34 protein-coding genes (1 of these 34 only partly in view) are annotated in these 42,649 nt (G+C 26.1%); 11 read left to right on the top strand and 23 right to left on the bottom strand.

Annotated features, from left to right (window positions below):
• Positions 1–587 precede the first annotated feature (587 nt).
• Positions 588–1,517, top strand: coding sequence for an aldo/keto reductase (locus tag AS160_RS07950; RefSeq protein ID WP_165147421.1), 930 nt, complete (start codon positions 588–590; stop codon positions 1,515–1,517).
• Between the two features lie 64 nt (positions 1,518–1,581).
• On the opposite strand, the gene AS160_RS07945 is transcribed toward AS160_RS07950, so the two are convergent.
• The 11 genes from AS160_RS07945 to AS160_RS07895 all read right to left on the bottom strand — a co-directional run bounded on the left by AS160_RS07945 (position 1,582) and on the right by AS160_RS07895 (position 11,229).
• A complete protein-coding gene (locus AS160_RS07945) occupies positions 1,582–2,958 on the bottom strand; it encodes a Do family serine endopeptidase (RefSeq protein WP_165147418.1) in 1,377 nt (458 codons plus the stop codon).
• Positions 2,959–3,037: 79 nt separating this feature from the next.
• The gene (locus AS160_RS07940; protein WP_165147415.1) at positions 3,038–4,552 is read right to left on the bottom strand and encodes an ATP-binding cassette domain-containing protein; all 1,515 of its coding nucleotides are present in this window, start codon (positions 4,550–4,552) and stop codon (positions 3,038–3,040) included.
• A 7-nt stretch (positions 4,553–4,559) separates the two neighbouring features.
• Positions 4,560–6,284, bottom strand: coding sequence for an excinuclease ABC subunit UvrC (gene uvrC / locus AS160_RS07935; RefSeq protein WP_165147412.1), 1,725 nt, complete (start codon positions 6,282–6,284; stop codon positions 4,560–4,562).
• Positions 6,274–7,077 carry a GGDEF domain-containing protein gene (locus AS160_RS07930; RefSeq protein WP_165147409.1) on the bottom strand — a complete coding sequence of 268 codons (804 nt, stop codon included), beginning with the start codon at positions 7,075–7,077 and terminating at the stop codon, positions 6,274–6,276. Before AS160_RS07930 ends, uvrC begins: the two co-directional genes overlap by 11 nt.
• Positions 7,034–7,549 (bottom strand): DUF501 domain-containing protein, encoded by a 516-nt coding sequence (locus tag AS160_RS07925; RefSeq protein WP_165147406.1) that lies wholly within the window; start codon positions 7,547–7,549, stop codon positions 7,034–7,036. Before AS160_RS07925 ends, AS160_RS07930 begins: the two co-directional genes overlap by 44 nt.
• Positions 7,516–8,361 carry a 50S ribosomal protein L11 methyltransferase gene (locus tag AS160_RS07920; protein WP_165147403.1) on the bottom strand — a complete coding sequence of 282 codons (846 nt, stop codon included), beginning with the start codon at positions 8,359–8,361 and terminating at the stop codon, positions 7,516–7,518. The genes AS160_RS07925 and AS160_RS07920 overlap by 34 nt, the downstream gene beginning before the upstream one ends.
• A 98-nt stretch (positions 8,362–8,459) precedes the next feature.
• Positions 8,460–8,933: a pyridoxamine 5'-phosphate oxidase family protein gene (locus AS160_RS07915; RefSeq protein WP_165147400.1), complete on the bottom strand. Its 474-nt coding sequence runs from the start codon at positions 8,931–8,933 to the stop codon at positions 8,460–8,462.
• A gap of 11 nt (positions 8,934–8,944) precedes the next feature.
• Positions 8,945–9,271, bottom strand: a complete 327-nt coding sequence (locus tag AS160_RS07910; protein ID WP_165147397.1) for a hypothetical protein — start codon at positions 9,269–9,271, stop codon at positions 8,945–8,947.
• Between the two features lie 103 nt (positions 9,272–9,374).
• A complete protein-coding gene (locus AS160_RS07905; RefSeq protein WP_165147394.1) occupies positions 9,375–10,055 on the bottom strand; it encodes a permease in 681 nt (226 codons plus the stop codon).
• Positions 10,052–10,528, bottom strand: a complete 477-nt coding sequence (locus AS160_RS07900; RefSeq protein ID WP_165147391.1) for a permease — start codon at positions 10,526–10,528, stop codon at positions 10,052–10,054. The genes AS160_RS07905 and AS160_RS07900 overlap by 4 nt, the downstream gene beginning before the upstream one ends.
• Before the next feature lie 77 nt (positions 10,529–10,605).
• On the bottom strand, positions 10,606–11,229 hold the full coding sequence (locus tag AS160_RS07895; RefSeq protein WP_165147388.1) for a Crp/Fnr family transcriptional regulator: 624 nt from the start codon (positions 11,227–11,229) through the stop codon (positions 10,606–10,608).
• Between the two features lie 154 nt (positions 11,230–11,383).
• Between AS160_RS07895 and AS160_RS07890 the strand changes: the two genes are divergently transcribed.
• Positions 11,384–12,769 (top strand): pyruvate carboxylase subunit B, encoded by a 1,386-nt coding sequence (locus AS160_RS07890; RefSeq protein WP_165147385.1) that lies wholly within the window; start codon positions 11,384–11,386, stop codon positions 12,767–12,769.
• A gap of 41 nt (positions 12,770–12,810) precedes the next feature.
• On the opposite strand, the gene AS160_RS07885 is transcribed toward AS160_RS07890, so the two are convergent.
• Positions 12,811–15,180, bottom strand: a complete 2,370-nt coding sequence (locus AS160_RS07885; RefSeq protein WP_165147382.1) for a hypothetical protein — start codon at positions 15,178–15,180, stop codon at positions 12,811–12,813.
• A 90-nt stretch (positions 15,181–15,270) separates the two neighbouring features.
• On the opposite strand from AS160_RS07885, the gene AS160_RS07880 reads away from it, so the two are divergent.
• Complete coding sequence (locus AS160_RS07880) at positions 15,271–16,899, top strand: radical SAM protein (protein WP_165147379.1); 1,629 nt, start codon at positions 15,271–15,273, stop codon at positions 16,897–16,899.
• A gap of 4 nt (positions 16,900–16,903) precedes the next feature.
• The gene (locus AS160_RS07875; RefSeq protein ID WP_165147377.1) at positions 16,904–17,161 is read left to right on the top strand and encodes a hypothetical protein; all 258 of its coding nucleotides are present in this window, start codon (positions 16,904–16,906) and stop codon (positions 17,159–17,161) included.
• A 42-nt stretch (positions 17,162–17,203) separates the two neighbouring features.
• Here AS160_RS07875 and AS160_RS07870 read toward each other — a convergent pair whose 3' ends face one another.
• Both AS160_RS07870 and AS160_RS07865 read right to left on the bottom strand, forming a co-directional pair.
• Positions 17,204–18,685, bottom strand: coding sequence for a carboxypeptidase M32 (locus AS160_RS07870; protein ID WP_165147375.1), 1,482 nt, complete (start codon positions 18,683–18,685; stop codon positions 17,204–17,206).
• A 12-nt stretch (positions 18,686–18,697) separates the two neighbouring features.
• On the bottom strand, positions 18,698–19,696 hold the full coding sequence (locus tag AS160_RS07865; RefSeq protein ID WP_165147373.1) for a LacI family DNA-binding transcriptional regulator: 999 nt from the start codon (positions 19,694–19,696) through the stop codon (positions 18,698–18,700).
• 99 nt (positions 19,697–19,795) lie between these two features.
• On the opposite strand from AS160_RS07865, the gene glmM reads away from it, so the two are divergent.
• Positions 19,796–21,112, top strand: coding sequence for a phosphoglucosamine mutase (glmM, locus tag AS160_RS07860; protein ID WP_165147371.1), 1,317 nt, complete (start codon positions 19,796–19,798; stop codon positions 21,110–21,112).
• 20 nt (positions 21,113–21,132) lie between these two features.
• Here glmM and AS160_RS07855 read toward each other — a convergent pair whose 3' ends face one another.
• Positions 21,133–21,492 carry a response regulator gene (locus AS160_RS07855; RefSeq protein WP_165147369.1) on the bottom strand — a complete coding sequence of 120 codons (360 nt, stop codon included), beginning with the start codon at positions 21,490–21,492 and terminating at the stop codon, positions 21,133–21,135.
• Positions 21,489–23,963 (bottom strand): ATP-binding protein, encoded by a 2,475-nt coding sequence (locus tag AS160_RS07850; RefSeq protein ID WP_165147367.1) that lies wholly within the window; start codon positions 23,961–23,963, stop codon positions 21,489–21,491. Before AS160_RS07850 ends, AS160_RS07855 begins: the two co-directional genes overlap by 4 nt.
• 218 nt (positions 23,964–24,181) lie before the next feature.
• Between AS160_RS07850 and AS160_RS07845 the strand changes: the two genes are divergently transcribed.
• Entirely contained in the window at positions 24,182–27,670 is a 3,489-nt protein-coding gene (locus AS160_RS07845) for a hypothetical protein (RefSeq protein ID WP_165147365.1), read from the top strand.
• 2 nt (positions 27,671–27,672) lie between these two features.
• Entirely contained in the window at positions 27,673–28,914 is a 1,242-nt protein-coding gene (locus tag AS160_RS07840; protein ID WP_165147363.1) for a hypothetical protein, read from the top strand.
• A 13-nt stretch (positions 28,915–28,927) separates the two neighbouring features.
• On the opposite strand, the gene AS160_RS07835 is transcribed toward AS160_RS07840, so the two are convergent.
• Positions 28,928–29,545 (bottom strand): CoA pyrophosphatase, encoded by a 618-nt coding sequence (locus tag AS160_RS07835; RefSeq protein WP_165147361.1) that lies wholly within the window; start codon positions 29,543–29,545, stop codon positions 28,928–28,930.
• Between the two features lie 85 nt (positions 29,546–29,630).
• A complete protein-coding gene (locus tag AS160_RS07830; protein WP_165147358.1) occupies positions 29,631–30,911 on the bottom strand; it encodes a Glu/Leu/Phe/Val dehydrogenase in 1,281 nt (426 codons plus the stop codon).
• 344 nt (positions 30,912–31,255) lie between these two features.
• On the opposite strand from AS160_RS07830, the gene ackA reads away from it, so the two are divergent.
• From ackA to AS160_RS07815, 3 genes are all read left to right on the top strand, one after another.
• On the top strand, positions 31,256–32,476 hold the full coding sequence (gene ackA, locus AS160_RS07825) for an acetate kinase (RefSeq protein ID WP_165147355.1): 1,221 nt from the start codon (positions 31,256–31,258) through the stop codon (positions 32,474–32,476).
• A gap of 101 nt (positions 32,477–32,577) precedes the next feature.
• Positions 32,578–33,252, top strand: coding sequence for an ABC transporter ATP-binding protein (locus AS160_RS07820; protein ID WP_165147352.1), 675 nt, complete (start codon positions 32,578–32,580; stop codon positions 33,250–33,252).
• A gap of 4 nt (positions 33,253–33,256) precedes the next feature.
• A complete protein-coding gene (locus tag AS160_RS07815) occupies positions 33,257–36,013 on the top strand; it encodes an ABC transporter permease (RefSeq protein WP_165147349.1) in 2,757 nt (918 codons plus the stop codon).
• Between the two features lie 28 nt (positions 36,014–36,041).
• On the opposite strand, the gene gatB is transcribed toward AS160_RS07815, so the two are convergent.
• The 5 genes from gatB to AS160_RS07790 are packed head-to-tail and all read right to left on the bottom strand — an operon-like array spanning position 36,042 to position 42,027.
• Positions 36,042–37,475: an Asp-tRNA(Asn)/Glu-tRNA(Gln) amidotransferase subunit GatB gene (gene gatB / locus AS160_RS07810; RefSeq protein ID WP_165147346.1), complete on the bottom strand. Its 1,434-nt coding sequence runs from the start codon at positions 37,473–37,475 to the stop codon at positions 36,042–36,044.
• Positions 37,472–38,818: an Asp-tRNA(Asn)/Glu-tRNA(Gln) amidotransferase subunit GatA gene (gene gatA / locus AS160_RS07805; protein ID WP_165147343.1), complete on the bottom strand. Its 1,347-nt coding sequence runs from the start codon at positions 38,816–38,818 to the stop codon at positions 37,472–37,474. Before gatA ends, gatB begins: the two co-directional genes overlap by 4 nt.
• Before the next feature lie 11 nt (positions 38,819–38,829).
• A complete protein-coding gene (locus AS160_RS07800; RefSeq protein ID WP_165147340.1) occupies positions 38,830–40,344 on the bottom strand; it encodes an HD domain-containing protein in 1,515 nt (504 codons plus the stop codon).
• A gap of 10 nt (positions 40,345–40,354) precedes the next feature.
• Positions 40,355–41,077: a rhomboid family intramembrane serine protease gene (locus tag AS160_RS07795; RefSeq protein ID WP_165147337.1), complete on the bottom strand. Its 723-nt coding sequence runs from the start codon at positions 41,075–41,077 to the stop codon at positions 40,355–40,357.
• Complete coding sequence (locus AS160_RS07790; protein WP_165147334.1) at positions 41,077–42,027, bottom strand: ROK family protein; 951 nt, start codon at positions 42,025–42,027, stop codon at positions 41,077–41,079. The genes AS160_RS07795 and AS160_RS07790 overlap by 1 nt, the downstream gene beginning before the upstream one ends.
• A 67-nt stretch (positions 42,028–42,094) precedes the next feature.
• Between AS160_RS07790 and ispD the strand changes: the two genes are divergently transcribed.
• Positions 42,095–42,649, top strand: partial view of a 2-C-methyl-D-erythritol 4-phosphate cytidylyltransferase gene (ispD, locus tag AS160_RS07785; RefSeq protein WP_165147331.1) — the 5' portion only. Its footprint extends 135 nt past the window's final position; only the first 555 of its 690 coding nucleotides appear in the window; it begins with the start codon at positions 42,095–42,097; its stop codon lies beyond the right edge, outside the window.

The following is a 42,649-nucleotide window of genomic DNA, read 5'->3' as shown; positions in this document are numbered from 1 at the left end:
AAACTAGTTAGAAGTATTTATTATATGCTTAAAAATAATTCATCCTATAATCCTATTGAATTATCTCAATCTTCTAAAAAAATGGTGTTTTTAAAGGATGATAGTAATAATCAATAATAATAATTAAGCGTTTACAATTAACAAAACAACTAAATAATTCTAATTTTTGCACCATGTGCATAATATTTGTTTTACTCTTTTTTCTATCTGTATTATTCTGAATTCTTGTTATTTTTCATCTTTGTTAATTTTCATTGTTTTTTTATTTCCCTCTTGACTTATTACCGGAGACTTTTTTATTGAATTATATCAGTTGAAATAGTTACATTAAAAATATAGTGAATATAAAATATTTAGAATTATTACTGAATATATATAATTTAAGCCAATTTTATGTAAATCATAAAATGTGATTTAATAATGTTTTTATTATGTAAATAAAATATTAATGATAATATAGTAAGGTGTTTTTACATTAGAAATGTTCCAAACAATTGTTTTTAGAAAAATATGATAATATGTTATATAATATAGAAAATAATTATTATAATTTCTTATTACGTTGCAGTTTAAGGAGGGAGAGGAATATGAATTATAGGAAGTATTTAGGAAAAGTTGTTTCTGAAATTGGATTTGGAGCTTGGCAATTAGGTAATGATAAAGAATGGGGAGGGCCGAAAGACTCAGAAGCAATTAAATTAGTAGAGACAGCTGTAGAACTTGGATGTAATTTTTTTGATACAGCTCCAAATTATGCAGAAGGTAAAAGTGAATTAATTCTAGGTGAGGCATTAAAAGAATTTGATAGAGAAAAAATAGTAATAAATACAAAAGTTGGTCATGTTCCTGGAGAAAAAGATGGTTTTGCACCAGAAGTTATAAAAAAAACTGTGGAAAATAGTTTAAAAAAACTTAAAACTAATTATTTGGATTCGGTGATTTTACATAATCCGCCAATAGAAATGCTAGATAAAAATTCTCAACAATTTAAAGTTTTAAAAGAATTAAAAAAATCTGGGTTAATAAAAGCATATGGAGCTTCTTTAGATTTTTCATATGAAGTTGATAAACTAGTAGAAAATACAGATAGTGAAGTAGTAGAAATATTATTTAATATATTTTTTCAAGACGTAAGAAAATCTTTTAATAAAATTAGAGAAAAAGGATTAGCAGTAATAGTTAAAGTGCCTTTAGATTCTGGATGGTTAACAGGAAAATATAATAAAGATAGTAGATTTACTGGAATTAGAAGTAGATGGAGTGTAGAAGATATTGAGAGAAGAGCAAAATTAATTGAAAAAATTAAGGAAATAAAAGGAAATGTGTCTATGGTTCATGAAGCCTTGAGTTATATTTTATCATATGATGTTATTAGTACAATTGCAGTAGGTAGTAAAAATATAGAACAATTAAAAGAAAATTTAAAAGCTAGTGAAATTAAGATGGATAAAAGCAAAGTTAAAAAATATGAAGAATTATATGAAAGAGAAATAGCAATTAATCCATTACCTTGGTAAAAAATTTGAAGAATTACAAATATAATGAATGTATAATAAAAGTCCCATCGAAAAATGATGGGACTTAATTACCCATATAACTAAAGTATACAGAAGCTCTATAACCATCTCTATATATTATAAATCCTACATAATCACCTTTTTTAATCTTTGAAGCTAATTTTTGGAAATCTTTTACAGATTCTAATTTTTCACCTTTTCCATTTACATACATTTCCATTATAATATCGCCTTTTTTAATATTTACATATTGTGCTTCTGAACCTTCTTTAACCTCTTCGACTCTAACACCAAACATGTCTTTTGGTAATTTTAATTCATTAATATCTTCTGGAGTTAAATCTCTAACTTTTAATCCTAAATAATATTCTTCTGTAGCTTGTGCAAATTCTTCTCTTTCGGCTAAAGTAACTGTATATGTAATTTCTTTTCCTTTTCTATTTACAACAACATTAATGCTTTGTCCAGCAGGATAAGTTTTTACTATATATACTAGTTCATCAGCACTATCTATTTCTTTATTATCTATTTTTACAATAACATCACCTGGCTTAATTCCAACCTTTTCAGCAGGGGATCCTTTTTCAATGTCACTAACAAAAGCGCCTTTTGTTACCTTTAACCCGAAGGTTTTTGAAAGTGATTCTGTAACATTTTGTATATATACACCTAAATAAGCTTTTGAAACTTTTCCATTATTAATTAAAGATTCAGCAAATCTTTTAGCAAAATTAATTGGAATAGCAAATCCTAAATTTTGACCTTCAGTAGGATTCACAATAGCAGTATTAATACCTATTACTTGTGCATGTATATTTAATAATGGTCCTCCACTGTTACCTGGATTAATAGCAGCATCTGTTTGAATTAAATCAGCATAATATCCATTTCCATCTGGTTTTGGTATTTTTCTATGAACGGCACTTACTACACCTAAAGTAACTGTATGTTTGAATCCTAAAGGATTACCTATTGCAATTGCCCATTCTCCTATTTGAATACTATCAGAGTCTCCCAATTCTATTACAGGTAATTCGTCTTTAGTTTCAAGTTGTATAACAGCTATGTCAAGATCTCCATCTCCACCTATATATTTTGCTTCATACTTTTTCCCTTCTAAAGTAGTTACGGTAATTCTATCAGCATTTTCAACAACGTGATAATTTGTTAATATATATCCTCTTTTATCAAAAATAAATCCTGTACCTAAAGATTTGAATTCTCTATCTTGTGTCCATGGAGATTCTCCAAAAAATCTCTTATAGAATTCTTCTATAAAAGGATCAATAGATGTTTGCTTATGACCAGTAGCTTCAATATTAACAACAGCTTTAGCAGCTTCGTTTACAACATTAACAACAGGAGATACATAATCTGGATTTACAAAAGCAAATGAAGAAACTACAATTAATAGCATTAATGCAACAACTATCTTTTTCATCAAAATCACCTCCATTGCTATATTTTCTATATATATTTTTATAATGTTTTTCTTAGAATTTCCTTAGAATTATTTTAAATTATTCTAACAAAATTTTGTTGATATTATAAAGGATATCGTGATTCTCTTTCATATCTCGTTCAAAAGAATTCTTAAATGACAATTTTTGTTTTATTTTTAAAGGTTTTCCATCTAAAATAAATATATTTTCTCCAAGAATTGATACCTCAAATGGATCATGTGTAACCATTATAATAGTAAATTTTTCATTGTTCTGTATTTTTAATAATTCATTCATTATTTTATATTTATTTGAAATATCTAGAGACGAAAAAGCTTCATCCATTAAAATAATATCTGGCTTATATGCTATAGCTCTTAATATATTTATTCTTTTTTTCATACCTCCAGATAATTCATATGGAAACATATATAAAACTTCTTTTTCTAAATTTAACATTTTTAAGTAGTTTTCTATTTCCATTATAGAAATATTTTCATTTATAAGTCTAATATTTTCTATTATATTTAACCATGGTATTAATCTATCATCTTGGAAAATATAACCTATTTTTCCTTGTATATAAACCTCTCCACTATCTTTTTCAACAATATTAGATAGTATGTTTAAAATAGTTGTTTTTCCTATACCCGATTCACCTAATAAAATATTTATTTTAGAGTTTTCAAAAATAATATTAAAGTCAGATAATATGACATTGTTATCAAATTTTTTGTTCAAATTAGTTATAATTATATTGTCTTTTTTTTCTTTAGCATCATACATTTCAAATTTTGATAAATCATTTTTTGATAAATCATTCATTGATAAAATTTTTCTAGATAAAACTTTTTTTGATAAAGTATTTCTTAATAAATTTTTTCTAGATAACTCTTTTAAAATTTTTTCACTAATCATCCCAAAAATCGCTAATAGTATAGTATATGCAAATACCCTATCAATATTTAAAGCTATTTTACTAAAAGATAAACTCACACCTAAACCTCTATCTCCAGCTAAAAACTCTCCTACAACAACAGATTTCCACATACTACCAGATATCATATTTAAAGTAGATTTTAAAAAGGGAATTAACGAAGGGAAATAAATTTTTAAAATTATCTTCTTATTATCAACATTGAAAACTTTAGCCATTTCTATTAATTTCTTATCTGTAGATTTTACACCTTCTGATATATTTAAAACAATAACAGGAAAAATAACCATAAAAGCGACAAATACCGGAGTGTAAAAACCTATACCAAACCAAAGCATTGCTATAGCTATATAGGAAACTACGGGAGAACTTTGTATTATCATTAACATTGGTCTAAAAATTTGAAATATATTATTATTTAGACCTGTAATTAGACCTATTGGAATACCAATAATGATAGATATAAAAAATCCGACAATAATTTTTAAAAATGTATTTGCTAAATCAAGGTAAAATGTATAATCCCTAAATAATTTAACCATTTCCCCAAAAACTTTATGTGGAAATGGGATTAATAATGGATTATTTGTAAATATAGAAATTAAATACCAAAGTGCTATTATTAATAATATACCAATTAATGTATTTTTTTTCATATTTCACCTAATCAAAAAATTCCTTTATTTTTTTTGCTATTTTTTCATTTTTAATTACTTCATTTATTTCTTCCCACGTTGCTTTTTTTATTTCTTCTATAGATCCGAAATGATTTATCAGTATTTTTTTTCTTTTTGGACCTATACCTGGAATATCGTCTAATCTAGATCTTTCAAATCTTTTAGCTCTCAATTTCCTATTAAAAGTAATAGCAAATCTATGAGTTTCATCTCTCATAAATATTAGCATCCTCAAAACAGGATGATCAAGAGGTAAATGTAAATCTTCAATATCACCTGGGAATACTATTCGTTCATCTTCTTTAGCAATTCCAACTACATCAACATCAGCATATCCTAATTCATTTAAAGCTTCAACAGCCGAATTAACCTGGCCTTTACCTCCGTCTATAAACAATAGATCAGGTAAAGGATGTTTGGAATATCTTCTTCTAATTACAGTTCTAATAGATTCAAAATCATTAGGTTCTTTAAATTCATCAAGTCTATACCGTCTATAATCCTCTTTTTTAGGTTTGCCATTTTCAAATGTAATTAATGATGCAACAGTATACATTCCTTGTAAATGAGAAATGTCAATTCCTTCAATTCTATATGGTATTTTTTTTAAAGATAATATTTCTTTTGCTTGTTTTAATATATTTCCCAAGTCTGTTTGCTTTTTAACTTCTTCTTTTAAATTTCTTGTAGTGATTGTATATAATTCTTCGTTTTCAGTCTTTAAATCCTTTATATTTTTTAATCCGTTTTTATTTAAATAATGAATAACTTCCTCTTCTAAATTATTATCAAAATCCTTTATCCAAATTTCATCTGGAATAATATTTTTTCTAATTAAATAATATTGATGAATAAATTCATTTATATCTTCATCTATTGTAAAGGTTAATTTAGAGATAATATAACCTTGTCTAATTATTAATAATACAACTATTGGATACTCTTCATCCTTAGCAATTATGTCAATATTCTTATTATGTATCATTTCAACGCCAATTGGTACAAATAATCTATCTAGTTTAAATAATAAATCTCTTAATTGAGCTGCTTTTTCAAAATTAAGAATTTTAGCATATTGTTGCATAGATTCTTCTATATAATTTCTAATAGATTTGATATTACCTTTTAAAAATCTTTTTACTTTACCAATAGCTTTATTGTACTCTTTCTTATCCACCTCAACATAACAAGGCGCAAAACATTTTCCTAAATGAAATAAGAAGCATGGTTTAGACTTTCTATCTAATTTTCTTTCACACGTTCTTACTTTGTATACCCATTGTATAATTTCAATAATACCTCTAACCATACCTACATTTGAATATGGGCCGTAAAAATAAGCGTTTTCACTTTTTTTTGTTCTTACTAATTTTATTTGTGGAAAATCCTCTTTTGTTATAGCAATATAAGGATACACACGTGTATCCTTTAATAATATATTGTATTTAGGTTTATGAGTGAATATTAAATTAGATTCTAAAATAAGTGATTCATCTTCATTTCTTACAACAATATAATCTAAAAATTCTGCTTCAGAAACAATCTTTTCAACTTTTTCATTTTTTTCTTGATTAGATTTATTAAAATAAGAAGATAATCTATTTTTTAATTTTTTTGCTTTACCAATATATATAGGTTTTGAATTTTTATCTTTAAAGATATAAACACCGGGTTCATTTGGGATATTTTTTAAAACTTTTCTATCTAACATTTTTTCTCCTCTTTTTGTTTTCGTACATATCTAAATCAGCTTTAGAGAACATATCTTCTAAAGATAAATTATCATCTTTTGTTTTTATATATTTTCCAGCTGAAACACCAATATTATATATATTTAATTCCCTTCTTATTTTTTCATCAATTCTTTTTATGATATTGTCTATTATTTCTGATGAATTTGAATTTACTAAAATAACAAATTCATCTCCACCATATCTAATAGCTAAATCAGTTTTTCTTATACTTTTATTAATTATATCTCCTACTTTTTTTAATACATAATCTCCAGATTTATGACCAAAATTATCATTTACAGGTTTAAAGTTATCTAAATCCATGACTATAATACAAAATTCTTTGTTCATATATTCTTTTATTTTTATAACCTTAGGAATTATTTCAGTATAATATCTTCTATTTAATAAGCCGGTTAAGGAGTCGGTAAAAATATACTTTCTAGCTCTAAGCATATCATATAATATCAAAGAAATTGATATAAAAAATGAAATATCTCCCATATAAAATGTGTTTATGTCAAATACATTTAGAAAACTAAAGAAATACAAAGATAAATCTGTTATAGGAGCAGTAATATATAATCCAAAACGAGCAACTAACAGCGCGAAATATTTTAATCCCAAATTAATAGCGCCATTGACATTGCCTAATAATATTAATCTAATAATAGATAATATTCCTAAAAAAGCAAGTATAAAAATAACTACATGTGTTCGTATATCCCTATAATATACAACAGATGCAGTTCTCACATTCCTTCTTTTCAATGATTCCCCACACCCTTTCGCCAATAGGATTATTCGTCCCTCCTAAAAATGATGCAAGCTGCAAATGTAAACACTTAATACTCTCAAAATTACTTATTCCACCAATTCCAATATTTTTTAGTCTTTCATTTACCCAATTAGGTTCATTTTTTAACAAGCTGTTTCTTTCACTTTTTTCCTCTAAATGAGCTTTTAAATATTCCTCTCTTAATTTATCATTAATTTTTATTTCATTTTCCCAATCTTTTATTTTTCCTAATGATTCTAATTTTCCAACTTCTTTTATTAAATGAGGGCAAGTTAACCAATATAATGTAGGAAAAGGTTTTCCATCTTTCATTGGATAACTTTTTATAACAATTGGTTTTCCAAATGAACACCTTTTAGGAATAGATATTATTTTATTTGGTTTTCTTCCAATTTGTTTTTCAATTATTTCTATATCCTCTTTTGTAATAGAAGTGATATCCATCCTGAATCTTCCTCTCTTGATATTATATTATATTCTTTTTCAAAAATTTTATTTAACATCTCTTCTTCTCTTTCTTTGTTTATACCTGATAATATTAAGTATCCATTTTCATTTAATATGATATCTAATTTTTCATCATCTAATAATCTTAATAATATAGGAACAACAATATTTGCAATTATTATATCGTATCTATCTTTTTTTTCTACGGAGGATAATAAGTCAGATTGTTTAACTTCAATTTCTAAATTATTTAATTTAAATGTTTCTTTAGCTTTTTCTACAGCTAAAAGATCATAATCAAGAGCTAATAATTTACTAGCTCCGTATAATTTAGCTATAATTGATAATATTCCTGTTCCTGTTCCAACATCTAAAACATCTGCTCCTTCATTTATTACTTTAATTAAATTTTTTGCAGCTAATTTTGTTGTGGGGTGTAATCCCGTTCCAAAAGCTGTACCTGGTATTATTTTTATTTCTTTTACACCACTTGGAATATTATAACTCTTTGTAGGATCTGGAATAATCCATATATTTTCAATAAACTCAAATGGTTTTAAAGATTCTCTCCAAGGTTTTAACCATTCATCTTCTGAGATATTTTGTTTTGAAATTAATTCTAAGTTTTCTTTTAGATATTCTATTATATTATCTTCATTAACTTTTGGGTTAATATATACTTTAACAACAGATTGTCCTTTTGTAGGTTTATCAAAATAGTAATTTTGGAATTCATGTATAGCAAAAAATGTTTCTATATTATCTTCTAAATTTTCAGGTAAAACAAAAATATATTCTATGTATTCCATATTTTCACCTCTTTAAAATAAAATCATTTTTAGTATAACATCAACTTTTGACTTTTTTAAAAAAATATTGTGAAAAAACAAATAAGGCAAAGTATGCCTTATTTGTTTTGAAAGGATTCTTTTCCAGAAATATATTCAATATCAATAGCCACAATATGGGAATTTGTACAATTGTTTATCATTTTTTCCTTTTCATCTTGTGGTCTTTCGGAAGAGTATTTTTCAACTAAAGCTCTAAATGCTTCAATTTTTTCATTTCCTGAAACAATTCGAGCTTTTCCGAACACTATAGCACTTCTAAAATATGTAGAATATTTTTCACTTAAAACAACTTCTTTTTCTACAACAGAAAATGATACTTTATTATTTTTCTTAATAGAATCTATTTTATTGCCTTCTTTTGCTGAATGGAAATATATTTTATTATTATAATATACATAATTCAATGGAACAGCATAAGCATAATCATTGTCTCCAATGCAAGCTAGAACACCATAACTACAAGATAATAATATATTTATAGTTTCTTTTTCATCTAATAATCTATCTTTTCTTCTCATTTCTCTAAACAATTTAACAGCTCCTATCCTTTGAATTCAATTGATTTATTAAAATAACCTTCTTTTATATTACCTTTTGAATCATATAATTTATTATCTAAAAATTTATTATCTACAGATAATTTATTATTTAAAGAAATAGAGCTGCTTTTATTTATTTTTTCAATATTTCTCAGTTCTATTTCAGCTTCTTCTATATTTCCCGATTTTATTAACTTATCAATATTCCCAATCTTATATAACAGGTTATTATCTTTACTATTTATTGCATTATATAATAATTTTCTTAATTTTGATTGTAAATATAAGTTTTTTGGATCATGTTGAATGTAATAATTATTAATTTTCATGTTCTCACCCCTATATTTCTCTGTGATATATTTCCATAATAACTAATGTATTTCCTTATTGATCTATATATAAAGTTAAATTTAGAAATATAGGGGAAAATTATTATGCATACTTTTTAGTTTTATTTATAATCATACAATCATCAATAGTGGCTTCACCCTTAATCACTGCATCAGAAAATGCTCTACAATTAGGATATCCACATGCTCCGCAATTCATATTTGGCAAATCTCTTAAAATCTTTTTTTCATATACTATTTCTTTATCTTCTATTTCATCAATTATATCTTCTCTTGTCACTAATTTTTCCATTATATACCCCATAATTAAAATTGCTGGAATTGTTAATGCATATCGAGTAATGGCAAAGGATAATCCTAAGAAACTAGATTCCACCATAAACATAACAACCTTTACTACTGCCCAAGAACTAATTATTATAACTAAATTTGCGATACTAGCTCCTTTTAAAAATAATGCTTGAGCTACCGGGAAAGCTGCATATATCGGACCTGCGGAAACAGCTCCTGTAAAAATTGATAAAAATTTTCCTTTTATACCAGATTCTTTCCCAAAGTTTTTCATTATTACTTCAGATGGTACCCATACTGTAATTAGTGAGGATATTATCAATATAGGTGGCATAACTTCAATCATTTCTATTAAAAAACCTTTTGTCATTTCTAATCCTCTAAAAAATATATCTGGTTTTACAAAAAAAGCTATTGCATATAATACTACACTTATAGATATCAATCTGTTATCTTTTATAATTTTATTCATAATATCACCGCCATTCCAGATGCTATTAAAATTGCAGCCACAAAACTTATCCACAATCTATGTAATGTAAATTTCTTTCCGAAATATTTGATTTCTATTGGCATAGTCGCAAATCCAACCATAGTTAAAGTAGTGATAAATGCTGCTATTGCTGTTAAGTTGGCACCACTTTGATAAAGTGATTTTGATAAAGGAAATGCTATAAATGCAGGAATAATAGTTAATGCACCTATTATCGCTCCGTAAATTGTACTTAAAAATTCATTTGAGTTGCCCAGTAATTGTTTTATCAATTCAGGAGGTAAAACCGCAAGAACTAACCCAACTAATGCCATAACACCTATAATTTCTATAAATGTTTTTACAAACAAATTCTTAGACAAAATTAAACTTTCTTTTGTTTTTTCCTTACTTTTAAAAAATGACCATACTAAAAATACTACCGCAATAATTATAAGAATAACTGTATTCATTTTATCTACCTCCATTTTTTAAGTTGTCATTATTATAATAAATAAAAAAAAATAATACCGTGACTTTAATCACGGTATTACTCAAAAAAACTCTTATCTACTATTTTTATATGATTTTTGTCTAATATTTTTATTATCCCTTCTTTTTCTAATTCACTAATTTTTCTCGAAACAACTTCTCTTACACTGCCAATATCATTTGCTATTTTTTGCTTTGATTTAAAATAAATTGTTTCTGATTTTTGCTGTTTGTATAATAAAGAAAGATATTTTATAATTCTTTCTTTTACGGATTTTATAATTAAAATATCTACAATATTTGATAAGTTCAATAATTTTTTTGATATTTCATTTAAATATAAAACTAGAAAATTTTCGTTCTCTCTAAATAACTTTAAAACTCCTTCTCTAGATATTTCTAAGACACTTGCATCTTCTTCTGATACTATATATGAAGGATAATTCTCTCCAGAAAAAATAAGACCCTCGCCAAAGCTTTCATTTTCATTTAAATATTTTAATACTTGTTCATAGCCATCAGGTGTATACTTTACAACTTTCAATTTTCCTTTTATAATAATACTAACTTGCCTTAATTCTTCATTTGGAGAATGCAATATATCATTTCTTTTTATATTTATAATTCTTCCATATTTCTCTAAAATTTTTTTATTTTCTTTTAAAATATTTTGAAAAAACATATTCTTATACTCCTAAAAAATTATTATTAAAAAAGTATAATTCTATTTTATTTTTCTGTCTTAAAGATTTATATCCTAATCTTCTTTTTAAAATCAAAACTTAACTGATTTTTAAAATAAGAATGTTTTAATTATTATGATGGAGGTGGAAAAAATGACAAAATTTGTTGATACCACTTTAAGAGATGGGCAACAATCAATAATTGCAACTAGGATGAAAACTTCTGAATTTGAACCAGTTTTAGATAAATTTGATAAAATAGGTTTTCATTCTATGGAAGTGTGGGGTGGAGCCACATACGACTCTTGTATAAGATATTTAGATGAAAATCCATGGGAAAGATTAAAAATATTAAAAGATAAGTTAAAAAACACACAAATACAAATGTTGTTAAGAGGTCAAAATTTATTAGGGTACAGAAATTATGCAGATGATGTAGTAGAACTTTTTGTCAATAAAACAGCAGATTATGGCATGGATATTATTAGAGTATTTGATGCATTAAATGATATAAGAAATTTAGAAAAGAGTATAGAAGTTGCTAAAAAAAGGAATATTCATGTTCAAGGAGCTATATCTTATACAATAAGTCCTGTACATAATTTAGAATTTTATTTAAATTATGCAAAAGAATTAGTAGAAAAAGGTGTAGATTCAATTGTAATAAAAGACATGGCGGGTTTATTAACTCCAAAAATGTCATATGAATTAGTGAAAGAATTAAAAAAGAACTTTAATATTCCAATAGAATTACATTCCCATAATACAGCTGGTATGGCATCAATAGCATATCAAGCAGCAATAGATGCGGGGATAGATTATATTGATACTGCTCTTAGCCCTTTTGCCGAAGCTAGTTCTCAACCTGCTGTAGAACCGTTTAATTTTGCATTAGGAGAACCGTTGAACTCAGAATTATTGTATGAATTATCTGATTATTTCTGGAAAGTTAGAGAAAATCACAAAGAAAATGATATGAAAATGATTTCTATCGATTATAGGATTTTAAAGGCACAAATACCAGGTGGAATGTTTTCTAATCTAGTTTCTCAATTAAAAAATCAAAAAATGCTTCATCTATTAGATGAAGTTTTAAAAGAAGTACCAAGAGTTAGAAAAGATTTAGGTTATCCACCACTAGTTACACCTACTAGTCAAATTGTTGGAGTTCAAGCTGTTTTAAATGTAATGTATAAAGAAAGATATAAAGCTATAACGAAAGAAGTAAAAAATTATTTAAAAGGTATGTATGGAAAATCTCCTGCTCCAGTTGATGAAGAATTATTAAAGAAAGCATTAGGAAATGAAAAACCTATTACATGTAGACCAGCAGATTTATTGGAACCGGAAGTAGAAAAAGCAAAAGAAGAAATAGGGGTTTTAGCTGAAAATGATGAAGATTTATTAACTTATATTTTATTTGGAGAAGTTGGTAAGAATTATTTAAAGAAAAAATATGAAAAAGAAATACAAGTTGACTTTGGATTGGTTGAAGAAAATAAAGAGTTTACTGAAGATGAAAGTATATATCCAGTATAATAAATAATAAATAAATGCTGCCATTTGGCAGCATTTATTTATTATTTATATTCATTAGTAATAGGTATAGAAAAATTTATCCAATAAAATGCTGTTAAATCAAAATTTAAAGAAAAACTCATTTTTGACTTTTTTGTTTTTAAATTATAATTATAATCAATATTTGCTTTAATTCCATCAAAACCGTATTTTCCATCTAAAATCGAATAATACGGATACCATATTTTTTTCGATATATTAATTCCAGGGATTAAATTGCCATTTGTATCATAATATATATAAGGTTCATTTTTTACCGAATACAAATCAAAAGCTTTTGAGTATTGAATATAATAGTAATTATTTATAAATCCTATAATTAAATTATTTTCATAATAATTCTGATCATTTATTTCATATGGATTTTTCATTAAATGTATTTTTAGATCTTTATTTACAAAGTTTAAATTTTCGAGTTTTATATTTCCCTCTATTCCAAAATAATTTTTATTCTTTAGGTAAAATTCAAAATTTTTAGAAAAATTAAAATTAGTATATAATTTATTATTATCAAATTTAAAAATAGAATAATTTTGAATACCCATATAATCTAAATAATACCCAAATATAGGTTTTAAGTTTGATAATACTCCTATCCCCAATCCGTAATTTAACCCTTCACTTAAAGACAAAAATATTGCTCCAATCTCATTATCTTCACTGTATGGAATTAAGAAATTGTATTTTAGAGGTTCAAAATATTTTGGAGAATCAGAATTATCCTTTTTAATATTTTTTATAGATATTTTAGAATTATATATTTTTAAATATTCTTCTGATCTAGCGACAATATCAGTTTTAGATAAATGATATCCATTTGAGTCATAATATAGGAAATATAATTCATTATTTAGTATAATAGGATAAAATGTTCCAAAGATATGATTGGTTAATTTTTTTACTAAATTAGAACTTAAGTTTAATGAATATATATTAAAAATATTATCTTCATAATTTGATGAGTAATATATATTATTGTTTTTTATAAAAAGATTTAATTCAATATATTTATCATTAGTTAATTGAATTAATTCCTTACTATTTAAATCAATATAATATATATCATTTTGATTATTTAATGTTCCAGAAAAAAATATCTTATTATTGTAATAATAAAAATCATTTATTGTGTATTTTCCATAATCAATTAATTTTTCTATATTTCCATTGTTTATATTTTTTAAAAATATTGCAGTTAAACCATTATTTATCTTTGAATATACAATTTTATCATTTCCAACAAAAGCAAAATTAATTACCCTATTATCAATTACAGTATCGGATATTGGACAATTGCATTTTAAATATAAAGTATTAGTATTTTGATTAGATATTAAATAAATTATTTTACCATCATTTGATACATCGAATTTAGATATACCAGGTAATATTAATTCATTATTTTTATACACTCCTTTTATTTTTGATGGTGAATCATTATAATAATATAAATATTTTCCATCTGTTTTTAAATTTGATGTAAAGTTGCTAGTATCATATATAGCTTGGTAATCTTCATATTCTTTTAAATATTGATTTTTATATTTTATTTTAATGTATAATAAAAAATCATTCCATTTTTCATTGGTTATTCTTTCAAATGAACTGCTTATTGTACTGAAAAATAAATGTGAATTTATATCTTTTATAATTTTTTTTAAAATCTCTTCACCGTATTTTTCAGATATTTCTTTTGTTAATATAGCGCCATACATATAATTAAAACCTGCAGGAGACCAAATGTCTTTTCCCATTTCTAATGAATATCTAGGGTAATATTTACTTAAAATTTCTGCTTTTAAATACATATTAAATATGTCATTATTAAATCTTCCATTATAATATTTACTTTCCATATATATAGATAATCCTTCATGTAAATAACTTGGATTCCAATTCATCATTAAAACTTTTTTTATGTATTCATTTGGAATCCATGAAACAAAATTGTTTAAAGTGTTACCATAGAAAATATGGTTCAATTCATGAGAGAAAACAAAACTAATCCAATCTTCAACATGATTAGAAAGCCCTTGTTTAGCATATGGTGGATTAATATATAATCTTATTACATTTAGTGGAGGAATAGCAAATGAGTTAACGTAATCCACATCATCGAAAATATAAACTGTAATTGTTCCAGGAATAGTATCATAGAATTTAGAATAATCCTCATATAATTTATCTGCAGTATATTTTAATTCATTAACATAAAACCTTAAATCCTTTTCAAAAACAAATTTAAAGTATTTAGTGTTTTCTACATAAGAATCATCAGAAATATTATATATAATTTGTGAAAAAGAATTAATAGATATTAAAAAAAACAAAACAAGAAAAAACTTTACAAATAATCTTTTTAATAAATACATTTATGCACCCCCAAAAAATCATATTAAAAATCAACATATAAAATTATAACATATGATATAATATATTATATAGTATGAAAGGAGATTATTATGAAAGCTGTAATTATAGATGGTTATGTAGATGAACCTGCAATTTTAGGTGTTCCGCCATATGTTTCTCCATACATAAGATATGCAGCAGGAGCATTATATTATCATGGAATTGATGTGGATTATTTCACAATTGATCAGGTTAGAGAAAATAATATGTGGCAGTCTTTTAATCATTATGAATATTTAATAATAATAGGAGGAGTTACTGTTCCTGGACATTATTTAGGTGGAACTCCAATTTCCTTAACTGAAATAAATAAATTGTTTTCATTAAATAAGGAACCATTAAGAGTTTTAGGTGGTCCAATAGTAAAGGGTTATACATTAAAAGGTGGAAAATCTGCAATAAAAGTTGAATCTAATGAAATAGATTATTTAGTAAATGGAGATATAGAAAAATTTTTATTTGAATATCCAATTTCAGATGATTTTGATTTAAATGGAAGATCAAATTATGAATTAATATCAAAAATAGCTCCTTTGGGTGCTGAAATATTGAAAAAACATCCTAGATATCCAGATATTATTGTTGAAATGGATGTATCTCGAGGTTGTGAGAGGACAAATGGTTTTTGTTCATTTTGTACAGAACCTTTAATTAATGGGAAATATAGGGAAAGACCTTTAAAAGATTTAATTGAAGAGGCTAAGGCAATTTCTAATGTAGGAGTAAAGAATTTCAGATTTGGTAGAGCAGCAAATTTCTTGGCATATGGTTCTTTAAAAACTAATAATGAACCAAACATAGAATTATTTAAAGAACTATACCAAGAAATGTCAAAAATATCAAATGTTATTCATACAGATAATGGGAATCCAGCTTATATTGTGAAATATAAAAATAAAATAAGAAAATTATTAGAAATCATAGTAAAATACAACACCGCAGGAGATATATTGTCTTTTGGAATAGAATCATTTGATGAAAATGTAGTTAAAAAAAATAGGGTTGACATTTTGCCTGAAGACTCTTTAGAGGCAATTAGAATAGTTAATGAGATTGGAAGCATTAGAGATGAGAATGGAGTGCCTAAATTACTTCCGGGTATGAATCTATTATATGGTTTAATTGGTGAAACAAAAGAGACCTTTGAAATAAACAAAAGATATTTAGAAAGAATTTTACAAGAAGGATTATTAGTAAGAAGAATAAATGTACGACAAGCAATGTCTTTTCCGGGAACACAATTATATAATGAAAAAATTAAGCAACATAAAAAAGAGTTTATAAAATTTAAAGAATATATGGAAGATTATAATAATGAGATGATAAAACGTGTATTTCCAATAGGAACTAAATTAAAAGATGTAATAATTGAAGAAATTAAAGGTAAAATCTCTTTTGGGAGGCAATTAGGAACGTACCCTATTAAAACTGGAATAATAGGGAATTTTAATAAATTAAATAAAATTGATTGTGTTGTAATTTCTCATGGTTCAAGATCTTTAACGGCATTAAAATATCCTTTTGATATTAATAAAGCTTCAATTGATGAGTTAATAGCTATTGATGGTATTGGTAAAAAAACTGCAGAAAATATAATATTAAATAGGCCAATAAATGTAATTGAAGATTTAGATTTATCAAGCGAAACAAAAAAGATATTATCTTTACTCAGGGGGTGAAATTATGGGAAAGATTAGAGTATTGGGTATTTTTATTCATGACAGAAAAAAAGAAGCAGGAGAAGTTCAAAGATTGTTAACGGGATTTGGATGCGTTATAAAAACACGACTTGGTTTACATGATGCATTTGATAATGATTGTAGCGATAGGGGGTTAATTCTTTTAGAATTAGCTGGAGACCAAAATTTATGGAAGGATTTAGAAGAAAAATTGACAAAAATCGAAGGAATTACAGTAAAAAATATGGACTTTGAATATTAAATATATTTGAATATTGAATATATGAATTATAGGGGGTAACCCCTATAATCCATATACTTTATTAAATTTATTTTCAATATAATCTATAAAATATTTAGGATTTAATGATTCACCTGTAATCATCTTTACCAATTCTCCTGGTTCATACATGCTACCTTTTGAATGAATTTTATCGCGTAACCAATTTAATGCTGATTCGAAATTACCTTCAGATATTTGTTTATCTAAATCAGGAATATCTTTTCTCATTGTATAATAAAATTGAGCGGAATATAAATTTCCTAACATATAAGATGGGAAATAACCAAAAGATCCATGTGCCCAGTGTACATCTTGTAAAACTCCTTCGCTATCTTTCTCAGGAACTACTCCTAAATAATCTTTCATCTTTTCATTCCAAATTTTTGGTAAATCTTCAACCTTAATTCTATCATTTATTAAAGCTTCTTCAATTTCAAATCTCAACATAATATGTAGATTATATGTTACTTCATCAGCTTCTGTTCTAATAAATGATCTTTCAACAAAATTAACAGCTTTAAAAATTTCTTCTGGAGTATTTTCTTTGAATTCTGGAAATACATCTATTAGATCATTAAAGAAATAATTCCAGAATTCCAAACTTCTACCAATTATATTTTCCCAAAATCTAGATTGGCTTTCGTGAATGGCCATAGATGCGCCATCTCCAATAGGTAATCCAGCGAATTCCTCTGGTATTCCTTGTTCATATAGTGCATGACCACCTTCGTGTATTGTACTATATAGTGAATCATTTAAATCATGTTCATTATATCTTGTTGTAATTCTAACATCATTTGGACCAATTGTCGTTGTAAATGGATGCATGGAAATGTCCATTCTACCAGCATCAAAGTCATATTTCATTAATTTTAAAGCTCTTAAAGATAGTTCTTTTTGTTTTTCAACAGGAAAATGTTTCTTTAGAATTGAATTATCAGGTTTTTTACCAGTATCTAATTTTTTTAAATAATTAACTAAAAACTCTCTTAATGGTTCAATAACCTTTTTTAATTCAGATGTTTTTAAGCCGGGTTCATACAAATCTAAAAGAGCGTCATATCTATTTTCTTCATATCCTAAATGATCAGCAACTTTTTTAGTTAATTCAACAACTTTTTCTAAATGAGGTTTGAAAATATTGAAATCATTTTTAGTTTTTGCTTCTTCCCAAGCAGCTTGAGCTTTTGAAGCTGAAATATTTAACTCTTTAAATAACTCTGGTGGAATTTTTTTGAATTTATCATATTCTTTTTTACCTACTCTAACGATAGCTTTTTCAATTTCATTTAATTCTTCTTTTTGTGAATCTTCTAATAATTTTCCAATTTCATCTGATACAGACATTTCAAAAGCTTTACCTGAAATTTCACCAATAACATCAGCTCTTTTTTCAGCAGCTTTTTTGGGCATATGAGTTTCAAAATCCCATTGTAATAATGCTGCGGCTGTACTATACTTTGAAATTAATAAATACCTTTCTTTAAGTTTATTTATGCTCATATTTATCCTCCTTTATGCAGATTCTCTAATTATTAATTTTGGATCTATTATTATTTCTAGTTGGTCTATATTGATTTTTTTATCAATAAGATCAATAATTTTTTTTACTCCTATTTTTGATAATTTTGAAATAGGCTGTTCTATTGTTGTTAAACGAGGTTTGAAATATGTTCCTAATTGAATATTATCAAATCCTATTACAGGAATATCTTTTGGAACACTAAAATTCATCTCATTTAAAGCCTCAATAACTCCTAATGCCATTAAATCTGTTTGTGCAAAAATAGCATCAATATTTTTTAAATAATTTTTTTCCTTTTTTATTACTTTTTTTGCTGCTTCAAAAGTAACATCTGTATCAATTATATATTCATTTTTTATATTAAATTCTTCTAATGCCTTTTTGTATCCTTTAGTTCTTTCTACAAATTCAGAGTTAATACTTAATCCGCTTAATGTTAGAATGTTTTTATACCCTTTTTCAATTAAATATTTTGTAGCTATATATCCGCCTTTTTCTTGATTGGTTCTAACATAATTTAAATTTTTTTCTTTGAAATTCTCTGCAACATAATGCAAAAATAAATATGGTATTTCTTTTTCTATAATGAATTCAATATCTTCTTTTTTTATATATGGATTAAGTAACAATAATCCATCAACACCTCTGCTTTGTATTAATTTTTTTATTTGATTTTTTTCAATTTCATATTCTATTCGTACATGATAGCCTTTCAATTGTGCTTCTTTAATTAGTTTTCCTAAAAGGTTAGCAAAAAATATTTCTCCTCTCATATCATCAAAAAATTGGGGTATAATAACACCTATGGTATTTGTCTTTTTTTTGTTTAAAGTTCTAGCTGCTTCGTTAAACTCAAAACCTAGCTCTTCAGCTATTTTTTTAATTCTTTCTTTTGTTTTATTTGAAATATGAGGGTGATCATTTAAACTTCTAGAAACAGTAGATGGGTTTACACCAGCTATTTTAGCAATATCTTTAATTGTTACCATTATAATCACCTCACTCCTATTAAGTATATAATACTACAACTTTATTTTTTTGTCAATTTGAGTTATAATTATTATGAAAATTATATTGGAGGTGTTTTTGTGAAAAGGTTGTTCGGGACAGATGGGATTAGAGGATTAGTAAATGAAGAATTAACAGTTGATTTGGTATATAAAATAGGTAATGCATTAGGGAGAATGTATGCTGGGAAATATAAAAAAATGCTAATAGCAAGAGATACAAGAAACTCAGGAGAAATGATTGAAGCATCTTTAGCTTCTGGTGCATTATCAGCAGGACTTGATGTTGAGTTTTGTGGGGTTATAACTACCCCAGCATTGGCATATTTAACAAAAAGTGAAAAAACGCTTGGGGTTATGATTTCAGCATCACATAATCCAGCAAATTATAATGGGATTAAAGTGTTAGCTGAAGGATTTAAAATATCAGATGATGATGAAATAGATATAGAAAATCTTATTTTAGAAAAAAAACCTGAATATGTTCCATATGGCGAAATTGGTAAAATGAATTCATCTCATTTAAAGGATAAATACATAGGATATATAGTATCTTCATATGATTTAGGCAAAATTCCATATAAGATTGCGGTAGATGTTGGAAATGGTGCAACAGGAGCTTTAATTGATAAGATATTTGGTGCATATGATATTAAATATGATGTATATTTCAATGAACCAAATGGATTAAATATTAATGAAAAGTGTGGATCAACTCATCCAGAAGTATTAGGTAATATTGTAAAAAATAAAGGATATGATTTAGGAATACTATTCGATGGCGATGGAGATAGATGTTTATTTGTTGATAAGAAAGGAAACTTAATTGATGGAGATAAATTAATGGCAATAAATGCTTTAAAAATGAAAGAAAAAAACAGATTAAAGAACAACCAAGTGATAGCGACAATAATGAGTAATTTGGGACTTGAAAAATTCTTAGAAAAGCATAATATTAAATTATATAGAACTGCTGTTGGGGATAAATACGTTTTGGAAAAAATGTTAGATTCTGATACTAAATTAGGAGGAGAACAATCTGGTCATATAATATTTTTAGACAAAGGAACCACGGGAGATGGAATTGTTACAGCATTAGAAACATTAGAAACCTTGGTTTATTTTAATAAGGATATAAATTCACTGATTAGCGAGATTCCGAATTATCCACAAATACTAAAAAATATTTCAGTAAAAGACAAAATGCTTGTAATGGAAAATGAAAAATTAAAGAAATCTATAGAAAAATATTCAAAACTTCCTAATTTTAGACTTGTGGTTAGAGCTTCAGGAACAGAACATAAGGTTAGAATTATGGCTGAAGGAGAAGATGAAAATTTAGTAAATAGTGTTGTTAATGAATTATATGAAATAGTTGAAGAGATAGATAAATATTGAGAATAAAAGTCCTAAACAAATTATTTGTTTAGGACTTTTAATATACTTTTTATTACTTTATTATTATCAAAAGGTTTTACTATATAGTAAGATGCACCTATTTCTATAGCTTCTAATACGCTTGTTTTATGACCTAAAGCTGTAACCATTATAACTTTGGCTTTTGAATCAAAATTCAATATTTCCTTTAAAGCTTTTATACCATCCATTATAGGCATTGAAATGTCCATTGTTACTAAATCAGGTTTTATTTTTATATATATTTCTATAGCTTCTTTTCCGTTTTCAGCTTCATATATATCGAAATTTAAAGGTTGTAAAATATTTTTTAACTGATTTCTTATAAAAGGTGCATCATCAACAATAAGGATTTTTTTCATTTTATCACTTCCGGTATTATAATATGAAATTTAGTACCTTTGCCGAAATTACTATACACTTCTATTTTTCCATTTAAACGTTCTATTTCCCTTTTTACAGAATACAACCCAACGCCTCTTCCAGATGTATAATCGATACTATCTTTTGTTGAAAAATTATCATTAAAAATTACATTTAGTAAATTATCATACTTCATATTTTTTTCGTCCGCTAATTTTTTTATTTTTTCTATATCGATTCCTATGCCATCATCTTCTATAATAACATGAATTAAATTATTTTCTTTATATAATGTTGTAATAATATTTCCTTTTATATCTTTATTAAAATCTAATCTTATTTCTGGTGATTCTATGCCATGTACGATTGCATTCCTGAATATATGTATTAATGATTTGATAAAATTAAAGTATTTTTGTGGATCAACATATATTATATTTTTTTCTATTAATTTTGGAGGATTAATCACTTTTTCATGTCTTTTTGCTAAATCTTCAATATATGGAAAATATGGGGTTATTAAATCTTTTAATCTCTTGAATCTTAATTTTCTTAGTTCTAATATTAAAGTATTATTATCTCCTAAAACTTTAATTAAATTATCTTCTAATTCTTTTATTTTATTTTTAGGTATTTTTAAAATATCTTCATCAATCTTATGCCCCAAATCATTCTCTATGTTTTTTATTTCTTCTTCGAATATATTCCTTAATTTTCTGATATTAATATTCTTATTTTCTATTATATCATTTTCAATATTATGTAATTCTTGAACTAAATTTTTTAGATAAAATTGAGAAAAAATACCTTTGAAATTATGTATTTCAGGAAGAAAATTATTTAAATTTTCTTTTAAAATTATGTTTTTAAATTCTTTTATATAATATACAAAAATATCGTAATATTTAACAACAGATAAAATTTTCATAATATAATCTTTTTCATTAAGTATTTTCAATTCAAGTTCTTTTTCAGAAGTTATATCTTTTAAAATGACCATTATAATATCTTCATTTTCTATATATTTAAAATTTATATTATAATAGCGATAATCAATTTTTATTTCTGAAGGTAAAAAGGTTAAATATACCTCTTTTTTAAAATTATCTTTTTCGTTAAATAAGTCATCTAAAACTCTTTTTATAAAATTTTGTTCTTTTAAAAATAGTATATCAAATATATTTTTTCCTTCAATATTTTCACCAAAAATATTAATGCACTCTTTACTATATTCATTTCCAATAATATAATTTTTATCAAAAGTAAAAAAACCTTCTCCTGAACTATCTAACAATAATTTAATGCTGTTTGTCTTTTTATTAACCAATTTTTCTAACTCTTTATTCCAGTCTTCGAGTATTCTATTTTTTACGGATAATTCTAAATTTAATTCTTTTATGTTTCTTAATATTAAAAAGATCATAGAATTAATTAAAATGAAAATTGACCATTGAACATAGGGTCTTTCCCATTTGATAATTCTATAATCTCCCAATATTTCATATATTGTAAATAATGAAACAACTATAATAGATACGGAAAAAATGTATGCTTTGTAGTCTTTTTGTTTTATTCCTATATGTAAGTTATAAATCATTATAATTATGTCTAATAACATTGCTAAATATAAATATACTACATATATTACAAAATAATTTTTTTCAAATCCATTTAAAAGCTGAAAAACTACTATAGCAAAAAAATAGAAAATATGGAATATAACTAATGATTTTAGTATTTTTTTGGTAGAGTAGTCGAATATTGTAAAAAAATATCCCATTAGACCAATTGGTGAAATATATTTGCCAAAATCCATCATATACGCCCAAAATACTCTATTGTCATATATATATTTAAAAATTTGAGTTTGACCTGAAATAAAGGCGGAAATCCCAAAAGAAAAAATTCCGAGATATAATATTGCTTTCCTGATATTTGAATCTTTTTGAGATATGTAAAAATAAATATAAATGGTAATAGAAATAATTAATACAAAAAGCCCGAAAATAATTAGTAATATTTTATCCAATTCAACAAAAATTTGATGAATAAATAATTCCATTTCATTACCTAATAAGAATTCGCCAAAAAATCCCACATCTTTTCTTCCAGAAGAAACTTTAATTATTAAGTATTTATTTTGGAAATTATTTGGAATTTTAAAAATACTTTTAGGACTAAAAAAACTTTTGCTAAAAGTATTATATATTTCAATATTTTCAATATGCATACTAGAATTATCGAAAATACCTGTTAAATAAATAGCAGGATTTTCAAGATATATATCTGGTAATTTATATCTTAAATATAACATTTTATTTTTATTTTCTAAAGGAACTCCAGGATTTTCATATGTATGCCAAGTTTTTTCATCTTCCCATCTATATTCCCATCCATCATATAATTTAATGTATGAGAATGTTAAAAGAGATATAAAAATATATAAGGGTATTATAAACTTAGTTTTCATATAATCACCTTCACTTTAATATATCAAAATGATTATATCATATAAAAAACAAAATTATAAATAATTGAATTTAGAACAAAAAGTTATATTTAATGTCTAAAAATTATATAAAATTTTTTTCAATAATCTATTTTTAATTAAATATGGTATAATAAATATGTAATAATATTTTTTTAAAATAAATTTAATATATATAAGATTACAAAAGGGGTGGTATTATGAAGAAAATTATTTTTATAGGAATTAGTATTTTGTTATTATTAACATTATCCTCGTGTCTTCAAAGTGTTAAGGTTAAGGCAAAACCTAAAATAGGAGTACCAGTTGCAGCAACAACTGTTGCATTAAATGATTTTATAGATCTTGAAGAAAGTATAAAAAGTGCATTGCCAGATGCTGAAGTTATAGATGTAGATGGAACGCAAACAATTAAATACGCTACAGGAATAAACTTAGATTTAAGTCAATCATTTGAAAAAATTGATGCATTTAGTACATCTGTAAGTCAAAACATTTCTGTTCCAGATATTGGAAGCATAGATTCCGTTACAGTAGATGTTCCTAATATTGATGATATACCAGCAATTACAGTAGATGTCCCCTCATTTGATTTTGACCCTCAAAATATCTCTGTAAATGTGCCTCAAATTAATCCTAACTCAGTTTCCCCAAATATAACAATTGGTGAAATAGATGTTACAGCTGCAGGTGTAAGTTTGCCTGAAATTAATTTTTCTGTACCTGTTTTTGGAAGTGATAACGATTCAACTGAAACTTCTCAAAGTATAAATTCAGGCGGAACATATGAAAAATTAGTATTTTCAACAGGGTCATTATTATTAGATGTTGTTAATAATGAAAGTAATGCTTCTGTTGATGTTCAAGGAATAATTGAAAATCCTGATAATTCAACAATAGAATCAGCTGTCTTATCATTATTAGGAGGGCAGAGTGGTCAGTTATCATTCCTATTAGCTGATGAAAATATTTCTAACAATGCAACAATAACATTAATAGCAACTATAACATCAGGAAGTGGAGATGGTTCTTATAAATTGGTAGCAAATAATTTACACTTTTCAACAGGAACAAAAATTAAGGCAGCTGAAGGAATTGAATTTAATACATCAAAAAGTATAAGTGAAAATATTGATCCAAATATGGGAACTAGCAGTTTCTCAACAGTTACCATAGATGGCACATTTAATGTAAATATACAATTGCCATCCGAATGGACAAATGTAAATACAGATTTTGAAGCTACAGTAACTTATAATTATGGAACTGAAAGTATAATGCTTGTTAATGATACTTTCAATTCTTCAAAAGATTTAACTTTTACAGGGAAACAATTACCTCCAGATGGAAATTTTGAATTCATAATAGATTCGACATTTGCAAATAATGATAATACAAAAGCAAATATTGATTTTACAAAATCTCCAATAATTACAGTAACGCCAGAGATAAAAATTAAGAAAATAGAGGGAGTAGATATTAATAATACGCAAAATATAGATTTACCAGATAATATAAAATATGTTGTTTTAAAAGATGGAAAAATTTCATTAGGTATTACAGATACTAATGTAAGTTCAATAGTTGCTAATTTTGTGTACTTTGACGGTACAGAAAATAAGACAAAACAATTTATAATTGAAAATAATAATGCAGTCTTAGATATGGATGGAATAAAATTAACAGGAGAAAATACTAAAGATGCAACAATTTTAGTAAAAAATATTTCATTAGATTTTGGAAATAAGGGATTAGAAACATCAAGTTTAACAGCAAACATTAATTTGACAGAACCAAGTGTAAAAGAAGTTAAGTTAGCACTTACAACAGAACAAAAAATAGATATACCTGATAATATTGAAGAAGTTAAATTTATGTCAGGAAGTTTATCTTCAAGTTTAAATTTAGGAAGTATAACGAATATTATCGGTAACTTAGATACTGAATATGAAAATATAGCATTATCAATTGATAATGGAACATTATCCGTTGACTTAACGAATAAGTTATTATCAGGAACTAAAGATGCAACTTTAAATATTAGTGAAATGATAATAGATTTTTCTTCTAATCCTTTAAATTTTGGAAGTCAATTATCAGTTTCATCTTCTTTGAACAATTTAAAAATTTCTGAAGCAACAATAACTACAAATTTAAATCAGTCAATAAATATACCAGAAACAATAAATAAGGTAATTTTTGGTTCTGGAAGTATAGAAATTAATGTTGATGATGTTCAATTTGTTAGCTTTGATGGAACATTAACATATGGTTCAACAAATACTATATTTACAGTATCTCCAGAAGGAAGTGCTACAATAGATTTAACAAATCTTGAATTAGGTTCCCCTTCTGCAGATGTAAGTATAGGAAAAATAGGATTAAAATCTGTATCTGGAATAGAATTGGGAAGTTCATTAAATGCAAATATTAATTTAATTAATCCAAAGATAAAATATGCTGAAATATCTCCAGATAGTGATTTAAAGGTAGTAAATTCTCAAGTTGTTGAATTTCCACAAGAAGCTAAAGACTTTTTGAATTCTATAACATTTGTAGGAACATCTAATATTAGAATTGAATGGAATAATGAGCTACCTGTTGATGTAAATGTAAAAATAACTGTTCCGGAATTAAGTATAAACGATAATTTTGTAATGAGTGGCGAGAATTATCATGAAGTAGATTTAGCAAATAAAACGATAGATTTAGATAATCCAATGAATTTTAATTTCGAAGCATCTCCAGTAAATTATGATAATAATATATTAAAAATAAATATTACAGATTCAAATAAATATCTTTCATTAGGTAGCGAATATACATTGGCTGCAACAATATCTCTTGATTATGAGTTAGATGCATCTATAAAACCATTTAGTCAGGATATTATACCTGAAAGCGATCCATTAAACTTTGAAATACCAATTTCAGAAGACACCACATTAACATTAAATGATATAGACATTAATGGATTTAATGCAAAAATAATTGGAACAATACCTTCAGGGTTAGTAGATAACAATAATAAGATAACATTGTATGCTACATATACCACAGATACAGTAAAATCTACAAATGTAGAAATAATTCTTGATAATACTAATATAGAAAAAGATATAACAGAATTCTTAAAAGAAATATTAAAAGGAAAAGATGTATACATGTCAATGAAATCAAATAATATTAGTGTTTCTTTAAATGATTTAAGTGATTTTGTATTTGATTTTAAGATAGATATGACAATACCTCTAAGTTTTGTAGCTAATAAAAAGATAAATATTACTGCTATGAAAGGTGAAGAAGATATATTAGGAAGAGATCCGGGTTCAAATGAAACTGATTTACCAATTGATTTAGTTTTAGGCAATGAAGGTAAATTAATACTACATTTAAAATATAATAATACTAGTGGTTTAAAACCAGGATTAAAAGTAGTAGGTAGAGCAGATACAACTTTATTTGAAAAGAACTTAATCCTTGAAGAAAATAAAAACGAAATAAATATTGTATTTGAAAAATCAGATGTTGATAAAATAATTAATAATAATCCATATTATATTGATTTTGAAGCATATATTCCACAAGATGAAATACAAGCATTTAAAACTGATGGAGAAATAAGTATAAGCGCATGGGTTGAAGTAGTAACTGATGTTAATGTAGATCTTTTTGGGAGAGGTGAATAATTATGAAAAAAATAATTATATCTATATTAATCTTATTATCAATAATATCATTTGCAAATCCAAATGTTAACAAACCTTGGAATTATTCATTTAATCCAGCTTTAATGGATTATGGAACAAGGAATTTTATTGATGTAGGTGGTGATGTAAATTTAATATTTATTCAACCAATTATGAATTTTGGTGATTTATTTAAAGAAAGTTTAGTAATTGATTTTAACAATATTTATGATAATTTAAATGGTAATAATTTAAAGTTACATTTAAATGCAGATGTTATGGCATATGGAAAATTGCATATATGGTTTGCATCATTTGCTCAAACAGCTGAAATAAATACTAATAGCAAAATAGAATTACCTAATGATTTAATTAAATTAATATCATATGGGAATATAGATAATGGTGAGATAGTAGATTTAGAAGGTGAAGGAGTTATAAATTCTAATATAATTTTTGAAAGTAGTAGTTACATATCTTTGCAAGGTAATAATTCAATTTTTGGTTTTGCTTTTACAAGATTCCTCCCAATTGGATTATTAAGAGGTAAAATAAATTTTGAAAACACCAATGATATTGATAATGCACAAATGAATGTTAATTATAATATAGACGGTAATATGTATAGTTCATTAAAATCTTTAGAATCATTGATATCTAATGATTATAGTGGAATGCCAATGGAAGAAGATATTATAAATACATTTGTTGAAGGTTCAGGATTAAAATTTAATGTTGGATATATTAATAAAAATGGAAAATGGGGATTTTCAATAAATGATATAGTTATAAAACCAGCGGAAGTTAAATATGATTATACGATAACAGCAACAGGTTCATTATCTGTGGATAATTTAGAATTAATAACAGATATAGGAACACCTGTTATAGAAAAATCTGATGATGTATTAAGTAGAAAATATCCAGAAATTGATTTAGATATGCCAATGAATATAACATTTTTTAAAACATTTAATTTGCTATTTAATCCTACACCACATATACAGTATTTCTTAGGTAAAGGATTGGCATGGGGTATTAATTTTGATGGGAATTTATTATTTATTCCTTTTTGGTTAGACTTAAGTAATAAGATTGATTATTGGTCTTTAAATACGGGTTTTGGAATGAATTTGCATATTTTAGATGTTAATTTTTCAGCAGAAAGTAATGCAACTAAATTAGATAATATATTTAAATTTCATAATTTTTCCTTTAAAATTAATTTTGCTGCAGGAATATAAAAAATTGCTCCCGTCATGGGAGCTTTTTTAATTCATATATAAAATCTTCAATTATTCTAGCAGTTAATCCCCAAATTACTTTATCTTCATATAAGTAAAAATAAGTTTTATAATATCCTTTTCTCCAATTGTAATTTTTTCCATTAGGAATTAAATGAAAAGGATAATTTTCAGGAACTTCCATTTTTACATTTACATTATATTTTAAGGGTTTGGTGTTAATAAAGAATGATAACGGAACGGTGAAAATGCTTTCAACTTCATTTTTATTTATTTTTAAATTTTCGAATTTAAAATTTTTTAAATATACAAGGAAGGGATAAATTACAAAATTAAATGGTGTAGCAAAATAATCTAATTCAGAGATTTTTTCAACATATTTAAAATCTATCCCAATTTCTTCATTTAATTCTCTCAATCCAGCTAAATAATAATTTTCTCCCTCTTCAATTGCGCCTCCAGGGAAACTTACTTCACCAGGTTGGCTTAAATTTTGAGAACGAATTTCAAATAAAATATGAATTTCATTGTTTATTTTAACAAGAGGAACTAATACAGAAAACTCTTTAAAGTCAGCAACAAAATGTGAATTTCTATCTTTAAAGAGTTTTTTTATATATTCTATATCCATACTATCACCTGATATTTTTTTATTATATTATATCATAAAAATAAAAGGGTAAGGCATAGCCTTACCCAGATTATTTAAAATATGATCATGGATATATTCCTCTTAATTTTGTAGCTGTAGCTACCCTTTCAATAGCAATTATATAAGCAGCTGATCTCATATCTGTATTGTATTTTTCCATAGTTCTAATTGTTGACCAGAATGCATCTTTCATTTTTCTGTGTAATGCATTTCTTACATCTTCTAATTCCCAGAAGTAGTGTTGTAAACCTTGTACCCATTCAAAGTAAGATACTGTAACTCCACCAGAGTTTGCTAAGAAGTCTGGAACAACTAAAATACCTTTTGAATTTAAGATTTCGTCTGCTTCTGGTGTAATTGGTCCGTTAGCACCTTCAACAATTAATTTTGCTTTTACGTTATTTGCATTTTTTTCTGTAATAACATTTTCAATTGCAGCAGGAATTAAAATATCAACATCTAATTCAAATAATTCATCATTTGTAATCTTTTTGAATGTAACTTCTCCTTCGTAATCATCTAATCTAGCTTTTCTAGCTGAAATATAATCCATAATATCTCTAATTTCATCTGGAGTAAATCCTTCTTCTTTGTATACTCCTGTTGAGCTATCGGAGAATGCTACAACTTTCATACCTAATTCTTCAGCTGTTAATAATGCAGCGTATGAACCAACATTACCAAAACCGTGAATAGCTACTGTTAATTTATCATTTGATTTTGTGAATACACCTTTATCTCTTAAGTATTCTGTAGCTTCTTCAACACATACTCTAACGCCTCTACCTGTAGCTTCTGTTCTACCTTTTGAACCGCCAATATCTAATGGTTTACCTGTTACAATACCTAATACAGAGTGTCCAACATTCATTGAATATGTATCCATGTACCATGCCATTATTTGTGGGTTTGTATTTACATCTGGAGCAGGAATATCTCTGTCTTCTCCGATAATAACTTGAATTTCAGAGAAGAATCTTCTTGATAATCTTTCTAATTCTCCATCTGATAATTCTTTTGGATTAACAGTAACTCCACCTTTACCTCCACCATATGGGATGTCAACAACTGCTGATTTCCAAGTCATCCAGAAAGCTAATGCTCTAACTTCATCTAGAGTTACATCTTGGTGATATCTAATTCCACCTTTTGCAGGTCCTCTAGCAATATTGTGTTGTACTCTGTGTCCAGTAAATACTCTTATTGAACCATCATCCATTTTTACAGGGAAATTAACTGTTAACTCTCTTTTTGGTTTTGAAAGTACTGCTTGTAAATTTGGGTCTAAATCCATTACTTTACATGCTTTATCAAATTGTTTTAATGCATTTTCAAATAAGCTCATGCCAGCACCCTCCTCAAATAAAATAACTTCAATTTAATTTTAAAATTTTTTACAAAATAAAACAACCTTGATTTGAGTAATTGCTAGCCGTATATGAGTGTTTATTTTAAATTATATATAAAAATCTCATTGTATTATATAATATGAAAAATTTTTCACGAAATATTTTTCCTATTATTTTGGTGATTTTTTTAACTTCCATAATCTTAATTATATAAGAAAAAAAAAGATTATTGACTATTATTTAATATAAACAATAATATATTGTTTTGTATTTTAAAAATTTATTTGGTATAATGAATTTGGTATAATGAATATGAAAAAATCCAAAAGGAGGAATAAGGATGAAAGTACTTGTTATTAACTCAGGTAGTTCTTCAATTAAATATCAACTATTAGACATGACAAATGAAAAAGTTTTAGCAAAAGGTTTAGTTGAAAGAATAGGTATAGATGGTTCTAGAATTGTTCATAAGGTGAATGGTGAAAAACATGTATTAGAACATGAAATAAAAAATCATGAAATTGGATTAAAATTAGTATTAGACTTATTAACAGATGAAAAATATGGTGTATTAAAAGATTTAAAAGAAATAGATGCTGTAGGTCATAGGGTAGTACATGGTGGTGAAAGATTTGCATCATCTGTTAAAATTACTGATGAAGTATTAAAAACAATTGAAACATTATCTTTCTTAGCTCCATTACATAATCCTGCTAATATTATGGGTATAAAATCTTCAATGAAATTATTACCTGGAGTGCCACAAGTAGCTGTTTTTGATACAGCATTTCATCAAAAAATGCCTGAAAAAGCTTATTTATATGCAATTCCATATGAATATTATGAAAAATACAAAATTAGAAGATATGGATTCCATGGAACAAGTCATAGATATGTTTCAAAAAGGGCAGCAGAAATTATGGGAAAACCATATGATCAATTAAAAATTATTACAGTACACGTTGGAAATGGAGCTTCTGTTGCTGCGGTGAAAAACGGAGTTTCGGTAGATACTTCTATGGGTTTCACTCCACTTGAAGGTTTAGTAATGGGAACAAGAAGTGGGGATATTGATCCAGCGATTGTAGAATTTTTAGAAAAAGAAGAAGGACTATCAGCTAAAGAAGTAGTAAATATATTAAACAAGAAAAGTGGAGTATATGGATTAACAAAAGGTTTTAGTAGTGATATGAGAGATATTGAAGATAATGCTATTGAAGGAGATCCTGTATGTAGATTAGCATTTGATGTATATGAATATAGAATCGCTAAATATATCGGTGCATATGCAGCGGCAATGAATGGTGTAGATGCTATTGTATTTACAGCAGGTGTTGGTGAAAATTCTCCAATAATGAGAGAAGAAATAATTGAGAATTATTTAGGGTATTTAGGGATAAAAATTGATAAAGAAGCAAATGATTTTAAAGGAGAAGAAAAAATAATATCAACTCCAGATTCAAAAGTTATAGCTATGGTTGTTCCTACAAATGAAGAATTAATGATTGCTAAAGATACAAAGGAAATAATTGAAAAGGGTTTAGATGAATTAAAAATATAAAAAAAATTAAAATATTATTTAAAATAGGGAGGCTTTGCCTTCCTTTTTTTTGTTATTTTAGGTGTATAATTATAATAGTGACAAATTTGGAGGTGTTATAAATGATAAAAACTATAAATTTGAAAAAAATATATAGAAATGAAGAAATAGAAGTTCATGCTTTAAAAGGTATAAATTTAGAAATTTTCGAAGGGGAAATGGTATCTATTTTAGGTCCTTCTGGTTCTGGTAAATCTACATTATTAAATTGTTTATCTGGTATAGACAAACCTACAGAAGGAAATGTTATTATAGATGGTGTTGATATAACTACTTTAAAAGATGATGAACTAACGAATTTTAGAGCACAAAAGATGGGGTTTATATTTCAATTTTTTAATTTAATTCCTGTATTAAATGCTGTAGAAAATGTCGAATTGCCATTATTAGTATTAGGATATAGCGAAAAAGAAGCAAGGGAATTGGCAGAAGAAATGTTAGTGGAAGTTGGATTAAAAGATAGAATGAAGAACTTTCCAAATATGTTAAGTGGTGGTGAAGCGCAAAGAGTTGCAATAGCTAGAGCGTTGGTTACTAAACCTAAAATAGTTTGGGCTGATGAACCAACAGGAGCATTGGATACAAAAACTGGAATGACAATAATGAACTTAATTAAGGAATTAAATGAAAAGAATAATCAAACATTTGTAATAGTAACTCACGATCCAAGAATTACCGAATATACGCAAAGAATTTTAAGGATGGATAGTGGTTTATTGGTACAAAACGAGGGGTGATAATATGATAAATTGGATCATTATATTTGCCGTAATTCTTATTATTGCATATATTTTTATAAAAGCATCATTTAAATCATATATTTTAAAAATATCCTTTAGAAATATATTTAGAATAAAAAGAGAATCATTTTTAATGATATTAGGTTCTATGGTTGGAACTGCATTTATTATAGGATCTTTAGGAATGAATGATTCATTTAAGAATTATGTATACAAAAGCGTGGATTTATATTTTGGAGAAATAGATGAAGTTTTAAATTCTAAGGTAAGTATTGATTATGATAAAATAGAACCATTTATTGAAGAATTAAAAGAAAAAGATTTAATAGATGGAGTTTTACCAATATTCTTTAAGTTATATCCTGTTACAAAGAAGGGTAATATAAGAGGGTTAAAAATTTCTGAGTTATCTCAAGCTAGTTTAGTTGGAATGGATTATTCATTGCTTTCTAATTTTGGACAAAATAAAATTGAAATCCCTCAAGAATTATTAAATCTTAAAGATAATGAAGCGGTTATAACAAAAAGATTAGCAGAAAGGTTAAATGTAAAAGAAGGAGATGAAATAGAAATTATTACAGGGGCATCGCCTATAAATATATTATTTCCTCGAAGGTTTAAAATAGTTAAAATTATTGAATCTAAAGGAATATTAAATTATAGAGGGTTAGATGCTAATAATGGGATTGGTACAGTTTTTATAACCATTAATGCAGGTAAAAATATTACAAAAATACCATCTAATAATTATTATCAAATATTAATCTCTAATAAAGGAGATTATATTAAAGGAAATAAATTAACAGAAACAGTAAAAAGTATTTATGAAAAAATAAATATAGATGCTGAATTTATACCAGTTAAAGATAATCAGATAAAAGCTGTAGATAGAGGCGGAGTTTCATATGTATTTTTAGCTCTAAGTTTATTTTCTATAGTATCTGGTGGAGTATTGATAGTTAATATGTATTCTATGTTGGTGGGCGAAAGGAAAAGAGAACTTGGAGTATTGAGGGCTATAGGTTTTAAAAAGAAAGATATAAGAAATGTAATATTCTATGAGAGTATTTTTTATACAATATTTTCTATTCCTTTTGGGATAGGTACTGGTATTTTAATATCTAGATTCACATTTTCTAGAGTTACCTCTTTATTCAAAAGTTTATCAAAATTTGAAAATATTATTGGTGAAATACCATTAATTGACTCTTATTATATATCTATTAATTCAATATTAATAGGTTTAGCAGTAGGAATCTTATTGCCATTAACAATAACCTTTTGGTATTCATATTCTATAGGAAAATTAAATATAGTAAATGCAATAAAAGAATTAGAGGATGAAAGAAAAAAATCAAAGTTTGAAAAATATAAATATTATATAGAAAATGCATTTGCAATAATAGTATTTATTATAGCGATGCTATTAAAAATAGATAGTTTGGTTATATTAGGAGTTAAAAGCTTTTTAATTTTAATATCAGCAATTTTGATAATTACATTTAATTTGAAATATATAGAAATATTTCTTATTAATGTTATTAAGTTAAAAGGTAAATTTGTACCTATTTTAAAAATATCTTTTTCCTATCCAATGAGAAATAGAAAAAGAACAGGTGGGATAATAACATTATATGGAATGGTTATATTTATTATAGTAATTTTAACAATATTACCGTATACTCAAGAACAACAATTAAAAGGAGCAAGAGATCAACTTTTTGCAGGATTTGATGGTGTTGTAGTAGAAATCCCATCAAATATTTTTCCAATAAAATTAGATAAAGAAGAATTAAAAAGTTTAGAAGGAATAGAAACAGTTGGAGAATTTTATTTTTTAAGAGCTTTAGATGAAAAAAAGCAGGACTATGGTTTAGTTTTTGGGTCAAAAGAGTTTTTTGAAAAAAATAAAATAAAAATATCAGATTCTTTAGAGGAATATAAAGGATTATCAGATAATGATATATGGTTAAAATCATATAATAATCCTAATTTTGCAATTATGCCAGAAAGATTAACAGAACCAGAATTTGGTTATGATTTTAAACTAGGAAATGAATATATTGCATATATACCATCACAATCATTTGGTCCAAATAGCGATGATACTACAGTGGGGACAATAAGCTATAAAATAGTGGCTGTTACATCTAAAATAAGTGAATCTTTAGCTATGGGGCCTGTATTAAGTATAGAAAATCCTTATTTGGATAAATATAAGGACTTGGCAATTCATGGTTATTTCTTTTCTATAAATCCAAATTATAAATCTCAGGTTGAAGACTATTTAAAAAAGAAAAATCAATTTTATATTTTTGCAGATGATTTATTGGATTTAGGATTAAAAGCATCTCAAGGAATGATTTCAATATTTAACTCTTTCTTATACTTTGGATTAATAGTTGGAATTATAGGTATTGCGATTACTATGATGAAAGCAGTTAATGAAAGAAGAAGAGTAATTGGAATGTTAAAAGCAATTGGGTTTACAAAAAATATGGTATTTTTATCATTTTTTATCGAAGCAACTATTATAATATTGCTAGGTATTTTTATTGGCATAGCTTCTGGAACATTTACTAGTTATTTAATTTTTAAACGACTTTTTGCAGACAGTGGAGCTATATTCCAAATTCCATATTTAAAACTATTATTAATGTCATTTATATTTTATATTATTTCAGCTATATTTATATATATTCCTTCAAAATCAGCATCGAAACTATCGCCTAATGAAGCTATGAGATCATTAGATTAAATAAAAAAGCGGGGATCCCCGCTTTTTATTATGAATCAAGTAATTTTTTAACAATTTTATTAGCTTTTTCTGGATTAGCCTTACCTTTTGTTTCTTTCATTACTTGTCCTACAAAGAATCCAAATAATTTGGTTTTTCCGTTCTTATACTGTTCATATTGTTTCTGATTATTTTCAATAATCTTTTTTACTATTTCTTCAATTACAGAATCATCATCAATTTGTTCTAACCCTTTTTCTTTAACAATTTCAGATGGCATTTTCCCATTTTGGAATATTTCGATAAAAATATCTTTAGCGATTTTTGTTGAAATCTTTCCTGTATCAATTAATTCTTCTAACTCCTTATAATGTTCAGCTTTAATCTTTACATCGCTTAATTCTATATTATTTTTATTCATTTCTCTCATTAAATCGGTAATAATTAAATTACTTACAAATTGAGGATTTTTAACTACTTTAGCAGCATTTTCAAAATATTCAGCTAATACCTTATCCGAAGCCAATATATCAGCATCATATTCTTTAATATTATATTGTTTTATAAATCTTTTGGCTTTTTCATCAATCATTTCTGGCATTGTTTTTCTTATTTCTTCAATTTTTTCATTTGTAACTAAAATTGGAGGAATATCGGGTTCAGGGAAATATCTATAATCAGCTTCCTCTTCTTTTGATCTCATAGAAAAAGTTGATCTTGTTGCAAAGTTCCAACCTCTAGTTTCTTGAGGGATATTTTCTCCATTTTCCATAGCGTTTATTATTCTATCTCTTTCGTATTCTAATGCCTTTTCAACAAATTTGAATGAATTAATATTTTTAACCTCTACTCTATTACTACTGATATTTTTTTCGATATCAGTAATTGATATATTCGCATCGCATCTCAAAGCTCCTTTTTCCATGTCTCCTGAAGATATTTCAGCATATCTTAATATATTTCTTAATTTTTCCATAAATTTTCTAGCTTCTTCAGGTGATTCTATATCTGGTTCTGTAACTATTTCTATTAATGGAATTCCACTTCTATTATAATCAACAAAACTAAAAGAAGCATTTTCTAAATCTTCCCCTTCATGAAACATTTTCCCAGAATCTTCCTCGAGATGTATTCTGTTAATTCTAATTTTTTTACCATCTATTTCAATGTATCCATTATTAGCTAAAGGAAAAAAGTATTGAGTTATTTGATATCCTTTTGGTAAGTCAGGATAAAAATAATTTTTTCTATCAAATCTAGAAAATTCATTTATTTTAGCATTTAATGCAATAGCTGCTTTAATACCGAGATTTAGAGCTTCTTCATTAAAAACTGGTAATGCTCCTGGTTGTCCAGTACATACTGGACATATATTTGTATTAGGATCACTATCAAAAGCGTTTGATGAACATGAACAAAAAGCTTTTGTTTTTGTTAATAGTTGTGTATGTATTTCAAGACCAATTGTTGTCTTATATTTCATAATTGCACCTCCGGTAATTCAAGTGTTCCAAATAATTCTTCAAAATATTTGGCTATTTGTAGCATTTTTGCATCTTCTAAAGGTTTTGAAACTAAATGTATTCCAAAAGGTAAATTATCAATTAATCCTGCTGGAATACTAATTGCAGGAGACCCAATCATATTTGCTGGAATTGTAAATAAGTCCATTAGATAATTTTCTAAAGGTGTTTTTAATTCTCCGATTTTTGGAGGTAAAATAGGTGCAGTTGGAGTCAATATAGCATCATATTTTTCAAAAGCATTTTCGAAATCTTTATTTAATAATGCTCTTATTTTAGAAGCCTTTGCAAAATATGCATCATAATATGCGGAACTTAGTGTGAAAGCCCCCATAAATATTCTTCTTTTAACTTCTATTCCTAATCCTTGATCTCTAGTTTCCATATATGTATCTTTTAATGAATCATACTCTTTTCTCAAACCATATCTCATACCATCATATCTGGAAAGGTTTGAACTAGCTTCAGAAGGAGCAATAATATAATATATTGATACTGCGTACTTTAAATGAGGGATATTTATTTCATCAACAGTAACCCCATTGCTTTTTAAAGTATCAATTATTTCATTGAATTTATTTAACACTTTTTCATCAACACCATCTAATTCAAATACTTCTTTTGGGACAGCTATTTTTAAATTATCTGGTTTATTTTTTAAATTTGAAGTTAAATCCCATTTTATATCTAAAGATGTTGAATCATTTTCATCTTTTCCGCTCATAACTTCTACAGCAATAGCAGCATTTTCAACATTGTTTGCTAAAACACCTATTTGATCTAATGATGATGAAAAAGCTGAAAGTCCATATCTAGAAATCGCTCCATATGTAGGTTTATACCCTACAACTCCACAAAATGAAGCTGGTTGCCTCACTGAACCGCCAGTATCAGAACCTAATGCAAAGGGAACAATTTTAGCAGCAACTGCAGCTGCAGAACCACCACTAGATCCACCTGGGATTCTTTCTAAATCCCATGGATTTCTAACAGGTCCAAAAGCAGAGTTTTCATTTGATCCGCCCATAGCAAATTCATCTAAATTTGTTTTACCAACAACAGTAAATCCAGCATCAAGTAATTTTTGAACAGCAGTAGCGGTATAAGTTGAATTATAATTTTCCAATATTTTAGAGGCACAAGTATTTTTTGTGCCTAATACTTGTATATTATCCTTTACTAAAAAAGGTATATTATAATATTTTCCATTTTTATTACCTTCAATTGTTTTAAATTCTAATATAGCATTTATTTTTTCATTTATTTTTTTAGACTTTTCTATATCAAAAACAAAATCTTTCATATAATTCCTCCTTACCACCTTGTTGTAATATTTATTCCGCCGACCTTTGGGATTAAATCAAGTTTTTTTAGTATTTCTCTTTTGTCTTCAGTTAAATATATTCTTGAAATTTGAATTAAATTACTTTCCATAAACTTATAAGCAGGATATTTTTCAAATACTTGGTCAAATCTTAAAACATCACCATTATAATCAAGAATAGATACATCTGTAGATAAAAATTCTTTAGGATGCATTAATGCTAATTTATATGGTGTATCAATAATAAACAATTTATCAAAATTATCTAGAATATAGCTTAATTCTTGTTTATCTTCTTTTGAAATATTAGTTTTCATTGCATTCTCAATATTTGTTTTTAATTGTTTAAGAACATTTTCAGCAACACTAACACTAATTACTGATGGATCAAGACCAGTTGTAGAGAAAGGTATTTCAATTAATAATTTCCACAAATCTCTAGCTTTTAATCTTTTTACTAAATCATATGCTTTTGCTACTTTGTCGGCTTTTTGCATTAATTCTGGGTTAATATTGAACAATTCATTATTACTGCTATACAATTGTTCATATACAATTTCTATTTCGTTTATAATTCTTTGATCAGTTAAAGATGCAAACTTATCTAAATCTTCAACACGCGATTTTAAATCTAATATATCATCTGCAAGTCTTAAAATTTCTTGAATCATTTGATCTGCAGCTCTTGATGTTTTGTGGAAATATACATTTTTATACATCATAAATCTAGCAAATAAAACAGTATAGATATTATCGATTATTTTTGCATTATAGCATAATTTCTTTTTGCCATTAACAGATTTTATAGAAGCATTTCTAATAATTCTATCTAAGTCTCCAGTTCCAAAATCTCTAGTTCCTGCATAATATGAATCTCTTAAAACAAAGTCTAATCTATCAGCACCCAATGGCCCTTGTACTATATTAAATTCAGGACTTCCTCCGGTATTTTCTGCTTCGAATAATTCATTAATCATATTCATAACATCTTTTAGACCTTCTTTAATAGATGATTCATCATCTTTAATTTCTCTTTCTACGGTTAATGATAAATCTTTTAAAAAGTCTTTTTTGGTTCTTGAGTCATTTAATTTACTATATACTGCATATGCTTGATCAATTAGTTTTGTATTTAAAATCTTTTTCCTATATTCATCATGACCATCATCAAGTCCCATTCTTTTGTAAATAACATCATCAAACTGATGACTATATGGGCCATGACCTAAATCATGAACTAATCCTGCAAGTCTTAATATTCTCGTTTTTTGATGATCATTTTCAAAAAGTTTTTTTGCATATAATCCTGCAATGTGCATTACTCCTAATGAATGTCCAAATCTTGTATGAGTTGCGCTAGGATAAACATATTCTGCTCCAGCTAATTGACTTAAGTATCTTAATCTTTGAACCAAAGGAGTGTCTGCTATAACTATTTCCAATGGATATATAAAAATTTCTGAATAAATTGGATCTCTTGAAACTTTAAAATATAATTTTTCCATATTATTCCCCCTAACTAATTAAATATGTTATATCAAATATTATAAGCCATATAAAAGATATTATTATTAAAATTAAGCTAATATATCCAGCTATTTTCCACTTTTTATATGAGGTGTAAGTATCAGATACAGATGTTAACCATCCAAATGTAAATCCTACTAATAATCCTCCAATATGTGCAAAATTATTAATTCCAGATGCAGTAAAACCTAAAAATAGGTTTATTAATATTACTGGTAATAATGCAGTTCCTGTCATTGGTTTTAATAATAATGGAGTATCCGGTCTAAAACCAGCCCCAAATAGCAATCCAATAAGTCCGAAAATTGCACCACTTGCACCAACTGAGAACGCATCTGGCATAAACAGTTGAGTTAATAATGCCCCGCCTATACCTGAAGACAAATAAATTGTTAAAAACTTATATGGGCCATATACTCTTTCGACAATATTCCCCAAATAATATAATGCATACATATTAAAGAATATATGCAATATACCGCCATGTACAAACATAGAAGTAATAAACCTAAAATATTGATTTGAAATTGTTATTAACTTTCCATATTGAGCACCTGCTAATATTAAAGTATATATATTAGAAAAAGCTCTAAATCCTCCACCAAAAACAAACATTAAAGCAAAAACTATTATATTTACTGTAAAAATCTTTTGAGATACATTTTCAAAAATATTTCTATTCCAATTAAAAAAATTTCTAAAATAATTCATTATTTCACCTCGTAATGATAAATTGCAGCAGCTGATGCGCCAAGAATTCCAGCTTCCTCAACTAATGAAGATTGCATTATTTTAAATGAATTTTTAAATGATGGCATTAAATAAAATTCCACTTTTTCTCTTATAGGATTTAATAATAAGTCTCCAGCTTTACTCATGCCTCCACCTATAATTACCATTTCAGGGTTAAAAATATGAACAAAATTTGAAATTGCTTTTGCTAAAGCATCAGATATTTTTTCTACCACCATTTTAGCTACAATATCCCCTTTTTCTAAAGCCATAAATACATGTTTTGATTCTATGTTTTCAATTGAACCAGCTAATTTAATAACTGCATTATTTGGGATTTTTACAGAAAACTCTTTTGCCCATCTAGCTGTATTTCTAGCAGAGGCTATTGTTTCAATACATCCTCTTGATCCGCATCCGCATAAAGGGCCATCTGGTTGAACAATAACATGACCTAACTCTGTTCCTATTCCATCTTTACCAGTAATAAGTATTCCATGTGAAACTACTCCACCGCCTATACCTGTACCTAATGTTAATGCAACAAAATGTTTTAACCCTTGAGCAGCTCCAAAATACCATTCGCCTAACGCAAAAGCATTAGCATCATTTTCGACAAATGTTGGGATATTTAATTCTTCTTTTATAGCTTTAGCTAATTCAAAGTTGTGAAAAGGAAGGTTTGGGGCATATCTTACAATACCATTATCTCTGTCAATTGAACCTGGAGAACCTATTCCAATTCCTTCTATTTTATCTAAAGTATTTTCAGCAACAATTTTTATAGTTTTGATAATGTTTTGAGCAACAATATTAGCACCTTTATCAGCTTCTGTTGGTATAGAAACCTTATTAATAATTCCTTTATCTTTAGAAACAAGTCCTGTTTTTATTTCGGTGCCACCTAAATCAACTCCAACTAAATACATATTATCTCTCCCTTCGTTGTTATTTTAACATAAAATTGTTGTATAATAATATAAAAGAGGTGATTGTATGAATATAGGTATAATTGTTGCTGCTGGAAATGGTGAAAGAACAAAATTAGCCTACCCTAAACAATTTTACCAGATTTTAGGTAAAAGTTTGTTAAGAATTGCATTAGAAAAATATGAATATTCAAAAATTGATAAAATAATTGTTGTAGCTAATAAAGATTTCATAAATGAAACAAAAGAAGAATGTTATGGAATTAACAAAGTATATGATATAATAGAAGGTGGGGAATCAAGACAAGAATCTGTATTTAATGCTTTAAAATATATATATGATAATCTTGGATTAATAACAATAGTGTCTATCCACGATGCTGCAAGGCCTTTTGTTTCTACAAAAAAAATAAATGAAGGATTAGAAACAGCAAAAAAATATGGTTCTGCAATACTAGCTTTACCTGAGAAAAATTCACTTTCACAAGTAAATGATAATGTAATTAATAAAATTTTAGATAGGAATGAAATATATATTCATCAAACACCACAAACATTTGATTTTCAAAAGTTATATAAGGCATATACAAATTTTGAGAATGAATTAAAAAGTTTTACTGAT

This window comes from Marinitoga sp. 38H-ov (genome assembly GCF_011057715.1).
GTDB lineage: Bacteria > Thermotogota > Thermotogae > Petrotogales > Petrotogaceae > Marinitoga.
This window is presented reverse-complemented; position numbering and strand designations above follow the sequence as displayed.

Coding starts and splice junctions, on each gene's coding strand:
- AS160_RS07950 (WP_165147421.1), top strand. CDS start 588: ATGAATTATAGGAAGTATTTAGGAAAAGTTGTTTCTGAAATTGGATTT.
- AS160_RS07945 (WP_165147418.1), bottom strand. CDS start 2,958: ATGAAAAAGATAGTTGTTGCATTAATGCTATTAATTGTAGTTTCTTCA.
- AS160_RS07940 (WP_165147415.1), bottom strand. CDS start 4,552: ATGAAAAAAAATACATTAATTGGTATATTATTAATAATAGCACTTTGG.
- uvrC (WP_165147412.1), bottom strand. CDS start 6,284: ATGTTAGATAGAAAAGTTTTAAAAAATATCCCAAATGAACCCGGTGTT.
- AS160_RS07925 (WP_165147406.1), bottom strand. CDS start 7,549: ATGGATATCACTTCTATTACAAAAGAGGATATAGAAATAATTGAAAAA.
- AS160_RS07920 (WP_165147403.1), bottom strand. CDS start 8,361: ATGGAATACATAGAATATATTTTTGTTTTACCTGAAAATTTAGAAGAT.
- AS160_RS07910 (WP_165147397.1), bottom strand. CDS start 9,271: ATGAAAATTAATAATTATTACATTCAACATGATCCAAAAAACTTATAT.
- AS160_RS07905 (WP_165147394.1), bottom strand. CDS start 10,055: ATGAATAAAATTATAAAAGATAACAGATTGATATCTATAAGTGTAGTA.
- AS160_RS07900 (WP_165147391.1), bottom strand. CDS start 10,528: ATGAATACAGTTATTCTTATAATTATTGCGGTAGTATTTTTAGTATGG.
- AS160_RS07895 (WP_165147388.1), bottom strand. CDS start 11,229: ATGTTTTTTCAAAATATTTTAAAAGAAAATAAAAAAATTTTAGAGAAA.
- AS160_RS07890 (WP_165147385.1), top strand. CDS start 11,384: ATGACAAAATTTGTTGATACCACTTTAAGAGATGGGCAACAATCAATA.
- AS160_RS07885 (WP_165147382.1), bottom strand. CDS start 15,180: ATGTATTTATTAAAAAGATTATTTGTAAAGTTTTTTCTTGTTTTGTTT.
- AS160_RS07880 (WP_165147379.1), top strand. CDS start 15,271: ATGAAAGCTGTAATTATAGATGGTTATGTAGATGAACCTGCAATTTTA.
- AS160_RS07875 (WP_165147377.1), top strand. CDS start 16,904: ATGGGAAAGATTAGAGTATTGGGTATTTTTATTCATGACAGAAAAAAA.
- AS160_RS07870 (WP_165147375.1), bottom strand. CDS start 18,685: ATGAGCATAAATAAACTTAAAGAAAGGTATTTATTAATTTCAAAGTAT.
- AS160_RS07865 (WP_165147373.1), bottom strand. CDS start 19,696: ATGGTAACAATTAAAGATATTGCTAAAATAGCTGGTGTAAACCCATCT.
- AS160_RS07855 (WP_165147369.1), bottom strand. CDS start 21,492: ATGAAAAAAATCCTTATTGTTGATGATGCACCTTTTATAAGAAATCAG.
- AS160_RS07850 (WP_165147367.1), bottom strand. CDS start 23,963: ATGAAAACTAAGTTTATAATACCCTTATATATTTTTATATCTCTTTTA.
- AS160_RS07845 (WP_165147365.1), top strand. CDS start 24,182: ATGAAGAAAATTATTTTTATAGGAATTAGTATTTTGTTATTATTAACA.
- AS160_RS07840 (WP_165147363.1), top strand. CDS start 27,673: ATGAAAAAAATAATTATATCTATATTAATCTTATTATCAATAATATCA.
- AS160_RS07835 (WP_165147361.1), bottom strand. CDS start 29,545: ATGGATATAGAATATATAAAAAAACTCTTTAAAGATAGAAATTCACAT.
- AS160_RS07830 (WP_165147358.1), bottom strand. CDS start 30,911: ATGAGCTTATTTGAAAATGCATTAAAACAATTTGATAAAGCATGTAAA.
- ackA (WP_165147355.1), top strand. CDS start 31,256: ATGAAAGTACTTGTTATTAACTCAGGTAGTTCTTCAATTAAATATCAA.
- AS160_RS07820 (WP_165147352.1), top strand. CDS start 32,578: ATGATAAAAACTATAAATTTGAAAAAAATATATAGAAATGAAGAAATA.
- AS160_RS07815 (WP_165147349.1), top strand. CDS start 33,257: ATGATAAATTGGATCATTATATTTGCCGTAATTCTTATTATTGCATAT.
- gatB (WP_165147346.1), bottom strand. CDS start 37,475: ATGAAATATAAGACAACAATTGGTCTTGAAATACATACACAACTATTA.
- gatA (WP_165147343.1), bottom strand. CDS start 38,818: ATGAAAGATTTTGTTTTTGATATAGAAAAGTCTAAAAAAATAAATGAA.
- AS160_RS07800 (WP_165147340.1), bottom strand. CDS start 40,344: ATGGAAAAATTATATTTTAAAGTTTCAAGAGATCCAATTTATTCAGAA.
- AS160_RS07795 (WP_165147337.1), bottom strand. CDS start 41,077: ATGAATTATTTTAGAAATTTTTTTAATTGGAATAGAAATATTTTTGAA.
- AS160_RS07790 (WP_165147334.1), bottom strand. CDS start 42,027: ATGTATTTAGTTGGAGTTGATTTAGGTGGCACCGAAATAAAAACAGGA.